The 56,589-nt window shown below is 72.5% G+C and carries 54 protein-coding genes (1 of these 54 only partly in view); 27 read left to right on the top strand and 27 right to left on the bottom strand.

Annotated elements, in window-relative coordinates; all coding sequences use genetic code 11:
- Positions 1-167, top strand: partial view of a glycosyltransferase family 4 protein gene (locus FFT09_RS21840; RefSeq protein WP_208544494.1) — the end only. The gene continues 916 nt to the left of window position 1, outside the view; only the last 167 of its 1,083 coding nucleotides appear in the window; the start codon falls outside the window, past its left edge; it ends in the stop codon at positions 165-167.
- Here the strand turns inward: FFT09_RS21840 and rfbD are convergent.
- Both rfbD and rfbB read right to left on the bottom strand, forming a co-directional pair.
- Entirely contained in the window at positions 143-1,090 is a 948-nt protein-coding gene (gene rfbD / locus FFT09_RS21835) for a dTDP-4-dehydrorhamnose reductase (RefSeq protein ID WP_138383875.1), read from the bottom strand. The two genes, FFT09_RS21840 and rfbD, sit on opposite strands and share 25 nt — an antisense overlap.
- A 57-nt stretch (positions 1,091-1,147) precedes the next feature.
- Positions 1,148-2,140: a dTDP-glucose 4,6-dehydratase gene (gene rfbB / locus FFT09_RS21830; protein ID WP_138383874.1), complete on the bottom strand. Its 993-nt coding sequence runs from the start codon at positions 2,138-2,140 to the stop codon at positions 1,148-1,150.
- Positions 2,141-2,301: 161 nt separating this feature from the next.
- On the opposite strand from rfbB, the gene FFT09_RS21825 reads away from it, so the two are divergent.
- The 3 genes from FFT09_RS21825 to FFT09_RS21815 all read left to right on the top strand — a co-directional run bounded on the left by FFT09_RS21825 (position 2,302) and on the right by FFT09_RS21815 (position 5,984).
- On the top strand, positions 2,302-3,876 hold the full coding sequence (locus tag FFT09_RS21825; RefSeq protein WP_138383873.1) for an LCP family protein: 1,575 nt from the start codon (positions 2,302-2,304) through the stop codon (positions 3,874-3,876).
- A 40-nt stretch (positions 3,877-3,916) separates the two neighbouring features.
- Positions 3,917-5,149, top strand: coding sequence for an LCP family protein (locus FFT09_RS21820; RefSeq protein ID WP_138383872.1), 1,233 nt, complete (start codon positions 3,917-3,919; stop codon positions 5,147-5,149).
- Between the two features lie 121 nt (positions 5,150-5,270).
- Positions 5,271-5,984, top strand: coding sequence for a TIGR03089 family protein (locus tag FFT09_RS21815; protein WP_138383871.1), 714 nt, complete (start codon positions 5,271-5,273; stop codon positions 5,982-5,984).
- 19 nt (positions 5,985-6,003) lie between these two features.
- Here FFT09_RS21815 and FFT09_RS21810 read toward each other — a convergent pair whose 3' ends face one another.
- Positions 6,004-6,519 carry a GNAT family N-acetyltransferase gene (locus FFT09_RS21810; RefSeq protein WP_425273075.1) on the bottom strand — a complete coding sequence of 172 codons (516 nt, stop codon included), beginning with the start codon at positions 6,517-6,519 and terminating at the stop codon, positions 6,004-6,006.
- Positions 6,520-6,616: 97 nt separating this feature from the next.
- Here FFT09_RS21810 and FFT09_RS21805 point away from each other — a divergent pair, with 97 nt between their 5' ends.
- On the top strand, positions 6,617-8,272 hold the full coding sequence (locus tag FFT09_RS21805) for a class I adenylate-forming enzyme family protein (protein WP_138383870.1): 1,656 nt from the start codon (positions 6,617-6,619) through the stop codon (positions 8,270-8,272).
- Positions 8,273-8,328: 56 nt separating this feature from the next.
- A complete protein-coding gene (locus tag FFT09_RS21800) occupies positions 8,329-9,063 on the top strand; it encodes an SDR family oxidoreductase (protein WP_138383869.1) in 735 nt (244 codons plus the stop codon).
- 16 nt (positions 9,064-9,079) lie between these two features.
- On the opposite strand, the gene FFT09_RS21795 is transcribed toward FFT09_RS21800, so the two are convergent.
- Genes FFT09_RS21795 through FFT09_RS21780 form a run of 4 tightly spaced genes read right to left on the bottom strand, consistent with a single transcriptional unit; the run spans position 9,080 to position 13,079 of the window.
- A complete protein-coding gene (locus FFT09_RS21795) occupies positions 9,080-9,991 on the bottom strand; it encodes a S41 family peptidase (protein WP_138383868.1) in 912 nt (303 codons plus the stop codon).
- Positions 9,992-10,035: 44 nt separating this feature from the next.
- Positions 10,036-10,542, bottom strand: a complete 507-nt coding sequence (gene purE, locus FFT09_RS21790; protein WP_024877792.1) for a 5-(carboxyamino)imidazole ribonucleotide mutase — start codon at positions 10,540-10,542, stop codon at positions 10,036-10,038.
- A 25-nt stretch (positions 10,543-10,567) separates the two neighbouring features.
- Positions 10,568-11,749: a 5-(carboxyamino)imidazole ribonucleotide synthase gene (locus tag FFT09_RS21785; RefSeq protein ID WP_138383867.1), complete on the bottom strand. Its 1,182-nt coding sequence runs from the start codon at positions 11,747-11,749 to the stop codon at positions 10,568-10,570.
- A gap of 22 nt (positions 11,750-11,771) precedes the next feature.
- A complete protein-coding gene (locus FFT09_RS21780; protein WP_138383866.1) occupies positions 11,772-13,079 on the bottom strand; it encodes a glycosyltransferase 87 family protein in 1,308 nt (435 codons plus the stop codon).
- Positions 13,080-13,331: 252 nt separating this feature from the next.
- On the opposite strand from FFT09_RS21780, the gene FFT09_RS21775 reads away from it, so the two are divergent.
- Together FFT09_RS21775 and FFT09_RS21770 are read left to right on the top strand one after the other, a co-directional pair.
- Complete coding sequence (locus FFT09_RS21775; RefSeq protein WP_138383865.1) at positions 13,332-15,737, top strand: sigma-70 family RNA polymerase sigma factor; 2,406 nt, start codon at positions 13,332-13,334, stop codon at positions 15,735-15,737.
- Positions 15,738-15,746: 9 nt separating this feature from the next.
- A complete protein-coding gene (locus FFT09_RS21770; RefSeq protein WP_024877796.1) occupies positions 15,747-16,280 on the top strand; it encodes a GtrA family protein in 534 nt (177 codons plus the stop codon).
- Positions 16,281-16,298: 18 nt separating this feature from the next.
- Here FFT09_RS21770 and FFT09_RS21765 read toward each other — a convergent pair whose 3' ends face one another.
- Positions 16,299-17,588, bottom strand: a complete 1,290-nt coding sequence (locus tag FFT09_RS21765; RefSeq protein WP_081193641.1) for an ATP-binding protein — start codon at positions 17,586-17,588, stop codon at positions 16,299-16,301.
- Between the two features lie 6 nt (positions 17,589-17,594).
- A complete protein-coding gene (locus tag FFT09_RS21760; RefSeq protein WP_024877798.1) occupies positions 17,595-18,320 on the bottom strand; it encodes a response regulator transcription factor in 726 nt (241 codons plus the stop codon).
- A gap of 9 nt (positions 18,321-18,329) precedes the next feature.
- Between FFT09_RS21760 and hisN the strand changes: the two genes are divergently transcribed.
- Positions 18,330-19,130 carry a histidinol-phosphatase gene (hisN, locus tag FFT09_RS21755; RefSeq protein WP_024877799.1) on the top strand — a complete coding sequence of 267 codons (801 nt, stop codon included), beginning with the start codon at positions 18,330-18,332 and terminating at the stop codon, positions 19,128-19,130.
- A gap of 18 nt (positions 19,131-19,148) precedes the next feature.
- On the opposite strand, the gene FFT09_RS21750 is transcribed toward hisN, so the two are convergent.
- The 7 genes from FFT09_RS21750 to FFT09_RS21720 form a co-directional block, all read right to left on the bottom strand.
- Complete coding sequence (locus FFT09_RS21750; protein WP_024877800.1) at positions 19,149-19,421, bottom strand: hypothetical protein; 273 nt, start codon at positions 19,419-19,421, stop codon at positions 19,149-19,151.
- Positions 19,418-21,457: a TNT domain-containing protein gene (locus FFT09_RS21745; RefSeq protein WP_138383864.1), complete on the bottom strand. Its 2,040-nt coding sequence runs from the start codon at positions 21,455-21,457 to the stop codon at positions 19,418-19,420. Before FFT09_RS21745 ends, FFT09_RS21750 begins: the two co-directional genes overlap by 4 nt.
- Before the next feature lie 8 nt (positions 21,458-21,465).
- On the bottom strand, positions 21,466-21,795 hold the full coding sequence (locus FFT09_RS21740; protein WP_138383863.1) for a PE domain-containing protein: 330 nt from the start codon (positions 21,793-21,795) through the stop codon (positions 21,466-21,468).
- Entirely contained in the window at positions 21,792-22,244 is a 453-nt protein-coding gene (locus FFT09_RS21735) for a YbaB/EbfC family nucleoid-associated protein (protein ID WP_138383862.1), read from the bottom strand. Before FFT09_RS21735 ends, FFT09_RS21740 begins: the two co-directional genes overlap by 4 nt.
- Before the next feature lie 86 nt (positions 22,245-22,330).
- Positions 22,331-23,278, bottom strand: a complete 948-nt coding sequence (locus tag FFT09_RS21730; protein WP_138383861.1) for a hydroxymethylglutaryl-CoA lyase — start codon at positions 23,276-23,278, stop codon at positions 22,331-22,333.
- Positions 23,265-23,867 (bottom strand): PH domain-containing protein, encoded by a 603-nt coding sequence (locus FFT09_RS21725; RefSeq protein WP_081193862.1) that lies wholly within the window; start codon positions 23,865-23,867, stop codon positions 23,265-23,267. The genes FFT09_RS21730 and FFT09_RS21725 overlap by 14 nt, the downstream gene beginning before the upstream one ends.
- Positions 23,868-24,096: 229 nt before the next feature.
- Positions 24,097-24,921 carry a biotin--[acetyl-CoA-carboxylase] ligase gene (locus FFT09_RS21720; protein WP_138383860.1) on the bottom strand — a complete coding sequence of 275 codons (825 nt, stop codon included), beginning with the start codon at positions 24,919-24,921 and terminating at the stop codon, positions 24,097-24,099.
- 285 nt (positions 24,922-25,206) lie between these two features.
- Here FFT09_RS21720 and FFT09_RS21715 point away from each other — a divergent pair, with 285 nt between their 5' ends.
- The 3 genes from FFT09_RS21715 to FFT09_RS21705 all read left to right on the top strand — a co-directional run bounded on the left by FFT09_RS21715 (position 25,207) and on the right by FFT09_RS21705 (position 27,838).
- Positions 25,207-26,847: an acyl-CoA carboxylase subunit beta gene (locus tag FFT09_RS21715; RefSeq protein WP_081193634.1), complete on the top strand. Its 1,641-nt coding sequence runs from the start codon at positions 25,207-25,209 to the stop codon at positions 26,845-26,847.
- Between the two features lie 37 nt (positions 26,848-26,884).
- A complete protein-coding gene (locus FFT09_RS21710) occupies positions 26,885-27,127 on the top strand; it encodes an acyl-CoA carboxylase subunit epsilon (RefSeq protein WP_138383859.1) in 243 nt (80 codons plus the stop codon).
- A 69-nt stretch (positions 27,128-27,196) separates the two neighbouring features.
- Complete coding sequence (locus FFT09_RS21705) at positions 27,197-27,838, top strand: Maf family protein (RefSeq protein ID WP_024877809.1); 642 nt, start codon at positions 27,197-27,199, stop codon at positions 27,836-27,838.
- 9 nt (positions 27,839-27,847) lie between these two features.
- On the opposite strand, the gene FFT09_RS21700 is transcribed toward FFT09_RS21705, so the two are convergent.
- The gene (locus tag FFT09_RS21700) at positions 27,848-28,555 is read right to left on the bottom strand and encodes a hypothetical protein (RefSeq protein WP_138383858.1); all 708 of its coding nucleotides are present in this window, start codon (positions 28,553-28,555) and stop codon (positions 27,848-27,850) included.
- A gap of 182 nt (positions 28,556-28,737) precedes the next feature.
- Between FFT09_RS21700 and FFT09_RS21695 the strand changes: the two genes are divergently transcribed.
- From FFT09_RS21695 to FFT09_RS21670, 6 genes are read left to right on the top strand one after another with little or no spacing between them, the layout of a single operon-like run.
- On the top strand, positions 28,738-30,510 hold the full coding sequence (locus tag FFT09_RS21695) for an acetyl/propionyl/methylcrotonyl-CoA carboxylase subunit alpha (protein ID WP_024877811.1): 1,773 nt from the start codon (positions 28,738-28,740) through the stop codon (positions 30,508-30,510).
- A 46-nt stretch (positions 30,511-30,556) separates the two neighbouring features.
- Entirely contained in the window at positions 30,557-30,958 is a 402-nt protein-coding gene (locus tag FFT09_RS21690) for a DUF1707 SHOCT-like domain-containing protein (RefSeq protein ID WP_244231460.1), read from the top strand.
- A gap of 35 nt (positions 30,959-30,993) precedes the next feature.
- A complete protein-coding gene (locus FFT09_RS21685; protein ID WP_138383857.1) occupies positions 30,994-31,509 on the top strand; it encodes a GNAT family N-acetyltransferase in 516 nt (171 codons plus the stop codon).
- A complete protein-coding gene (locus FFT09_RS21680) occupies positions 31,506-32,846 on the top strand; it encodes a hypothetical protein (RefSeq protein WP_138383856.1) in 1,341 nt (446 codons plus the stop codon). The genes FFT09_RS21685 and FFT09_RS21680 overlap by 4 nt, the downstream gene beginning before the upstream one ends.
- Complete coding sequence (locus FFT09_RS21675; protein WP_138383855.1) at positions 32,843-33,727, top strand: hypothetical protein; 885 nt, start codon at positions 32,843-32,845, stop codon at positions 33,725-33,727. Before FFT09_RS21680 ends, FFT09_RS21675 begins: the two co-directional genes overlap by 4 nt.
- A complete protein-coding gene (locus FFT09_RS21670; RefSeq protein ID WP_138383854.1) occupies positions 33,724-34,068 on the top strand; it encodes a hypothetical protein in 345 nt (114 codons plus the stop codon). The genes FFT09_RS21675 and FFT09_RS21670 overlap by 4 nt, the downstream gene beginning before the upstream one ends.
- Before the next feature lie 6 nt (positions 34,069-34,074).
- Here the strand turns inward: FFT09_RS21670 and glpD are convergent, their stop codons facing one another.
- The gene (gene glpD / locus FFT09_RS21665; protein WP_138383853.1) at positions 34,075-35,793 is read right to left on the bottom strand and encodes a glycerol-3-phosphate dehydrogenase; all 1,719 of its coding nucleotides are present in this window, start codon (positions 35,791-35,793) and stop codon (positions 34,075-34,077) included.
- Positions 35,794-35,992: 199 nt separating this feature from the next.
- Here glpD and FFT09_RS21660 point away from each other — a divergent pair, with 199 nt between their 5' ends.
- Positions 35,993-36,943: an MIP/aquaporin family protein gene (locus FFT09_RS21660; protein ID WP_081193620.1), complete on the top strand. Its 951-nt coding sequence runs from the start codon at positions 35,993-35,995 to the stop codon at positions 36,941-36,943.
- 21 nt (positions 36,944-36,964) lie between these two features.
- Positions 36,965-38,479, top strand: a complete 1,515-nt coding sequence (glpK, locus tag FFT09_RS21655) for a glycerol kinase GlpK (RefSeq protein ID WP_138383852.1) — start codon at positions 36,965-36,967, stop codon at positions 38,477-38,479.
- A 40-nt stretch (positions 38,480-38,519) separates the two neighbouring features.
- Here glpK and FFT09_RS21650 read toward each other — a convergent pair whose 3' ends face one another.
- A complete protein-coding gene (locus FFT09_RS21650; protein WP_081193616.1) occupies positions 38,520-39,311 on the bottom strand; it encodes a VOC family protein in 792 nt (263 codons plus the stop codon).
- Between the two features lie 93 nt (positions 39,312-39,404).
- A complete protein-coding gene (locus tag FFT09_RS21645; RefSeq protein WP_138383851.1) occupies positions 39,405-40,805 on the bottom strand; it encodes an NAD(P)H-quinone dehydrogenase in 1,401 nt (466 codons plus the stop codon).
- A gap of 99 nt (positions 40,806-40,904) precedes the next feature.
- Here FFT09_RS21645 and FFT09_RS21640 point away from each other — a divergent pair, with 99 nt between their 5' ends.
- Positions 40,905-41,357: a gamma-glutamylcyclotransferase family protein gene (locus FFT09_RS21640; protein ID WP_081193612.1), complete on the top strand. Its 453-nt coding sequence runs from the start codon at positions 40,905-40,907 to the stop codon at positions 41,355-41,357.
- Between the two features lie 154 nt (positions 41,358-41,511).
- Here FFT09_RS21640 and FFT09_RS21630 read toward each other — a convergent pair whose 3' ends face one another.
- From FFT09_RS21630 to FFT09_RS21605, 6 genes are all read right to left on the bottom strand, one after another.
- Complete coding sequence (locus tag FFT09_RS21630; protein ID WP_081193610.1) at positions 41,512-42,405, bottom strand: DUF559 domain-containing protein; 894 nt, start codon at positions 42,403-42,405, stop codon at positions 41,512-41,514.
- A gap of 179 nt (positions 42,406-42,584) precedes the next feature.
- Positions 42,585-43,862, bottom strand: a complete 1,278-nt coding sequence (locus FFT09_RS21625) for an amidohydrolase (protein ID WP_138383849.1) — start codon at positions 43,860-43,862, stop codon at positions 42,585-42,587.
- A 204-nt stretch (positions 43,863-44,066) separates the two neighbouring features.
- Positions 44,067-44,384, bottom strand: coding sequence for a hypothetical protein (locus tag FFT09_RS21620; protein WP_244231459.1), 318 nt, complete (start codon positions 44,382-44,384; stop codon positions 44,067-44,069).
- Between the two features lie 33 nt (positions 44,385-44,417).
- Positions 44,418-45,419, bottom strand: coding sequence for a methylmalonyl Co-A mutase-associated GTPase MeaB (gene meaB, locus FFT09_RS21615; protein ID WP_138383848.1), 1,002 nt, complete (start codon positions 45,417-45,419; stop codon positions 44,418-44,420).
- 2 nt (positions 45,420-45,421) lie between these two features.
- On the bottom strand, positions 45,422-47,611 hold the full coding sequence (gene scpA, locus FFT09_RS21610; RefSeq protein WP_138383847.1) for a methylmalonyl-CoA mutase: 2,190 nt from the start codon (positions 47,609-47,611) through the stop codon (positions 45,422-45,424).
- Positions 47,608-49,533 (bottom strand): methylmalonyl-CoA mutase family protein, encoded by a 1,926-nt coding sequence (locus FFT09_RS21605; protein ID WP_138383846.1) that lies wholly within the window; start codon positions 49,531-49,533, stop codon positions 47,608-47,610. Before FFT09_RS21605 ends, scpA begins: the two co-directional genes overlap by 4 nt.
- A gap of 98 nt (positions 49,534-49,631) precedes the next feature.
- Between FFT09_RS21605 and FFT09_RS21600 the strand changes: the two genes are divergently transcribed.
- The gene (locus FFT09_RS21600; RefSeq protein WP_138383845.1) at positions 49,632-50,924 is read left to right on the top strand and encodes a serine/threonine-protein kinase; all 1,293 of its coding nucleotides are present in this window, start codon (positions 49,632-49,634) and stop codon (positions 50,922-50,924) included.
- Here FFT09_RS21600 and FFT09_RS21595 read toward each other — a convergent pair.
- On the bottom strand, positions 50,902-51,564 hold the full coding sequence (locus FFT09_RS21595) for a MerR family transcriptional regulator (RefSeq protein WP_138383939.1): 663 nt from the start codon (positions 51,562-51,564) through the stop codon (positions 50,902-50,904). The genes FFT09_RS21600 and FFT09_RS21595 overlap by 23 nt on opposite strands.
- Before the next feature lie 91 nt (positions 51,565-51,655).
- On the opposite strand from FFT09_RS21595, the gene FFT09_RS21590 reads away from it, so the two are divergent.
- The 5 genes from FFT09_RS21590 to FFT09_RS21570 all read left to right on the top strand — a co-directional run bounded on the left by FFT09_RS21590 (position 51,656) and on the right by FFT09_RS21570 (position 56,475).
- Positions 51,656-52,651 (top strand): hypothetical protein, encoded by a 996-nt coding sequence (locus FFT09_RS21590; RefSeq protein WP_138383844.1) that lies wholly within the window; start codon positions 51,656-51,658, stop codon positions 52,649-52,651.
- Between the two features lie 5 nt (positions 52,652-52,656).
- A complete protein-coding gene (locus FFT09_RS21585; RefSeq protein WP_081193595.1) occupies positions 52,657-53,112 on the top strand; it encodes an ABA4-like family protein in 456 nt (151 codons plus the stop codon).
- Positions 53,096-53,905, top strand: a complete 810-nt coding sequence (locus tag FFT09_RS21580) for a purine-nucleoside phosphorylase (protein ID WP_138383843.1) — start codon at positions 53,096-53,098, stop codon at positions 53,903-53,905. Before FFT09_RS21585 ends, FFT09_RS21580 begins: the two co-directional genes overlap by 17 nt.
- Before the next feature lie 386 nt (positions 53,906-54,291).
- Positions 54,292-55,944, top strand: coding sequence for a phospho-sugar mutase (locus tag FFT09_RS21575; protein ID WP_138383842.1), 1,653 nt, complete (start codon positions 54,292-54,294; stop codon positions 55,942-55,944).
- Positions 55,945-56,022: 78 nt separating this feature from the next.
- Entirely contained in the window at positions 56,023-56,475 is a 453-nt protein-coding gene (locus FFT09_RS21570; protein WP_138383841.1) for a flavodoxin family protein, read from the top strand.
- The last annotated feature ends 114 nt before the right edge of the window (positions 56,476-56,589 follow it).

Below are 56,589 nucleotides of genomic sequence, written 5' to 3'. Positions count from 1 at the left end.
TTCCCCACGGCGACGTCACCGCGCTCGCCACGGCGCTGCGCCGCGCGGTGGAGGAACCGCACGCCGCCTCGGCCTCGGCCACGCGCCGGGCACACGCCGCGAGCTTCACCTGGCGCCGCTGCGCCGAGGCCACGCTGGCCGCCTACCGGCGCGCCGTGGATTCCTGACGCAGTTCCGACACGAACGCCGACACCGCCTCCCGCCACGGGCGCAGCGGAGTGAGCCCCGCCTCCGCCCAGGCCGAGGACGAGAGCACCGAGTACGCGGGCCGCGGCGCGGGCCGGGGGAACTCCTCGGTCGTGCAGGGCCGCACCCGTTCCGGATCGGCGCCCAGCTCCTCGAACACCGCGCGTGCCAGGTCGAACCAGGTGGCCTGCCCCGCGTTCGTGCAGTGCAGGACCGCCCGCGCGGGGCCCTCGCCCGCCGCGACCCGGCCCGCCAGTTCCAGCAGCCCGCGCGCGAGATCGCCCGACCACGTCGGGCTTCCGACCTGGTCATCCACAACGGACAGTGTGTCGCGGCGTGCCTCCAGATCGATCATGGTCTTGACGAAGTTGTGCCCCGAGGCCCCGTACAGCCAGGCCGTCCGCACCACCCAGGCGCGCGCGCCCGACCCGAGCACGGCGTCCTCACCCGCCGCCTTGGTGCGGCCGTAGGCGCTGCGGGGCCCCAGCGGATCGCCCGGCTCGTAGGGCCGGTCGGCGGCACCGCCGAACACGTAGTCCGTCGACACGTGGACCAGCGGCACGCTGCGGGACGAGCACACCGCGGCCAGCATCCTCGGCCCGTCGGCGTTCACCGCGAACGCCGTGTCCTCGTCGTCCTCGGCCGCGTCCACGGCGGAGTAGGCCGCCGCGTTGACCACGACCGGCCACCGGCCCTCCTGCGCGGCTCCCGCCGCCAGGTCGGCCACCGCCTCCACCACCGCGCCGGGTTCGGTGACGTCCAGCTCCGCGGAGCCCGGCGCGACCACGTCGACGCTCTCGCCGAGCGCCGCTCCCACGGCGGCCAGGTCACGGCCCAGCTGCCCGTGCCCACCCGGCACGAGTACCGCGATCCCCCGGCTCCCGTCCGATCGACTCCTCGCCATTCCAGCCACTGCGGTCACTCCAGCCACTCCAGCCTCGTCCGTTCTCGGCCCCGGACCTCACCCGGTGACCGGGGAGGCCCGCTCCTTCAGCGGCTCCCACCACTGCCGGTGCTCCGCGTACCAGCGCACAGTCTCGGCGAGACCGGACTCGAAGTCCACCGCCGGGCGGTAGCCGAGCTGGGTCCGGATCTTCGTAATGTCCACCGAGTACCGGCGGTCGTGGCCCAGGCGGTCCTCGACGTGGTCCACCCGCTCCCAGCCGACCCCCACGGCGGCGAGCAGCCGCTCGGTCAGCTCGCGGTTCGTCAGCTCGGTGCCACCGCCGATGTTGTAGATCTCGCCGGGCGTTCCACCGTCGGCGACCAGCTGGACGCCCCGGCAGTGATCGTCCACATGCAGCCAGTCACGGACGTTGCTCCCGTCGCCGTACAGCGGCACCTGACCGCCGTCGAGCAGGTTGGTGACGAACAACGGGATCACCTTCTCCGGGAACTGGTACGGGCCGTAGTTGTTCGAGCACCGCGTGACGCACACGGGCAGCCCGTAGGTGCGGTGGAACGACCGCGCGACGAGATCCGACGACGCCTTCGACGCGGAGTACGGCGAGTTCGGCTCCAGCACATGGTCCTCGCGCCACGACCCCTCGTCGATGGAGCCGTACACCTCGTCGGTGGACACGTGGACCACGCGGCCCACCCCGGCGTGGTGTGCCGCGTGCAGCACCGTCTGCGTCCCGAGCACGTTGGTCAGCACGAAGTCCGCCGAGCCCGCGATCGACCGGTCCACATGGGACTCCGCGGCGAAGTGGACCACCAGGTCCACGCCCGCCATGACCTCCCGCACCACAGCCGGATCGCAGATGTCGCCGCGCACGAACCGCAGCCGCGGGCTGTCCGCCACCGGGTCGAGATTGCTTCGACTGCCCGCGTAGGTGAGCTTGTCCAGTACGACGATCTCGGCGTCCCGCAACGAGGCGTACTCCCCGGACAGGGCCTGCCTCACGTAGTGCGATCCGATGAAACCCGCACCGCCGGTGACCAGTACTCGCATCGCGCCCTCCCACACTGCTGCCGTGAAGGGCAGTGTGCCACGCCCCCTGTTTCGGCCAGAACACAACAGCAAAGCAACATTTTCCGCCTCGACAGCGTCTTGACTAAGGACTGATCAGTAATCTGGCGGCGCGAAGCCACCACTGGGGAGGTGCGGGGACCTTGACCGACGGTGAACCGGCCGTACGGCCGGGCACGAAACCGGTTCACCGCCGGTCGCGGCTCGGCACCGCCGGAGTCGTCAGCGGCCGGACCGTGGTGTCGCTGCTGTCCGTGGCCGTGCTCGTACTCACCGGCTACGGCTGGCAGATGCTCGGCTCCGCCCAGTCGAACCTCGCCACCACCGACGTGTTCGAGGACACCGAGCCCGGCGCGGAACCGCTCGACGGCGCCGTCGACATCCTGCTGGTCGGCATGGACAGCCGCAAGGACGCCCAGGGCAACCCGCTTCCGCGCGAGGTCCTCGACGAGCTGCACGCAGGCGACGACGAGGACAATCTCCAGACCGACACGATGATCCTGGTCCACATCCCGCAGGACGGCACCAGCGCCACCGCCATCTCCTTCCCCCGCGACTCGTGGGTGGAACTGGCGGGCGGCTACGGCAACAGCCGGCTCAACGCCGCGTACCGCTACGCCTACAACGACACGGTCAACACGCTCGCCGCGCAGGGCGAGACGGACCTCGACGTGCGCGACGACCAGGGCAAGGTGGCGGGCCGCAAGAACCTCATCGCGACCATCGAGCAGCTCGTCGGCAGGCCGGGCATGATCGACCGATACGCCGAGGTCAACCTGGCCAGCTTCTACGAGATCACCAAGGCCGTCAACGGGGTCGACGTCTGCCTGCGCGAACCGGTCAAGGAGATCAAGTCCGGGATCGACCTGCCCGCGGGACCGCAGACCATCGAAGGGGTGGACGCGCTCTCGTTCGTGCGGCAGCGCATCGGGCTCCAGGGCGGCGACCTCGGCCGCATCAACCGCCAGCAGGCGTTCCTCTCCGGTCTCGCGCGCAAGATGCTGTCCAGCGAGATCCTGCTGAACCCGGGCCGCCTGTCGGAGGTGATCGGGGCCGTGCAGAAGTCGGTGGTGCTCTCCGAGGACTGGGACCTGCTGACCTTCGCCGACCAGATGCGCGGTCTGTCGGGCGGTCAGATCGAGTTCCACACCATGCCCATCGTGGGTGACGCCACCATCGGCGGAGCCGACGTGCTCCAGGTCGATCCCGCCCAGGTCGGCGAGTTCGTGAACGAGCTGATCCCGCAGCGGAGCGAGGGCGATCCCCGCCTGGACAGCGTGCCCGCAACCGTGCCGGGAGCCGCGTCGTACGCGGTGGACATCTACGACGCCACCGGCGACACCGGCGTCGGCGAGTCGGCGCGATCACTGCTGGCGGGCCAGGGCTTCGGCGGCGAGAGCTACGCGACGCTGGACCAGCGGTCGAGCACGGTGATCCGGCACGCGACGGGCGAGGAGGCCGGAGTCGAGGCGCTGCGCACCGCGCTCGGGGCGGACTACGCCGCCGAGGTCGATCCCACGCTGCCCGGCGGCACCGTGGCGCTGTACCTGGGAGCGGACTTCGCACTGCCCGCCGCACCGGCGAGCGGGCAGGACTCGTCCCGGGCCTCGGGCGGCAGTGCGCCTGCCGCCACCAAGCAGGACACCACCAGCGCGCCCGACGACGAGAACGACGGCGAGCAGCCGATCACGGCGGGAGGCGTGCCCTGCGTCTACTAAGCTGACCGGCTGGTAACCACACGCGGGGGAGGGGACCGCCGTGGACGAAGGCGAGCAGGGGACAGCCGCCGAACCGGACAGAGCGGACAGAGCGCAGCAGGAGCCAGCTGGGCGCGGCCGGGTGCGCACCGCGCTGGCGGTGACCACTCGCACGGCCGTGGCGTTGCTGTCGGTCGCCGCGCTGGGCCTGACCGGCTACGCCCACTCGACGCTCGGGACACTGCAGGACAACGTCACGACGACCGACGCGCTGCGGTTCGAGGACGAACCGGACGACACCGAGGCCCCGCCGGCCCCGCCCGAGGACGACGGCGCGACCGACGTCCTGCTGGTGGGCACCGACTCGCGCACCGACATGGAGGGCAATCCGCTTCCCGCCCACGTGCTGCGGCAACTGCGCACCGAGAGCAATCCGGGGATCAGCACCGACACCCTGATCGTGCTGCGCATCCCGCACGACGGTTCTCCGCCCACGGGGATCTCGATCCCCCGCGACACGTGGACGCGGGTGTCGGACGAACGGCACGCGAAGATCAACTCGGTGTATGGCACGGCCAAGTACCGCGAGGCGGGCGCGCTCCGCGCGGAGGGCGTCACCGACCGTTCCGAGATCGAACGCGAGTCCGATCAGGCGGGGCGAGCCGCGCTGGTCCGCACGGTGCAGGAGTTCACCCAGCTCCGCATCGACCACTACGCCGAGGTCAACCTGCTCGGGTTCTCGCTGCTCACCGACGCCCTCGGCGGGGTGGAGATCTGTCTCAACCACGCCACCTCCGACCCGGACTCGGGGGCGAACTTCGCGGCGGGCAGGCAGACCGTGTCGGGCGGTGAGGCCCTGTCGTTCGTCCGGCAGCGCAAGAACCTGCCCGGCGGCGACCTCGGCCGCATCCAGCGCCAGCAGGCGTTTCTGGCCTCCGCGCTGAACGAGGTGCTCTCGGCGGGCACCCTCACCGACGACGACCGGCTGGAGAAGCTGGCCGAGACGCTGCGCCGGGCGCTGGTCCTCGACTCCGATCTCGACCTGCTGGACTTCGCACAGCAGACCAGCGGCATCGCGTCCGGAGACGTCTCGTTCGTCACCGTCCCGGTCGTGGACATCAACGCGCGGAGTCCCGACGGCGAGCAGAGCATAATCGAGGTCGACGTCGACGAGGTGCGGGAGTTCATCGCCGAAGCGGTGCCCGAGGACGAGCCACCGCCCTCCGGCGGCGGTTCGGCGCCGCAGTCGGACGACGACGAGATCACCGCCGACGGTGTCACCTGCGTCGACTGACGCCGTGTCCGCAGCCTGGGTAGCCGTGTCCGCAGCTGTCGTAGCCGTGTCCGCAGGCTGCGTAGCCGGGAACGACGGACACGGCGTGGAGCGGGTGGCGGCGGAGCGTTACGTTGGGCTCATGAGCCTCACCGAGCGCGTGCTCCGTCCCCTGCTCTCCTCGTCGGGCGCCCGCCCCGCCCTCACGCACTACGACGACGCCGAGGGCAGCCGTATCGAACTCTCGGTGGTGACGCTGGCCAACTGGGCAGCCAAGACCGCGAACTGGCTCGTCGAGGAGTTCGACGTCGAGCCGGGCGACGCGGTCGCCGTGGACCTCCCCGCGCACTGGCAGACCGCTGGTGTGCTGTTCGGTGCGTGGTGGTGCGGCGCGCACGTGGTCACGGACCCGGCCGGGGCGGCCGTCACCTTCGTCACCCCGCCGCACGCGGCGGAGGCGGCCGCCACGGGACCGACGGCCGTCGTGGCGCTCGACCCGCTGGGCCGGGGACTGTCGAGCACACCGCCGGACGGCGCACTCGACTACCTCTCCGAGGCCCGTACATGCGGCGACGACTTCGCCCCGCTGCTCCCCGTGCCGGGCACTACCCCGGCGCTGCTGGGCACGAGCATCGACGAGTTGCTGGCACTGGCCCGGCAGCGCGCCACCGCACTGGGCGTCGGCGAGGGCGACCGGGTGCTGTCCACGCGCGAATGGACGCTGCCCGACGGCGCGGTGGACGCGCTGCTCGCCCCCGTGGTCGCCGGTGCGCACGTGGTGCAGGTGACGCACGCCGAGCCCGCGAAGGTCGAGGCACACCGCGACGCCGAGCGCGTCACGGTGACGCTGCCCTGAACCACCGGCAGGACCGGCCTCAGAGCCGCTTCTCGAAGAACACCTCGGCGTACGGGCCTTCGCTGTAGGCGGGGATCTCGGCGAACCCGCGCGTGCGGTACAGCCCCTGGGCCTCGACGAGGTCGTGGCGGGTGTCGAGCCGGATCACGGTCGCGCCGAGTTCGGCGGCCACGTCCTCGGCCGCGGCGAGCAGCCGCGCGCCGAGCCCCCTGCCCCGCACCGAGGGCACGACGAACATCCGCTTGAGTTCCACCATGCCGTGCCCCAAGGGCACGAGCCCGGCACAGCCGACACAGCCGGCCGGAAGGCCGTCCTGCCGTGCCAGCAGGAACGCGCCGCGCGGCGGCAGGAGCGCGTCGTTCGGGTCCTCCGCCATCGCGATGTCGAGTTCGGCCTCGGTGGCGCGGCGCCCGTAGTACCGGCCCGCCACGTCGGCGAAGTAGGTCCGCACCAGCCGGACGGCCTCGGGGGCGTCTGCGCGCACCCGCGCGATCTCGATGCGGCCCTCGCGCGCCGCGGTCGTTGTGCTCACCACCCCGGGACACTAGCCACCGTTGGGCGCGCCGACCAAAGCGGTTTCGCCACCCGTCCTGGCCCTTGTCCGCCCCCGCCCGGCTTCGTACCGTCGAGTGATGCAGCCCACACCCCCGCCGCGCCCGCCCGGCCTCCCGACGTCGCTGGACTATCCGGACGTGCCCGTGGGGGCGCTGCTCGCCGGTGCGGCGATGCGCCACCACAAACGGGTCGCGTTCCGGCACGCGGGCACCGAGCTGACCTTCGCGGAACTGTGGTCGTCGGCGTGCCGGTTCGCCAACACGCTGCGGGAACGCGGCTTCGGCCGGGGCGACACGGTCGCCCTGCACCTGCCCAACGGGCCGGCCTTCCCCGTCGCCTACTACGGCACGCTGCTCGCGGGGGCCACGGTCAGCCCGGTCAACCCGCTGTTGCCGCAGGCCGCGCTGGCCGACCAGCTCGCCGACTGCGGCGCACGGGTGGTGGTCACGCACGGCCTGGTGGCCGACGCCGTGCCCGCGGCCGACGTGGAGCTGGTCCTCACCCGTCGGCCCCGCCGGGCGGACGCCCACGACTTCGACGAGGTGATCGCCGGCGCACCCGCCACACCGCCCGAGGTGGAGCTGGACCCGGCCCACGATCTGGCGCACCTCGGCTACACGGGTGGCACGACGGGACGCTCGAAGGGCGTGCGGCTGACCCACCGCAGCGTCGTCGTCAACGCGCTGCAGTACGCGTGCTGGGGTTCCGGCGCCGTTCCGGCCGTCGACGATGCGGGCGGCCTCACTCTCACGCGCGCCGGGACCGAGGCGGAGTGGCCCGTGCCGCTGGGTGAGGGCAGGACGATCAACCTCACCCCGTGGTTCCACGCGATGGGCCTGGGTGGACTGAACATCGGGGTCCTGAGCGGGTCGACCGTGACGATCCACGACCGGTTCGATTCCCACGCCTACGTCGCCGACGCCGAGCGGCTGCGGGTGACGTCGCTGAGCGGCGCGCCCGCGTTGTTCGCCACCCTGCTGACCTGCGACGAGTTCCACACCGCGGACCTGTCGTCGGTGCGGGGGATCACCTCCGGGGCCGCCCCGATGCCGAGGGCGATGGGTGAGGCGCTGCTCGCCCGGTTCCCCGAAGCGGTGATCACCGAGGGCTACGGCCTCACCGAGGCGACGATGGGCGTCACCATCGCTCCCGGCTGGCGCTCCGGCGTGCGCAAGGTGGGCACGGTCGGCGTGCCGGTCTTCGACACCGAGGTCCGGATCGTGGAGCCGGGCGCGGCCCCGGACGAGGGCTCGCTGCCACCGGGCACTCCGGGTGAGGTGTGTGTGCGCGGGCCGCAGGTGATGCGGGGGTACCACCAGCGCGAAGAGGACACCGCCGCCGTGCTCGACGGCGGCTGGCTGCGCACCGGCGACATCGGCGTGCTCGACGACGACGGCTACCTGTCCATCGTGGACCGTGCCAAGGACCTGCTGCTCTACAAGGGCTACAACGTCTACCCGAGAGAGCTGGAGGAGCTGCTGCTCACCGTGCCGGGCGTGGCCTCGGCGGCCGTGGTGGGCAGACGGGACCCCGCCGTGGGCGAGCTGCCCGTCGCGTTCGTCGTTTCAAGTCAGCACAACCACGACGGCCTCACCGCCGAAACCGTCCTGGCGGCGGTCAATGCCCAGGTCACGCCGTACAAGCGGCTGCGCGAGGTGCGTTTCGTCGACGCGATCCCGGTCTCGGCCGCGGGCAAGGTCCTCAAGCGGCAGCTGCGGGACCAGCTCGGCTGACCTCTCCACCCGCATGTATTGTATCGGTCAATACAAAACATGGCGGGAGGACGCACATGCACGCGAACCGGGTGGCCCTGGTCACCGGAGGCAGCAGGGGAATCGGGGCCGCGACGGCGTTGCGGCTGGCCGACGACGGCATGGACGTGGCCATCACCTACGTCAGCGCACCCGAGAAGGCCGACGAGATCGTCGAGCGGATCGGGAAACTGGGACGGCGGGCACTGGCCATCAAGGCTGACAGCAGCGACGCGAGCGAGACCGTGGCCGCCGTCGATCGCACAGCCGGGGAACTGGGCGGTCTGGACGTGCTGGTGAACAACGCGGGGATCTTCCCGGCGGCTCCGCTCGCGGACCTGACCGTGGAGGTCATCGACCGCACGCTGGCCATTCACGTGCGCGCGGTGCTGCTCACCTCCCAGGCCGCGGCACGGCACCTGCCCCGGGGCGGGCGGATCATCAGCATCGGCAGCAACCTCGCCACCCGCGTTCCCGGGCCCGGCATCACGCTGTACTCAGCCAGCAAGTCCGCGCTGATCGGACTCACGCAGGGCCTGGCGCGCGACCTCGGCGCGCGCGGCATCACCGTCAACGTCGTGGCGCCGGGGTCCACCGACACCGACATGAACCCGGCGGACGGCGCGGGTGCCGAGGCGCAGCGGCAGGGCACCGCGCTCGGGCGCTACAACGAGCCGGAGGACATCGCCGCCGCCGTGGCCTACCTCGCGGGCGAGGGCGGGCGCAACATCACCGGCACGACCCTGCTGGTGGACGCGGGCACCAACGCCTGACCCAGCCGCGTACGGGTCAGCTCCCGCGCGAGCCGGCCTGTGCGGGTCGCGTACGCACCGCCTTCAGCGCCGTGTCGAGCGCCTCGTCCGCCGGGACGGCGACGTCGGGCACGACCCCGACGCCTTCCCAGTTGGTGCCGGTGACGCTGTTGACGGTCCGGGCGACCGGCACGGTCACGAAGACGTGCTCGGTGATCGCGTGCCGGGCCGTCGGGTGCGCGCCGCCGCGGGTCGTCTCACCGACGAGGACGGCTCGGCCGTGCGATTGCAGGGTGTACGCCACGTCCTCGCCCCCGGAGAACGTGTTCGCGCTGGTGAGAACGTAGACCGGCCGGTCAAGGTAGCGCGGTGCGGGCAGGTGCGCGAGCGTCCAGAACTGCCGTGTCACGCCGGTGGACCGTTCGTAGATGTCGTTGAGGTGCACCTGGTCGTCCCGGAAGAAGAAGCTGCACCACATCGCGGCTCCTTCCGGGGCACCGCCGCGGCACGCGCGGAGGTCCAGGACAAGCGCGCAGGTGCCCGCGACCAGTCGCATGGCCGCGCCGATCGCGGCGGCGCCCTCGTCGGCGGTGGCGATGTGCCGCAGTTCGACGAGCCCGATGTTGTCGTCCACGTGCTCGACGCGGCGAATCCCCTGGTTCTCCGCTCGGAGCTGCGCGAGGAACGCGGCCCGTTCCTCGTCGTCGTCCTCGGGCTCCAGCGGCTGCGGCTCGTCCGTCCACAGCAGCCGCAGATGCTTGTCCGGGCACACGTCCTGAAAGTGCGTGGTCACCGTCTCGCACAGGACCGGCCCGGCCAGATCGTCGTACTCGCCCGCCGCGAGACGGCGCCGGATCGCGGCGTCGATGTCCGGGACCTTCTCGCCGAAGACGTAGCCTGCCCCGATCCGGTCCAGCGCACGACCGACGATCTGTTCGTTTGTGAGCACAGCGGCAGGATACCCAGCGGGCGCCCCCAAGCGGATCGCTTTCGTCAGTCCCCCCGCGCGAGCCTCGCCCTCAGTGCGGCGTCCTTGTCGTGTACGAGCGTTTCGAGGTCGGCCTGGAAGCGGGCCATGCGCTCGCGCAGCGCGGGGTCGGCGGCGGCGAGCATCCGCACCGCGAGCAGCCCCGCGTTGCGTGCCCCGCCCACCGACACCGTGGCCACGGGCACGCCCGCGGGCATCTGCACGATCGACAGCAGGGAGTCGAGCCCGTCGAGGTACTTCAGCGGCACCGGAACGCCGATGACCGGCAGGGTCGTCGCGGACGCGACCATGCCCGGCAGGTGCGCGGCACCGCCCGCTCCCGCGATGATCACCCGCAGGCCCCGGTCAGCGGCGGAACGGGCGTAGTCGAGCATGCGTTGCGGGGTGCGGTGCGCCGAGTACACGCCGACCTCGTAGCCGACGTCGAACTCGTCGAGCGCGGTGGCGGCGGCCTCCAGCACCGGCCAGTCCGAGTCACTTCCCATGATCACGCCAACGGCGGGCGTACTCACGTGCGGCTACTCCTTCCGGGAGACGTCAGTGGACGGGGTGGCCGTCGGTCCACTCGGCGTGCGAGAGCCAGTGCGCCGCGAGCCGGGCCCGCTGCCGCGTCTCGTCTGTGATCGGGCCGAGCACGTTGACGTGACCGAGCTTGCGGCCCGGCCGCTCGCCCTTGCCGTAGAGATGCACCCGGACGTCGGGGAACCGGGCGAAGAGGTGGTGCAACCGCTCGTCGGGACGCATCGCCGGAGTCTCCGGTGCGCCGAGGACGTTGGCCATCACGGTGGGCGAGAGCGGCTCGGTGACGCCGAGCGGGTAGTCCAGCACCGCGCGAAGGTGCTGCTCGAACTGCGAGGTGCGCGACCCGTCCATGGTCCAGTGGCCGGAGTTGTGCGGGCGCATCGCCAGCTCGTTGACGGACAGCCCGCCGTCGGTCTCGAACAGCTCCACCGCGAGCACGCCGACCACGCCGAGCTCGTCGGCGATCCGCAGCGCGAGGTCGTGGGCCTCCTGCGTCCGCTGCGCGGTCAGGCCGGGTGCGGGCGCCAGCACCTCGGTGTTGATGCCGTCGCGCTGCACGGTCTCCACCACCGGCCACACCGAGCCCTGCCCGAACGGCGAGCGGGCCACGAGGGCCGACAGCTCCCGCCGCATCGGCACGCACTCCTCCACCAGCAGCGGAGTGCCGGCGTCGAGCAGCTCGGGCACCAGCGCGGCGGCCTCGCCGGGCGAGTCCGCCAGCCACACGCCACGCCCGTCGTAGCCTCCGCTGGCCGCCTTGAGCACCACGGGCCAGCCGTGCGCCTCGCCGAACTTGAGCACGTCCTCGGTCGCGGTCACCGCCGTGAACGCCGGGCCGGGAACACCGAGCGCGGCGAGCCGTTCCCGCATGAGCAGCTTGTTCTGGGCGAACGCGAGCGCCTCCGGCCCCGGCCGCACCACGACGCCGTCCTCGACCAGGCGTCGCAGATGCTCGCCCGGCACGTGCTCGTGGTCGAAGGTCAGCACGTCCACGCCGCGCGCGAACGACCGCAGCGCCGCCAGGTCGGTGTGCTGGCCGTGGACGACCTCGGCCGCCACGAGCCCGGCGGAGTCGTGCTCGCCCGCCGCGAGTACATGCAACGACTGGCCGAGGGAGATGGCCGCCTGGTGGGTCATCCTGGCGAGCTGGCCGCCGCCCACCATGCCCACGACGGGCAGTCCGGTTCGGGTGTCCATGGTGCTTCCAGCCTAAGGGGGCTCACTCCGCCCGGACCGACCGCCTGCGGCGGACGAGCCAGCGCAGCCCGAGCGTGGCGGTCAGCACCACCGGCACCAGCAGATACGCGCTGCCCAGGACGACCTGCCAGAACTCCCAGTGCAGTTCGAGGTTGCGGCCGTTGGGCAGGACCAGCAGGACGCAGCTGAGGAACACCACGATGACGGACCCGGCCAGCGCCCAGCGGCGCCAGGCCGTCGCGGGCGTCGTCCGGGGCAGGCGCGCCACCAGCACCACGATGAGCGGTACCGCCCACACCCAGTGGTGCGACCACGAGACCGGCGAGACCAGCAGCGCGTAGAACGCCGTGACGAGCAGGGCGTACAGGTGCTGGCCCCGGCGGTGGAACCGCAGCATGAGCCACACGGCGAACGGCGCCAGCAGCGCGCCGATGCCCAGCGCGGCGGTGGACGCCCACGGGGCGAGGTCGGTGAGCCGGTTCAGCAGCCCGTTGAGCGACTGGTTGCCCGCCCAGTGCATCGGGCCGATCCGGCCCTGGTTGAACACCGTGTGCGTCCAGAACCGGGCGGCGTCCGACGGCGCGACCAGGAACAACAGCCCCTGCAGCCCGGCGAAGGTACCCAGCGCCCGTGCCGCGTCCGCCCTGCGGCCCGTGAACAGCAGGTGCGGGATGAAGATCAGCGGGGTGAGCTTGACGGCCGAGGCCACCCCCACCAGCACGCCGCCCCAGCGGCTGTCCCGGCGGCACAGCACCAGCACGTCCAGCACGACCAGTGCCATCAGGATGAGATTGATCTGCCCGAGAAAGATCGTCCGCCAGACCGGCTCCATCCCGAAGGCGACGATCGTGAAGATCAGCGTGGCTCGGGCAGGCGAGGCCCACCGGGGCAGCTCCCCGGCCAGGCGCGGCAGCGCGGCGATCGTCACCCTGATCACCAGCGCGAGCGCCAGGAACGACACCGCCGCGACCAGGCCCCAGGCGACCTGCACCGGAAAGAACGCGAGCGGCGCGAACAGCAACGCCGCCGCGGGGGGATACGTGAAGGGCAGCAGCGCCCACCACGGCTCGGCCCCGAGGGTGCTGCCTTCGTACAGCGGCTCGCCCTGCAACAGCGTGAGCGCACCGGCCCGGTACACGGCGCTGTCGACGCCCAGCCGCCAGTCCAGCAGCCAGCCCGCGATCCCGGCCGCGATGGCGAGCACCGGCAGCAGGGACAGCAGCGCCACCGAACGCGGGCGGAGCGCGAGCCGCGCCAGCGACTCCCCCAGCGGCAGGTGTGGGTCCTCGTCGGTCGTGCGCACCGGCTCAGTCCTAGTGCTGGTGGACATCAGCGCGTCACCACTCGTCACCCGGGTTCTGCCTCACGACACTTAGGAAACCACGCCCGGGCACTCCGGAGGCGCCCAACCCGCGCTGCAGGGGCGAACCACGACCGGCGCAGCCCGGACATCGCCCGATGGAGTGAAGGCGAACGCGACGGTTCCGGCGGGGCCCGACCCAAGGCATGCTCTGCTCGGACGGGTCCGGCACACTGACCGGGCCGCACGACAGGGTTCACCCGCCGCGCAGGAAGGACAGCCGTGACCACCGACTCCCCCGAGCCGCACGGTCGCAGCGACGCCGACCTCATCGCGTCGGTGCGCGCGGGCAGGATCGAGGAGTACGGAACCCTCTACGAACGCCACGCGGAGGCCGCCTCCCGGATGGCCCGGCAGGTGTGTCCCACCGCCGCCGACGCCGACGACGTGGTGTCGGAGTCCTTCGCGAAGGTGCTCGACATCCTGCGGGACGGCCGGGGACCGGACAGCGCGTTCCGCGCGTACCTGCTGACCACGGTGCGCCACACGGGCTATGCCCGCGCCAGGAACGCAGGCCGCGTACGCCCGACCGGCGACGTCGGCGCCACGGCGGAGGCGTCCGCCGCTGCCGGTGCGCTGACGGCGGCGTTCCCGGACCCGGCGCTGGCCGAGCTGGAACACAGCCTCGTCGCGCGGGCGTTCTTCCGGCTTCCCGAACGCTGGCAGGCGGTGCTGTGGCACACGGTGATCGAGCAGCAGCCGCACGCGGAGGTCGGCCCGCTGCTCGGCCTGTCGGCCAACGGCGTGTCCGCACTGGCGTACCGCGCCCGCGAAGGGCTGCGGCAGGAGTACCTCCAGGCGCACCTCGCGGAGACCTCGGCCCAGCGGTGCCGGGCGACGGCGACCAAGCTCGGCGCGTGGACCCGCGACGGGCTGGCCGTGCGGGAACGAGCCCAGGTGGAACAGCACCTCGACCACTGCGCGCGCTGCCGGGCGCTCGCGGCCGAACTCGCCGACGTCAACGCCTCCCTGCGCGGGGTGGTGGCCTTCCTCGTGCTGGGAACGTCGGCGTTCGGCTACCTGGCCGTGGGCGGCGGGAGCACTCCGGCGGCGGCAGCCACGCTCGCCTCGGCGGGCGCGGGCGGCGCCGACACCGGGCCCCGGCAGTTCCTCGGCGTCGCGGTGTCCGGCGTGGCGCTGGCCACGGCGATCGCGGTCGCGCTGACCTCCGGAGGGCTCGGCGCGAGGACGGTGGCCCACCGGCCGTCGGCACCGGAGAGTTCGCCGCCGTCCGCCGTCTCCCCGGCGCCACCGCCGGTACCGCCGTCCACACCGCCCACACCGTCGAGCGAGCGGCCACCGCGCCCCACGCTGCCGCCGTTGCCGGTGCCACGACCGGACGCGGGCTCCTACCAGCCGCCCGAGCCTCCGGCGCCGATCCCGCCCGCGCCGCTGCCGCCGCCGCCCCCGGAACCTCCGGAAACCCCGGAGACTCCGGAGACTCCGGAAACGCCGGAGCCCACCCCACCCGCTCCACCACCCGACGACGGCGGCGAGAACGACGACAGCGACGACGACGAGTCCGGCGACGACACGCCGCCCGAGGAACCGAAGCCGCAGGTCCTGGCTTCCGTTCCGGAGGACGGAGTGGCGCTCGACGCGGGCGGTGAGGTCGGCGTGCTGGAGATCACCGTCCGCAACGACGGCGATGCTCCCGCCGACCGGGCCACCGTCGAACTGGCCCTGCCCGAGGGAGTCACCGCCGTCGCCCCCGGCAGCGACGACAATGCCGACAGCGACGAGGGCGACGAGGGCAACGAGGGTGGGGCCGGAAACGCCGCGCCGCGCGGCGCCGTGCCGGGCCCGATCCTGCGCACCACCGGCACCGGCCCGGCGACCGACTGTCCCCCCGTCGGAGGCGCGGAGGGCCAGGACGGCCAGGACAGTCACGGCACCGTCGCGTGCGCGGTCCCCGAGGCACTCGGCCCCGACGAGTCCGCGGTGCTGCGCTTCCACCTGCGGGCCGCACGCGAGGCCGAGTCAGCCGAGGTCGAGGGGGTCGTGCGGGTCGAGGGCTCCGAGCCGGTGCGCTTCACCGTCCCGGTCGCGATCACCGGCGCGGAAGCACTGCTGCACGTCCACCCCACGCTCGGCCGGTACGTGTTCGTGGAACTGCGCAACGACGGGGTGCGGGACGGCGAGGCGAACGTCCGGCTGGACGTGCCGGCCCGGGTGCTGGCGTCGCATGGCCTGACCTGCGCCGAGCGTGAGCCGCTGCGCTGCACGGCACGGGACCCGCTCGACCCCGGTGACGAAGTGCGGCTGTGGACCCGCGTGCGCGGCACCGGCGCCGACGGCACGCTCACGGTCACCGGCACCGTCGGCGACCACACCGCGACGGAGACCGTGGAGCTCGTCCGCCTCCCGGAGGACGCCGAGGGCGCCGAAGACGACGAGCACGACGTCCCCGCGCCCCCGGCGACGCCCTCGACGTCATCCACCCCGCCCGCCGGGGCCACTGCCGAGTCCCCGGCACCGGACGGCGCGGGCACCCCCTCGGAGAGCATCGACAGCACCGTCACCCCGCCGACGACCAGCGACGACCCGCCGTCGACACTCGGCTCCGTGTTGCGGCGGCTGCTGCCCCGCCGTGCCGGGTCAACCGGATCATCACGCCGATCTGCGTAGACTGCGGTCGTGGCCGTCGTCGAAACCGTTCTCGCCCGCGTACCGGCACCGCTACGGTCGTTGCTGGTCAGGCACCGGGAGCTGTTGAAGTTCGCGGTCGTGGGCAGTACGACCTTCGTGGTCGACAACGGAGTCTGGTACCTGCTCAAACTCACCGTCCTGGACACGAAACCCACCACGGCGAAGGCCATCGCCATCATCGTCGCGACCATCGCGTCGTACGTGCTCAACCGCGAGTGGTCGTTCCGCACCAGGGGCGGCCGGGAACGAGCCCACGAAGCCACCCTGTTCTTCCTCGTCAGCGGAGTGGCCATCGCGATCAACCTCGTGCCGCTGTACACCTCGCGCTACGTGCTGGACCTGGAGGTACCGCACGTGTCGCTGCTCGTGCAGGAGGTCGCCGACTTCACCAGCGGCTCAATCATCGGCATGCTGCTGGCGATGGCGTTCCGGTTCTGGGGTTTCCGCCGCTGGGTCTTTCCCGACGAGCTGGGTCACCACCGCCGCGACACCACCGCCGAGGAACCGGCCCGCAGCGGCTGACCCGCGTCCCGGCTCGCGCTACCGGGGCACCCGTTCGGCGGGCCAGCTGACCCCGGCGACGTCACTCGGCCTCGGCACCCGCAGGAAGAGGCTGAACGTCGCGGGCTGCTTCCGGGACAGCTCAAGCCGCCCGCCGTCGGCCTCGGCCAGTGCCCGCGCGAGCGCGAGGCCCAGGCCCGTCGAGCCGCTGCCGGAGAAGCCGCGCTCGAACACGTACGCCGCGAGGTCGTCCGGGATGCCCGCTCCGGCGTCCTGCACCTGCACGACGACCGTGCCGTCGTCGTCGCCGCGCCGCGCGGTCACCGTCACCGCACCGGCACCGTGCTTGACCGCGTTGTCCAACAGCACGCCCAGCACCTCCCGCAGCCGTCCCGGTGTGGCCCGCACCCGCAGGCCCTCGGCCGCCCGAAGCCGCAGGGCGCGGTTGTGCCGCCGGAACAGGTGCCGCCACTCGTCGACCACCTCACCGAGCAGTTCGCCGACGTCGAGGGCCTCGGCACCCACCTCGCTCGCGGCACGCGCGGCGGCCAGCAACTCGTCGAGCACGGCCGCCAGCCGGTCGGCCTGTTCCTGCGCCGCCCGCGCCGACTCGACGACCTCCGTGTCCTCGTGCGCGGTCAGGGCCTCCAGGCGCAACTGGAGGGCGGTCAGGCGGCTGCGGAGCTGATGGGACACGTCGCCCACGAGCTGCCGCTCCCGCTGCACGAGCTGGGCCAGCGCCGTGGCCGAGGCATCCAGCGCGTCGGCGACCATGTCGAGTTCGGGCACCTCGTAGCGCCGGGTGTCCGGCCGGAAGTCGCCGCCGCCGAGCCGGGCCGCCCGGTCGGCGACGTGCCGCAGGGGCCTGGCGAGCCTGCGGGCGGTGACGGTCGCCACCACCGTGCCCGTGCCCACCGACAACACCACCAGCAGCAGCACCGCCGCCGCGACCTGGCTCTGCTGGGTGTGCATCGGCTCGGCGGGGATCTCCAGCCGCACGGTGCCGTTCTGCGCGATCGGCACCGTCTCGACGACCACGTCGTCACCGCTGCCGGGGTCGGTGCCGTACCGCATCGGTGGCGCGTCGGGCCGCAGCACGGTGAGGCTCCCGTTCTCGGGCACCGCCACCCGCACCGGGCCGAGGTCGAGGCTGCGGCCGTCGGCCAGCTGGTCGTCGAGTATGGCCGCGATGCGCTGGGCACTGGACGCCAGATCGTCGCGGGTGAGGTTGTCGACGAGCAGCCACCCGGTCACCCCGAGCGGGACACCGAGGGCCACCCCCGTCACGGCGACGGCGAGCAGGATGGCGAGCAGGATGCGGCGGCGCATGGCGGTTCAGTCCGTGTTGAACCGGAACCCGACCCCGCGCACCGTGGCGATGGCCTCGTCACCGGAGCGCCGGCCCGTACCGTCGGAGCGGGCGCGCGCCAGCTTGCGCCGCAGCCACGACATGTGCATGTCGAGCGTCTTCGACGTCTTCGACGTCTGCGGGTCGAGATCGTTCCACACCTCCGCCAGGATCTCCTCCCGGCTCACGACCTGTCCCGCCCTGGTCAGCAGCACCCGCAGCAGCTCGAACTCCTTGTTCGCCAGCGCGACCTCGGAGCCGCCCACGGTGACCACCCGGCCCGCGACGTCCATGCGGACCCCGCCGCACTCCAGCACCTCCGGCACCCGCCTGCGCAACAGCGCCCGGATGCGCGCCAGCAGCTCGGCCAGCCGGAACGGCTTGGCCACGTAGTCGTCGGCGCCCGCGTCGAGTCCGACGACGAAGTCCACCTCGTCGGTCCGCGCCGTCAGCATCAGCACCGGCAGCCCCCGGTCGGTGGCGCGCAGCCTGCGGCACACCTCGAGGCCGTCCATGCCCGGCAACCCCAGATCCAGCACCAGCAGGTCGACGCGGTGGCTCGCGGACCGGTCCAGCGCCGAAGGACCGTCGGCCACCACGGCGACCTCGTACCCCTCCCGGCGCAACGCACGCGACAGCGGTTCGGCGATCGCCGGATCGTCTTCGGCAAGGAGGACCACGCTCACCGTGCCAACCTTACGGCGCGCCGACATGAAACTATCGTGACCGTGTTGCGATACTCCGTTGACCTCACCTTGGCCCAGCGGCTGGCCGACGCCGCCGACGCGATCACCACGTCGCGCTTCCGGGCGCTGGATCTGAGCGTGGACCGCAAGCCCGATCGCACCCCCGTGACCGACGCCGACACGGCCGTCGAGGACGCCGTGCGCGAGCTGCTGGCCGCCGAGCGGCCCGGCGACGCGGTGGCGGGCGAGGAGCGTGGCGGTTCCACCACGGCGGCCGGTCGCGTGTGGGTCGTCGACCCGATCGACGGCACGAAGAACTTCCTGCGCGGCGTGCCGGTGTGGGCCACGCTCATCGCGCTGGTCGAGGACGGCACGCCGGTGGTCGGCATGGTCAGCGCACCGCTGCTCGGCAGGCGCTGGTGGGCGCAGGCCGAGGGCGGCGCGTGGGTGCGGGACGCGGCGGGCGAGCGCCGCACCATGGTGTCCGGGGTCGCGGCGATCGGGGACGCCACGGTGTCGACCACCGACCTGGGCTCGTGGGTCGAGCACCACTCCCGCGACGCCTATCTGCGGCTCGTGGACGCCTGCTGGGAGAGCCGCGCCTACGGCGACTTCTGGCAGCACTGCCTCGTGGCCGAGGGCGCTCTCGACATCGCGGTGGAACCCGTCGTGAGCCCGTGGGACGTCGCCGCGGTGCGGGTCCTGGTCTCCGAGGCGGGCGGCCGGTTCAGCGATCTGTCCGGCGCGCCCGGTTTCGACGGCGGCTCGGCCCTGTCGACCAACCGGCTGCTCCACGACACCGCGCTGACGCTGCTCGGCGACGTACCGGCGCGCTGAGCGGCGCCGGGGCCCGCCTCAGGGCAGGACCCCCACCGCACCGCGCGCCACCTGCGCCCACGCGAGGCGGCCGAACAGGTAGTGACAGGCGACCTGCTCGTTGGAGAACCGTGCCCAGTCGTAGCGGTTGCCCTGCTCACGCCAGAACACCTCCCAGGCGATCTCGCCGCTCTCGCCCTGCTCTCCGGTGCGGAGCAGGCACCAGGCGTTGTCGGTCTCGCTCCCGATCGAGACGACCTCGCCCGGCACCCCGACGGCGTCCAGCCACCGCTTGATCGACTCGGTGTTCATGCCCTCTCCTCGAACGTGATGTCCGCCAGGTACCCGAGCACCACCAGCTCGGCGGCCGAGTACATCGCGCGGTACCGCGTCCCGCCACCGGGCTGCCCGAACCACGGCGCCGACACCGCCTGCCAGACGGGCAGCTCGCGGAGCACGCGGTATCGCCGGTAGCCGCTCTCGCGGTGTGCCGGCGGCAGGCAACGGTGCGCGAACGGCGTTCCGTCGGCGGCGAACACGCGCCCGTGCGCGGTGCCGAACCGGTCGAGCAGCGTGCCCTCCGCAAGACACACCGCCTCGCCCGGCTCGTGACAGCCCTCCGGGAACCGCTCAGGAGGCGGCCACGCGTACTCCGGGCGCGGCCCCTCCCGCACCAGGTAGCGCCGGTTCCACTCCAACTCGGACAGTTCACCGAGCGCGTCGGGTGGTGCGGACTCCTCGGGCGGGCACGGCAGCACCGTCACCGGCGGCGGCGCGGGATGACGACCACCTCCGCGCAGCATCGCCAGCGCGTGCTCCGGATCGATCTCTGGCGAGCGGGGATGGTCGTGCGGCGGGTAACACGGCAGCACGCGCCCGTCGTCCACCTCCGGCCCGGGGAGCTGCCGCGCCGGGCGATCGGCGGCCACCGGCAGGTGCCCGATGGGGAACATGTGCACCATGAACAGGGCCGCCACGCTCTCGCGCTCCCGCCTCGGGGCCCCGACGGCCACGGCCGCGGCACCGGGCTGCGGCGCCTGCGGTGCCGCGGGCTGTGCGGGCTGTGGTGCCGGGGGTGCCGACGGGGGCGGCGGCGCGGCCGGGGGCGGCGGGGCGGGAGGCCGAACCGGGCCCGGCTGCAGCCCCGGTGGTGGCCCCGGCTGGGCACCCGGCTGCGGCGCTGGCTGGACCCCCGGCGGGGGCACCGCCGGAGGGTGCGGGGCCTGCCAGGGACCGGCCACCGGCCTGCCGGGAACCGGCGGCGCGGGGGGAACGGGTCCCGCCGGGTAGGCGGGACCAGGCGCGGGCGGTGGCCCCGCCCCGTACTGCGGCGGCGCCGGGGGCGCGGCCGGGTACTGCGGCGGCGCGTACCCGCCCCATCCCGGCGAGGGGCCCGGCGGTGGAGCCGGTGGCGGGCCACCGAACCCCGACAGGTGGGTCTGTCCCGGCCCGGCGAACGCGGTGCCGCTCGGCGGGGTGGGTGCCTCGACCGCGGGACCGGGGCCTCCCGGCAGCGGCTGCCCTGACGGTGGCGTGGGCGCGTGCGGCGAGACGATCGGCCCGGTGTCCGGGTTGTCCGGCTCGCGCACCACCTCGGCGACGTCCGGGACAGGGACCGATTCCACCGGGTGCACCCGTTCCAGCGGGCCCATAGGGTCCATCGGGTCCACCGGGATCTCGGAGTCCGGCGGTGCTACGGGGTTCGCAGGCTCCGCGGCTTGGAGGGACTCCACGGCATCGACCACCACCTCCGGCGCGCCCGGCGTGGCGAGATCGTCGACCGTGTTCACCACCGGGTCGGCCACGGAGTCCACCGCACCGCGGTCGTCCTGCCCGGTCCCCGGCGCTGCCACGCCGCCGGCGACCGACTCCGCCAACTCGCTCGTCACCACCCCGAGGTCCGACGCCGCACCCCGCACCACCGTGTCCACACCGAGCAGGGCCGCAGGATGTCCCGCGTCGGCGGCGGCGAGCGCCGCGTCCCGGGTCCTGGCCGTCTCGACGAGCTGCCGCACGATCTCCACCTTCGCGTCCGCCACGCGCTCGGCGGCGTGGTCGAGCCGGTCGGCCGCGCCGGTCGCCCCGCGCGCCGCTTCCGCGAGCACGCCGGTGTCGGCGTCACCCACCTGCGCCCAGCGCGACCGGGCGGCGTCCGCGACCGGACCGGACAGTGCGGCGAGCGCCTGCTCGGCTTCCGCGTCGGCATCGCCCGCGAGGGTCGTCAGCTCGGCGGCGGCCTGGCGCCACGAGCGGGCCTGCTCCCACATCGCGTCCTCGTCGGCCTCCGGCCAGCTCACCCCGGTGGCGGTCGCGATGTCCTGGAGCTGCGCGGGCAGTTCGATTCCCATCGGCCGGCCTACCCTGCTCGCCCGGCTTCGCGGACGGCCTCGGCCGCGCCCGACTCCGCCGACTCGTAGGCCGTCGCGGCTTCGGCGAGCGTGCCGCCGAAGCGCTCGAACTCGCCGGGTACCTGTTCGAGCAGTTCCCTCGCCCGCGCGGCGGGCTCGCCGTGAACGGCGGCGAATCCCCGCCCCACGGCGTCCCCGCCCCACGGCGCCGGTACCGCGTCCAACTCCTCCGCGAGCCGCCGCACGACGGCGCGCGCCCGGTCGGCCAGCGCCGCGAACTCGTCCGCCCGCGCGGCGAGCCCTCCGGTGTCGACACCGAATCCGTCGCCCGTGCTCATCGCGACGTCGACCATTCCGCGTCGTCGAGCCAGTTCTGGTCCTCGAAGATCTCCCCGGGATCGTCCGCGTCGTCCGGCGCCTGCCGGGCGGCCAGCTCGCCCGGAGCCAGGTCCGCGCTGCCCCGCAACACCGCCTGCGGGTCGATCGCGGGCCCCAGCGCCTCCGCCAGCACCGCGCCGGCCGCGCTGGACGCCTCGGCCGCGGCCTCCCGCGCCGCGCGCACCACGTGAGCGGCCAGCTCGGCGGGCCGGTAGCGGGCGTAGGCGTCGCCGTCGATCACCAGATCGGTGAGCACGCCCCGCGCGCCCACCGTGGCCGTCACCAACCCGTCCGCGCTGCTGGCCGACCCGCTGACCGCACCCAGTTCCTGCTGCGTCGCCGCCAGCCGTTCCCTGCTGCGGCGGTAGTCGGCGAGTAACTCCTCCACCTGCGCCCGATGCTCGGTCACGGCCCTCTCCCCGGAGTCGAAGGGTCATTGTTGACAGCGGTGGCCGTGACTGGGACGCACGCCGGGCCGGACCCGTTCCCGATCGGTCACCGCGCGGCCAGCGCCCGCACCACCCGGGACGGGCTGGGCCTGCCGAGGTGCCCGGCGAGCCACACGCTGGTGTCCACGAGCACGTCGAGGTCCACGCCGTGCGCGATGCCGAGGCCGTCGAGTAGCCACACCAGGTCCTCGGTTGCGAGGTTGCCGGTGGCCGAGCCCGCGTAGGGGCACCCGCCGAGCCCACCCGCCGAGGAGTCCACGGTGGTCACACCCCGGCGCAGCGCGGCGAGCGTGTTGGCCAGCGCCTGGCCGTAGGTGTCGTGGAAGTGCACCGCCAGTTCGCCGACCGGCACACCCCCCGACGTGAACGTGTCCAGCAGGCGCTCGACGCTCGACGCGGTGGCCACACCGATGGTGTCGCCCAGCGACAGCTGCGTGCATCCCAGATCGCGCAGCCGCCTGCCCACGGACACGACCTGCTCCGGCGCCACCACGCCTTCCCACGGGTCGCCGAAGCACATGGACACGTAGCCGCGAACGTCCACGCCCGCCGCCCTCGCCCGGGTGATCACCGGCTCGAACAGGGAGAACTGGGCGTCGAGATCGGAGTTGAGGTTGCGCCGGGCGAAGGTCTCGGTGGCGCTCGCGAACACGGCGACGTGGGTCACGCCCGCCGCCAGCGCCCGGTCGAGCCCCCGCTCGTTGGGCACCAGGACCGGATACCGCACACCGTCGTGCCGGGGCAGCCGGGCCAGCAGGTCCTCGGCGTCGGCGAGCTGCGGCACCCACTTCGGATGCACGAAGCTCGTGGCCTCCAGCGTGGTGAGCCCGGCGCGCGCCAGCCGGTCGAGGAACTCCGCCTTCACCTCGACGGGGACGACCGTCTTCTCGTTCTGCAGACCGTCACGGGCCCCGACCTCCCAGATCGTGACCCGCCCCGGCAGCGCGCCGGGGTCGGCCGCACGCTCCGGCAGCCCGAGTTCACGCACGCCCATGTCGCTCCCGCCGTCCGGCATCGGGTCGGTGGTCCTGGTAGTCCTGGTAGTTCCCCGCCGGATCGTAGGGCCGGGCGTCGAAGTCGTCGTAGGGGTTGTCGTTGACCTGGCGATAGATGTAGGTGTGCATCCGCTCGACCTGCGGGATGTCGTCGAACGTCAGCGGTTCGTCCGACGCCGACTCGATGATCAGGGTGCCGCAGCCGAAGATGCGGTCCACCAGCCCGTGCTCGAACCGGACGCTGTGGATGCGGCCCATCGGGATGTCGATACCCGTGCGCTTGATCACACCCTCGCGGACGATCACTCGATCGGTGGTGACGACGAAGTGCGTCGTGCGCCACCGCACGAACGGCGTGAGGAACAGCCAGATGACGAGCAGTCCCGCCGCGGCCGTGGCCGCGATCGGGCCCACGGTGTCCCAGGGAGGTTCGAGACCGGCCGCCCACAGGCCGACGACGATTCCCGCCGCGACGGCCACGACCAGCGCGAACACCGGAAAGATCAGCATCTTGAAGTGCGGATGCTTGTGGGCTACGACCTGTTCCCCGTCGCTGAGCAGACTGTCGGGATAGGCCACTTCGAACACCCCCACCACTCGTGTTTCGCCGTGGCCTCACCGTACCGCGTCGACCCGCCTCGCACCCCGCCCTCCGCGCCGTGTCCCGGTGGTGCCGCGAAGGCCACCTTCACTGCGTCTGGTGCAGCGAAGGCCACCTTCACTGCGTCTGGTGCAGCGAGGGTGGCCTTCGCGGCAACCCTGGCCACCCGGGCCACCCGGGCCACCCGGGTCACCCGGCAGAGTCGGCGTCGGCGCGCTAGCCCGCTGCGGGGCGGAGATGGACGACGTCCGCGGCGAACACGGTGCTGCGCCGGCCCCCGTCCTCGTCCACGACGAGGGCGCAGGTGGGGTCGATGTCCACCACGCGGCCCGTGCGGGAGCGCCCGCCCGCCACCTCCAGCCGGACGTCGCGGCCGAGCGTGGCGCACCGTTCGCGGTAGGTGTCCAGCAGCCCGGCAGCGGCGAGGTCGCCGCGCGCCCCGCGCCACGGCACCTCGCGTTCGTGGAACGCCGCCAGCAGCAGCGCCGCCACCTCGGTCGGGTCGGTGGTGCGCGCGCCCTGCTCCGCCAGCGAGGTGGCGGGCAGCCCGCCCGGCCCGGGGCGCACGGGTTCGCGCAGCGGCAGCACGTTGACGCCGATCCCGCACACCACGGCCTGCTCGTCGGACGACGCGGCCTCGGCGAGCACGCCGGCGCACTTCTCGCGTTCGGGGCCCGCGAGCACGTCGTTGGGCCACTTCAACACCGCGTCCACGCCCAGTTCGGCCGCCATGTCGGTCAGCGCGAGCCCCGCCACGGCCGCGAGCGAGCCCAGCGCGGGCAGCGGCACCTCGGCGGGCCGCAGCAGCACACTGAGGTACACGCCCCGGCCCGGCGGCGACGTCCACGTGCGGCCTCTCCGGCCCGCGCCGGACGTCTGCTCCTCGGCGATCAGCACGGTGCGGTCGGGGGCGCCCTCGGCCACCGCCGCGCGCAGGTCGGTGTTGGTGGACCCGGTCCGGGCGACGACGTCGATGGCCGCGTAGGGCCCTGCCGGCGCGAGCAGCCGCGACCGCAGCCGGGCGACATCGATGTGGCTCACCCGCCTCACCCTAGACAGCGGCGCCCCCGCGCGCCGTCGTGGCCACGCGGCCGGTGGACGGCGGTGAGATTGCCGACGGGCCACGCGGAAACCCCGCCCGCCTGATGGAGAGCCCCTAACACGTTGGTCTGTTCGGCTCGCGGCACCCAGACGACGCCTCGCCGCGTTGGAGGAGGCGCCCACGTACTTCCAGTACGCGGACGCCCCTCCGCCTTGCGACGCATTCGCCTGGCCGCCGCTCCCTGATCGAACGCCAACGTGTTAAGGCCTCTAAGCTTCCGGAGCATGAGCAGCGCGACGGAGCCACTCGGAACGCCCCCCGCAGACGAGCCGGACATCCACACCACGGCGGGCAAGCTCGCCGACCTCTACCGCCGCGACTCGGAGGCCGTTCACGCGGGCTCGGCACGCGCCGTCGAACGCCAGCACGCCAAGGGCAAGCAGACCGCGAGGGAACGCATCGACCTGCTGCTCGACCCGGGCTCGTTCGTGGAGCTCGACGCGCTCGCCCGCCACCGCTCCACGAACTTCGGCCAGGACCGCAACCGGCCCTACGGCGACGGCGTCGTGACCGGCCACGGCACCATCGACGGCCGCCCGGTGTGCGTGTTCAGCCAGGACGTCACGGTGTTCGGCGGTTCGCTGGGCGAGGTCTACGGCGAGAAGATCGTCAAGGTGATGGATCTGGCGATGAAGACGGGCAGGCCCATCATCGGCATCAACGAGGGCGGTGGCGCGCGCATCCAGGAGGGCGTGGTCTCGCTCGGCCTCTACGCCGAGATCTTCCGCCGCAACACCCACGCGTCGGGCGTCGTCCCGCAGATCTCGCTCATCATGGGCGCCAACGCCGGGGGCCACGTCTACTCGCCCGCCCTCACCGACTTCGTGGTCATGGTCGACAAGACCTCCCAGATGTTCATCACCGGCCCCGACGTCATCAAGACCGTCACCGGCGAGGAGGTCACGCTGGAGGACCTCGGCGGCGGCCGGACCCACAACACCAAGTCCGGCAACGCGCACTACCTGGCCTCCGACGAGGCCGACGCCGTGTCCTACGTGAAGGAACTGCTGTCGTTCCTGCCGTCGAACAACCTCTCCGAGCCGCCGGTCTTCGACGCGCCGGAGCCGGCGGGCGGCACGATCGCCGACGGGGTCACCGACACCGACCTCGAACTGGACACGCTGGTCCCGGACTCGGCCAACCAGCCCTACGACATGCACGAGGTGATCTCGCGCATCGTCGACGACGGCGAGTTCTGCGAGGTCCACGAGCTGTTCGCCCCGAACATCGTGGTCGGGTTCGGCCGGGTGGAGGGACGCAGCGTGGGTGTGGTCGCCAACCAGCCCACCCAGTTCGCGGGCTGCCTCGACATCGACGCGGCGGAGAAGGCGGCCCGGTTCGTGCGCACCTGCGACGCCTTCAACGTTCCCGTGCTCACGTTCGTGGACGTGCCCGGCTTCCTGCCCGGCACCGACCAGGAGTGGAACGGCATCATCCGGCGGGGCGCGAAGCTCATCTACGCCTACGCCGAGGCCACGGTCCCGCTCGTCACGGTCATCACCCGCAAGGCGTACGGAGGGGCCTACGACGTGATGGGGTCCAAGCACCTCGGCGCCGACGTCAACATCGCCTGGCCGACGGCACAGATCGCCGTGATGGGGGCGCAGGGTGCCGCGAACATCGTCCATCGCAAGCGGCTCGCGGAGGCGGCCGAGGCGGGTGAGGACGTCGAGGCACTGCGCACCGACCTGATCCAGGAGTACGAGGACACGCTGTGCAACCCGTACGTGGCCGCCGAGCGCGGGTACGTGGACAGCGTCGTCCCGCCGTCGCACACGCGCGGGCACGTGGCGCGGGCCCTTTCGCTGCTGCGGGACAAGCGGGAGACACTGCCGCCCAAGAAGCACGGCAACATCCCGCTGTGAGCGGGGCCGCCACGTACCGTCGAGACCGGAGGTGACCATGACCGGCGAGGCCAGCGACCGCACCGGCACCGCGCCGCTCCTGCGGGTCGAGCGCGGAGCGCCCGACGACGAGGAACTGGCCGCGCTGGCCACCGTGGTGGCGGGCCTGGCCTCGGCGGCGAGCAGCGCGGCCACCGAGAGCCCCGCGCGCCGTTCGCGCTGGTCGGACCCCGCGTCGCGGCTGCGGCTGCCCTCCCGGCCCGGCCGCGGAGCGTGGCGCTGGTCGGCCTACCCGGCCTGAGCGCCCCTCACCCGGTGGGGGCTCTGAGGGCCGAGGCCCGCGACACGGCGCGGGTACTAGCCTGACGGCGTGCGATTCGTGCTGGCCTCGGCCTCCCCCGCCCGCCTCGCCGTGCTGCGCGCCGCGGGTGTCGACCCCGACGTCGTCGTGTCGGGCGTCGACGAAGCGGCGATCATCGCGTCGCTGTCCGATCCCGCACCCGCCGAGCTGGTGCGCACCCTCGCGGCGGCGAAGGCGGACGACGTCGCGGCCGGGGTGCTCGACGGCGACGCGCGGGGCGAGGACACGGTGATCGTCGGGTGCGACTCCATGCTGTCCATCGGCGGCGAGGTGGTGGGCAAGCCGGGCACGCCCGAGGTGGCCCGCACCCGGTGGAAGGCCATGTCGGGCGGCTCGGGGGAACTGCTCACCGGGCACGCCGTGGTGCGGCTGCGCGACGGTGTGGTGGCGGCCCGCGCGGAGGGAACGCGCGCCACCACCGTGCGGTTCGCGGCGCCCGAACCCCAGGAACTGGACGCCTACATCGCCACGGGAGAGCCACTCGCGGTGGCGGGTGCGTTCACGCTCGACGGTCTCGGCGGCTGGTTCGTCGAGGGCGTCGACGGCGATCCGTCCAGTGTCATCGGCATCAGCCTGCCCCTGACCCGCGGCCTGCTCGCCGAGGTCGGGGTCGGCGTGGTGTCGCTGTGGGGTGCCCGGCCCGGCGCGTGACCGGCGGGCTCAGCGCGGGTCGAGCCCGTCCGGGCAGGTCGTGAGATCGGTGCGGCCGACCTCGACGTCCGGCCAGCCGGGGAGCTCACCCGGCGAGCGCCGCGCTCGGGTGCAGCCGGCCCTGGCACCGTCGAGCGTGAGCACCTCGGCCACCGCGCGGAGTTCCCGGCAACTCCCGTCGCGGTCGGTGCAGGTCTCCCGCGCCACCAGCACCTCGGGCATCGCCGTGCCCACCACGTCGTCGAGCACGAGCACGCCGAGGTCGGAGAAGTAGACCTCGCCCGCGGCTTCCCAGCTGTCACCACGCCACACGTGGACCTCGCCTGCCATGCCCCCGTCCCGCGGTCCCCGCACGAGACACACGGGGGTCGCGCTCGCGGCGCAGCGCAGCGAGTCGTGGTTCAGCCGCACCCCGTCGCCGGTGATCCGGGTGGTCGTGACCGTGCCGGACACGGGCCCGCCCGCCCTGAGCCTGCCCGCGTCACCCCGGCTGTCGGCGAGCAGTTCCACCGACATCCCGTTGACGACCGTGGACGCCAGCACGCGGCAGGTCTCGTCGCCGCAGCCCTCGGGCCGCTCCACACGCGTCGGCGCCGGGGGCACCGGCTCCTGGCCGCGCGCGCCCCACACCGCGGCGGCCACCTGGGCGCCCACGGTCAGCACCCACGCCACCACCACGGTGGCCACCACGACACGTGGTGGGGACCTGCGGACCACGACGGCCTCCTCCCTGCCTCTCGCATGCACGAGGGTAGGCGAGCCGCGAGGTGAGGTCTGAACCTCGTGTCCGCGACCTGCGACGACGGTGACTCCCCTTGCGCCGGGCGTGACCCTTCTCTCGCCTGGGGCCTTCCCCGCGTCCGTAGAATCTCGCGTGAGCAGCTAACGAGGAGGTAAGCGTGCCCGAACCAGCCGCCGTGCAGAAGGTGCTGATCGCCAACCGCGGGGAGATCGCCGTGCGGGTGATCCGGGCCGCGCGTGACGCGGGGCTGGCCAGTGTCGCCGTCTACGCCGACCCCGACCGCGACGCACCCCACGTCCGGATGGCCGACGAGGCGTTCGCACTGCACGGGTCCACGGCGGCGGACACCTACCTGGTCGTGGACAAGCTGCTCGACGTCGCCAAGCGCGCGGGAGCCGACTCCGTGCATCCCGGTTACGGCTTCCTCTCCGAGAACGCGGACTTCGCGCAGGCGGTCATCGACGCGGGGCTGACGTGGATCGGGCCGAGCCCGCAGGCGATCCGCGACCTGGGTGACAAGGTCACCGCGCGGCACATCGCGCTGCGGGCCGGTGCGCCGCTCGTGCCGGGCACCACCGAGCCGGTGGCCGGTGCCGACGAGATCACGGCCTTCGCCGACGAGCACGGGCTGCCCGTGGCCATCAAGGCCGCGTTCGGCGGCGGCGGTCGCGGGCTCAAGGTCGCGCGGACCCGCGAGGAGATCCCCGAGCTGTTCGAGTCCGCGACGAGGGAGGCGGTCGCCGCCTTCGGGCGCGGTGAGTGTTTCGTCGAGCGCTACCTCGACCGGCCCCGGCACGTGGAGGCCCAGGTACTGGCCGACCAGCACGGCAACGTGGTGGTGGTCGGCACGCGGGACTGCTCGTTGCAGCGCCGCCACCAGAAGCTCGTCGAGGAGGCACCAGCCCCGTTCCTGAGCGACGAGCAGCGCGAGACCATCCACTCGTCGGCCAAGGCCATCTGCCGCGAGGCTGGCTACTCCGGCGCGGGCACGGTCGAGTACCTGGTAGGCACCGACGGCACCATCTCGTTCCTCGAAGTCAACACGCGACTCCAGGTCGAGCACCCGGTGTCGGAGGAGACCACCGGCATCGACCTGGTGCGCGAGCAGTTCCGCATCGCCGAGGGCGGCACGTTGCCGTTCACCCGGGACCCGGAGCCGCGCGGGCACGCCATCGAGTTCCGCATCAACGGCGAGGACGCGGGCCGGAACTTCCTGCCGGCACCGGGCACCGTCACCACGCTGGTCTTCCCGGAGGGCCCCGGGGTCAGGGTGGACTCGGGCATGGCGGCGGGCGGTGTCATCGGCGGTCAGTTCGACTCCATGCTCGCCAAGGTGATCGTCACGGGCGCCGACCGGCGGCAGGCCATCGAACGCAGCAGGCGCGCGCTGGGCGAGATGGTGGTGGAGGGCCTGGCGACGGTGCTGCCGTTCCACCGCGCCGTGCTCGACGATCCCGCGTTCGTCGGTGACGAGACGGGATTCACCGTCCACACCCGCTGGATCGAGACCGAGTTCGACAACACGATCGAACCGTTCACCGCCCCCGGCGAGGCCGCCGAGCAGGAGCAGCCCCGGCAGACCGTGGTGGTGGAGGTCGGCGGGCGCAGGCTGGAGGTGTCGCTGCCCGGCGACCTGGCCCTGGGCGGCGGGGCGGCCGAGCAGGCCAAGGCCAAGCCGCGTAAGCGTGGCGGCGGGACCAAGGCGGTCGCGAGCGGCGACGCGGTGACCGCGCCCATGCAGGGCACCGTCGTCAAGGTGGCCGTCGCCGACGGCCAGCCGGTCGAGGCGGGCGAACTGGTGGTCGTGCTGGAGGCCATGAAGATGGAGAACCCGGTCAATGCCCACAAGTCGGGCACCGTGTCGGGGCTGGCCGCCGAGGTGGGCGCGGCCGTCGGCCAGGGTTCCGTGCTGCTGGAGATCACGGACTGAGCGCCGCTCGTGGTCTGCGGGGCCCGAGGCGACCTACGATCGGGGTGTGGCCGACGGACCGGAGTACCGGCTCAGCGACGCTGAGCGGCAGGAGGCGCTGGACGCGCTGAGCGAGCACGTCCGAACCGGGCGCCTCGACCTCGTCGAGTACGACGAGCGGGCCGCGAAGGTGAGCGCGGCCAAGACGCGGCGGGACCTGGCGCCGCTGTTCGCGGACCTGCCCGAACCCCGGCCCGCGATACTCGCCCCGCCCCCGGCCACCCGCGAGTCCGGTGCGGAGGTCTCGCAGCCGTGGCAGCAGCGCCTCGCGGCGAGTGCGGTGCCGCTGGCGGCGCTGGTCGCGATCGTGCTGTTCTTCACGGTGGCCAGGGGCATGGTGTTCGTCTTCGTGTTGCCGCTGATCGTCGCCATGCTCGCGGGCTCGTTCGCGTCCCGTCGCCGTGGCTGACACACCGAGGCGGGCCGCTTCTACAATCTCCGATCATGGAGCCGGTCGAGATCAACGCGGGTGGGTACTACCTGCGGCAACTGAGGGCCGACCGCGCGCTCGACGACCGGCCCGCCCTCGTCGAAGCGTTCGCCGACCCGCTGCTGCGCCGGTACGTGCCGAACTACGTCGTGGACACCCCGCAGGCGGCGGGCGACTACGTCCGGCGCCGCGCCGAGGAGTGGGCCGCTGACCGGCGCTGCTCCTGGGCCGCGGCCGAACCCACCACGGGCGCGCTGCTGGGCGAGGTGGGACTGAAGGACCTCGACCTCGCGGGCGGCACCGCCGAGGTGGCGGTGTGGGTCCATCCCTCGGCCCGGGGCAGGGGCGTGGCGAGCACGGTGGTGGACACGGTGGTGCGGTTCGGGTTCGGGGCGCTCGGGCTGCGGCGGGTGGACTACACCCACGTCCCGGACAACACCGCGTCCCACGCCGTGGCGACGAGGTGCGGATTCGCGCTCGTCGGCCGGGACGGCGGCGAACTGCGGTGGCGGCGCGAGGCGGACTCGTGAAGGCCCCGGCACGCTGGGCCGCGGTGCTGCTGCTTCTGCTGAGTTCGGGGTTGCTCGGTGCCGGTGCCGGTGCCGCACAGGAGCAGGACGGCGAGGGCCCGCCTGCCGCGCCGAAACTCGACGTCGACGCGGCGTTGCGGGCGCTGGAGACCGAGTCGATCTACCGGGCACCGGGTGCGGTGGCGAGGTTCGACGAGGACCTCATCCGCTCCGAACTGACCGACGACATGCGGGTCCTCGTCTCCCCGTTCACCGGGCGGCCGGATGACGGTGGGCACTACCCCGACCGCGATGACTACCTAGACCAGGTCCACCGGCCGCTGAACGACTGGGCCGAGGAGACCGGCCGGACGGTGATCGAGGTGGAGGGCCTGCTCGTGTCCTCGACCGAGGGTGTCACCACGAGCCCGGGCGATCTCTCACGGCTGCGCCAGCACACCGGGCAGTACGACGTCACCGATTCGGTGTGGAGCCTCATCCAGCACGCGAAGGACGGGGACAACGCGAAGAGCAGTTACGAGTCACCGCACCCGCTGCCCGAGTCGGTGGAGCCCTCCGACCGGCGGATACGGGAACTGGTGGATCGCCTGCGCGAGCAGCGCGTGATCAACGCCCCGGGCAGGCGGGACCGCCTCGACATCCCGCTCGAGTTGCTGGAGGAACGCACCGGATTCACCGTCCGCGCGGTGGCGTTTCCTCCGGGCGAACCGGGCGAGCCGCTCGTCGACTACGCACCCGCGCTGGCCGAGCACTTTCCCGACGACATCGTGCTGGTCGCCCACGGCGGCTGGTTGGAGGTCGCGGGAGGCCCGCAGACCGAGCTGAGCCTGGCCCGCGACTACGCCTTCGGGCGCTTCGAGACCGCCACACTCCGGCAGGGCCTGGTCATGCAGGACCGCATCGGCTCCGTACTCCTGCGGGCCGACACCCTGCTCACCGAGCATCCGTTCGGCAGGCCACAGCCGCAGACGTTGCGGCAGCTCGTCGCCGGGCTCGCGCCCTGGCTACTCGGCGGATCGGCGCTGGTGGTCGGCGGTGTGCCGCTCGTCCGCGTCGTCGGCAGGCGCCTCGGCGAGGCCCGCGACGAGCGCAGGGCGTTCCAGGTGGCGCAGGCTCGCGCGTTCGCGGCCATCGCGGAGCTGGGCGAGCGGCTGGTCGAGGCCGAGCGCGGTGGGAACGGACCCGGCGTCGCGGCGGCCGCCGAGCGCCATGCGACGGCGAGAACCCTCTTCGACCAGGCCGGGACCGCGGCCGCCATGACCGAGGTCCGCGCCGTGGCCGAGACGGGCAGGCGCGCCCTGCGCGGACGCACCGGAGCGAGCGGAGTTCGGCGATGAAGGCAGCGAGACGTCTTCCCCGCTGGCTGATCGTCGCCGTCGTCGTCGGCGTCGCGGCCTTCCTGTGGATCTTCACCCCGTGGGTCACCGCGGGCGAGCGGGCGGCGACCGCCGCAGGCGGCCTGGAGGACTCGTCCGTCCACGTCGACCCCGGCGCTCCCGGACTCGTGGACCCGCAGCGGGCACGCGAGGTCATCGGCGACCGCGCCATCGTGGTGGCGATCTTCGACGAGACCCCGCTGGACGAGTACGCCGACGAGACGGTGCCCCGGCTGGCACTGTGCCGCGACGTCGCCGAACTGGTGCCCACCAACCTCGTCGTCGTCTTCGCCACCGAACCCGAGCGCGAGTACGGCAGCTCGTACTGCGAGGGCCCGGCCTTTCCCGATCCGACCGAGACCGACGACGACGCGGCTGGCTTCGCCCTGTCCGTGGTCGCCGCCGCCGAGCAGAGCTGGCAGTACCGCGCCAGCGACACCGACCTCACCCCGGAGCTGGAAGAGTACGTCCTCACCTTCGACGCCGAGGCCGCCGAGGCGTACGGCGAGCTGCCCCGGCGCGGGCCGGTCGACAGCGTCACCGACGTCTCGCAGCTCGTGCTCGCCTTCCTCGGCATCGTCTCGGCCACGATCGCGGTGTTCCTGCTCCTGCGGGGACTCGCGCTGGTGTCGTTCCGCCGGAAGGTCACCGCGCCGAAGGAGGCCGAACTGGGCGCCCGGCTCAACCGCGTCGCCGACCGGGTGCTGCATCCGGAAGGGGAACCCAACGCGGAGGCGGCGAAGGAGTACGTGCTGGCCATGCGGGAACTCGGCGAACCGGGCGGCACGGCCCGCCTCGACCGGGTACGGCGGCGACTGGACCGGATCGAGGAACTGCTGTGACCTGGCTGTGGCTCGTGGGTCCGCTGGTGCTCGGAGCGGGCGCGCTGGTGCCCGTGCTCCTGCGACGGCGGCGTCCCGACCCCGGAGGCACCGAGGTCAGGGCGCGTGCGGCCTGCCTGCGGCTGGCGCACCACGTCGAGGTCCCGCCACCGGTCCCGCCCGGCGACGACCACACCACCACGCTGCTGCGCCGCGCCACCGAACGCTGGCACAGCGCGGGCGCCGTCCTGGCCGATGCCACCACGGCCGAGGAGTTCCGCCTCGCCGAGCGCATCGCCACCGAGGGCCTGGCCCACACCCGAGACGCCTACGCGCGCCTGGGCCTGCGGTTCGCCGAATAGCCCGCGTCAGCCCGTCCCGGCCAGATCCACCAGTCCGGACCGGGCCTCCGGCGCGGCGGAACGCCGCGCGTCGGCGTCCTCGTCACCCGGCTCGGTCTGCGACTCCCGCTCGGCCCTGACCCGAGCCTGGTACACCCGCACCTCCGACGCGCGGGTCTCCGGCGACCAGCCGAGCACCTCGCCCACCAGCTCGGCCACCTGCTCCGCGCAGTCGGCACCGCGATGCGGGTACTCGATGGAAATGCGGGTGCGGCGGGCCAGCACGTCCTCCAGATGCATCGCCCCCTCGTGGCTCGCCGCGTACACCACCTCCACCTTGAGGTAGTCGGGCGCGGCGTCCAGGGGCTTGGTCAGCTCCGGTTTCCCGTCGGCCTCGGCCAGCACCTCGCCGATCAGGGAGCCGTAGCGGTCGAGCAGGTGCCGCACGCGATACGGATGCAGGCCGTGCCGCGCCGCCAGGTGATCGGCCTGGTTCACCAGCGCGTGGTAGCCGTCCGCGCCCAGCAGCGGCACCTTGTCCGTGATGGACGAGCGGGGCCGCCCCGGCAGGTCGCCCGACGCGGCGTCCACCGCGTCGGCCGCCATGACGCGGTAGGTCGTGTACTTGCCGCCCGCGATGGCCACCAGGCCCGGCGCCACCCTGGCCACCGCGTGCTCACGGGAGAGCTTGGACGTCTCTTCGCTCTCCCCGGCCAGCAGCGGGCGCAGTCCCGCGTAGACACCCTCGATGTCGTCGTGCGTCAGCGGTGTCGCCAGCACGTTGTTCACCTGGGACAGGAGATAGTCGATGTCGTTGCGGGTGGCGGCCGGGTGCGCCAGGTCCAGGTTCCAGTCGGTGTCCGTGGTGCCCACGATCCAGTGGTTGCTGCGCCACGGGATGACGAACAGCACCGACTTCTCGGTGCGCAGGATCATCCCGCTCTCGGACACGATGCGGTCGCGGGGTACCACGATGTGTACACCCTTGCTGGCCCGCACCCGGAACCTGCCGCGGCTGCCCGCCAGGTGCTGCAACTCGTCGGTCCACACACCGGTGCAATTGACGACCACGGACGCCTGGACGTCGGTCTCCCTGCCGTCCTCGACGTCGCGCACGCGCACGCCGGACACGCGGTCGGCCTCGCGCAGGAACTCCACCACCTGCGTCGAGGTCCGTACGACCGCACCGTAGTGGGCCGCCGTGCGGGCCACCATCATCGTGTGCCGGGCGTCGTCGGCCATGGCGTCGTAGTACCGGATGCCGCCGATGAGCGCGTCGCGTCGCAGCGCAGGCACCATCCGCAACGCCCCCGCCTTCGTCAGGTGCTTCTGCCCCGGTACCGAGCGCGCGCCGCCCATCGTGTCGTACAGCAGCAGGCCGGACGCCGTGTACGGCCGCTCCCACACCCGGTGGGTCAGCGGGTACAGGAAACTGACGGGCTTGACGAGATGGGGCGCGAGCGTGGTCAGCATCAGCTCCCGCTCGCGCAGCGCCTCCCGCACCAGTCCGAACTCGAGCTGCTCCAGGTAGCGCAATCCACCGTGGAACAGCTTGCTCGACCGGCTCGACGTTCCCGAACCCAGGTCGCGTGCCTCCACGAGGGCCACCCGCAGGCCGCGGGTGGCCGCGTCCAGCGCGGTCCCCACGCCCACAACACCGCCGCCCACCACGACGAGGTCGAAACTCTCGCTGCTCAGCCGCTGCCAGGCTTCCTCACGGTTCGCCGGTCCCAACGACACAGTCACACTCGCCTCCTCGTCACGGCGGACGTCACCCACCAGACCTGATCCGGTGGCCCATATTGAGCTTCCCACGTTCCGGTGTGGGCAATCAGGGGCAATCAGCTTCTGTCGAACTGCGCCGTTCAGATGTTGTCCGGGCGGTGCGGGCGGAGCACGATGAAGCCAGGGATAACGAGGTCCCGGCTGAAGGCGGAGGTGTGGCATGAGTATGAAGGACACCCGTCACCAGACCAGCGGATTGACCAGACTTCGGCAGCACACCGGCGGGGAGTTACTGGCTGAGTTCCTGGGCACGGCGGTGCTCATCCTGCTGGGCTGCGGCTCGGTCGCCGTCGCGCTGGCCGGGCTACCGGGTTCCGGCAGGCAGATGGATGCCTTCGGGCCCGGCAACTGGCTGATCATCGCGTTCGGCTGGGGCCTGGCGGTGGTGTTCGGCGTCTACGTCGCGGGTGGAGTCAGCGGCGCCCACATCAACCCGGCGGTGACCCTCGCGTTCGCGGTACGGCGCAAGTTCCCGTGGGTGAAGGTGGTTCCGTACTGGATCGCGCAGGTACTCGGTGCCTTCACCGCGGCGGCCATCGTGTACTGGGTCTACGCCGACGCCATCAACGCGTTCAACGCGGCCGAAGGATTCGCCGAGAGAGAAGACTCAGTACCCTCGTTCTCGATCTTCGCCACGTTCCCCGCCGAGTACTTCGGCGGCGGCACCTGGGGTCCGCTGCTTGACCAGATCGTGGGCACGGCCTTCCTGGTCCTGGCCATCGCGGCCCTCATCGACAGCCGCAACATGGCTCCCCAGAGCAACTTCGGGCCGTGGGCCATCGGGTTCGTCGTGACCGCCATCGGCCTGAGCTTCGGCACCAACGCGGGCTACGCGATCAATCCGGCCCGTGACTTCGGACCTCGCCTGCTCGCGTACTTCGCGGGCTGGGGTGACGCGGCACTACCCGGCAACGGGGAATGGTTCAGCAACTACTGGTGGATCCCGATCGCGGGGCCACTCATCGGTGGTGTCGTCGGCATCCTCGTGTACGACCTGTTCATCGGCCAGGTCCTCAGTGCCCGCGAGAAGCTGGTGGGTGTGGAGGGGCCTCCGCCGGGACGCGTTCCCGAGCCCACCGACGAGACCGAGACACGCAAGTCGGCGGAATAGCGACCGGCGGAAAGGACAGTGATGGCTTCATACATCGCCGCGATCGACCAGGGAACAACCTCCACCCGCACGATGGTCTTCGACCACTCCGGGCAGGTCGTCGCCGTCGACCAGCGGGAACACAAGCAGATCTTCCCGAAGGCAGGCTGGGTCGAGCACGACGCTGAGGAGATCTGGGCCAACACCAGGGCCACCGCGGCAGGCGCGCTGGCCAACGCCGACATCACGGCGGGCGACATCGCCGCGGTCGGCATCACCAACCAGCGCGAGACCACCCTGGTGTGGGACCGCAAGACCGGCAAGCCCGTCTACAACGCCATCGTCTGGCAGGACACCCGCACCGACCGCATCATCGGCGAACTCGGTGCGCTCGGCGGCGGACAAGAGCGCTACCGGCAGACCACCGGGCTGCCGCTGGCGACCTACTTCTCGGGGCCGAAGATCAAGTGGATTCTGGACAACGTCGAGGGAGTCCGGGAGCGAGCCGAGAACGGCGAGCTGCTGTTCGGCAACATGGACACCTGGGTGCTGTGGAACATGACGGGCGGGGTGGACGGCGGCATCCACGTCACCGACCCCACCAACGCCTCGCGCACCCTGCTGATGGATCTCGACACGCTGTCCTGGGACGAGAGCATCGCCGCCGACATGGGCATCCCGATGTCGATGCTGCCCGAGATCCGCTCGTCCTCGGAGACCTACGGCACGACCCGTGAGCGCGGGGCGCTGGGTGGTGTGCCCATCGCGGGCATCCTCGGCGACCAGCAGGCCGCCACCTTCGGGCAGGCGTGCCTGAGTGTCGGCGAGGCCAAGAACACCTACGGCACCGGCAACTTCGTGCTGCTCAACACGGGCACCGACAAGGTCATGTCGCAGAACGGCCTGCTCACGACCGTCTGCTACAAGATCGGCTCCAACGACGCGGTGTACGCATTGGAAGGCGCCATCGCCGTCACCGGGTCACTGGTGCAGTGGTTGCGCGACAACCTCAACATGATCACGTCCGCGGCCGAGATCGAGGACTACGCGCGCACAGTGGACGACAACGGCGGGGCGTACTTCGTGCCCGCCTTCTCCGGCCTGTTCGCACCGTACTGGCGCTCGGACGCACGGGGCGCCATCGTGGGGCTGACGCGCTACGTCAACAAAGGACACCTCGCCCGCGCGGTGCTGGAGGCCACGGCCTTCCAGACCCGCGAGGTCATCGACGCCATGAACGCCGACTCCGGGGTTCCGTTGAAGACCCTCAAAGTGGACGGCGGGATGGTCGTCAACGACCTGCTCATGCAGTTCCAGGCCGACATCCTCGGTGTGTCGGTGATCCGGCCGAAGGTCAACGAGACCACCGCGCTCGGCGCGGCCTACGCCGCGGGTCTCGCAGTCGGCTTCTGGGAGAGCGAGGACGACATTCGCAACAACTGGGCCGAGGACAAGCGCTGGGAACCGAGCATGGACGAGTCCCGGCGCGCACGCGAGTACCGCAACTGGAAGAAGGCCGTGACCCGCACGTTCGACTGGGTCGAAGACGAGGGCTAGTCGAGGGCTGACGCCCCACCGGTGGGTTCCCGGCTCGTCGTCACTCCGGCGAGTCGGGAACCGCCGTCACGGCGATCACGGAGAACGCGACGCCCTGGTTGTCGGCGACCGCCGCCATCCGCCCGTAGGGCGTGTCGAAGGGCGCCGTGACGACGCTGCCGCCCAGGTCGCCGACCCGCGCCACCGCCGCGTCCGTGTCCGCCACGCCGAAGTACGTCATCCAGTGCGGCGGCACGTCGGCGGGCACGTCGGCGGGCAGCTCGCCCACGCCACCGACGTAGCGGTCCCCCACCAGCAGCGCGGCGTAGGTGAACTGCTCGTCCGACATGTCCTCCGCCGCGTAGCCGAAGACGTCCGTGTAGAACCCCTTCGCCGTGGCGAAGTCCCGGGTCATGCACTCGTTCCAGACCAGGGCCGACGGCGTACCCGTCAGCTGCGCACCAATCGTGCGCCCCGCCTGCCACAACCCGAACACCGCACCCGTCGGGTCGGCCGCCATCGCCATCCGGCCCTCCGACATCACATCCATCGGCTCCACCATCAGCTGGCCGCCGGCCTGGCGCACCCTCGCCGCCGTGTCATCCACATCGGACGTCGCGAGGTAGGTGGTCCAGACCGGTGGGGACGGCTGATCCGGTGGCATCCCGCCCACGCCGGTCACGACGAAGTCGTCGATCGAGCACAGCAGGTAGTTGCCCGCCTCATCACCCTGGTCGGCGAAGTTCCAGCCGAACAGGGCGCCGTAGAAGTCCATCGCCATGCGCGGGTCGGCAACCATGAGGTCAACCCAGCAGGGCGTGCCGTCGGGATAGGGCGTGTCGCGTACGGTCATGGGACGCTCCCGTGAGATCCGTCGTGCGAAGGAAGCCGACCCGACCAGTGTCACACCGGGCCGAACCGCCCGCGAACCGATCTCGCCCGCGCGTCAGTCCAGGTCGTCGTGCCGCATCAGCTGGCGCCCCGCCTCGGTGATCGAGCCGGACAGCGACGGATACACCGAGAAGGTGAGCGCGAGGTTGTCGACCGTCAGCTGGTTCTGCACGGCCAGCGCGATCGGCAGTACCAGCTCGCCCGCGTTGGGTGCCACCACGACGCCCCCGACCACGACACCCGTGGCCGGCCTGCAGAACAGCTTCACGAAGCCGTGCCGCACCCCCTCCATCTTCGCGCGCGCGTTCGTGGACAGCGGCAGCATGATCGTGCGGGCGGGCACCTCGCCCGAGTCGATGGCCTGCTGGCTGACCCCCACCGTGGCGATCTCCGGATGGGTGAACACGTTCGCGGCCACCGTGCGCAACCGGATCGGCGCCACGCCCTCGCCGAGGGCGTGCCACATGGCGATCCGGCCCTGCATGCTCGCCACCGAGGCCAGCATGAGCACGCCCGTGCAGTCGCCGGCCGCGTACACCCCGGGAGCACTCGTGCGTGACACCCGGTCGACCCCGACGAAGCCGCCCGGGCCCGGCTCCAGGCCCACGCGGTCGAGACCGATGTCATCGGTGTTGGGTACCGACCCCACCGTCATCAGCGCGTGGCTGCCCTCGATCCGCCTGCCGTCGGTGAGATGCACCACCACGCCGTCGGCGGTGCGCTCCACGCGGTCGGCCCTGGCGTGCTTGACCACGGTGGTGCCCCGCTTCGAGAAGACCTCCTCCAGCACCGCGGCCGCGTCGGCGTCCTCGTGCGGCAGCACCCGGTCCCGGCTCGACACGACCGTCACCTTGACGCCCATCTCGGTGTAGGCCGAGGCGAACTCCGCGCCCGTGACACCCGAGCCCACCACCACGAGGTGGTCCGGCAGCGTCGGCAGGCCGTACAGCTGCCGCCAGTCGAGAACGCGCTCGCCGTCCGGCACGGCGCCCGGCAGTACCCGGGGCGTCGCACCCGTGGCCACCAGCACCACGTCGGCATCGAGGATCTCCTCCTCACCCGTCTCCGGGTGGGTCACGCCGATCCGGTGCGTGGCCAGGCCGGGCTCGCTGTCGCGGAACCGCGCGGTACCGCTGACCACGCGAACCCCCTCCCGCTGAACCCTCGCCCGGATGTCCGCGGACTGCGCGAGCGCCAGCCCCCGCACCCGCCCGTGGACGGACGGCAGGTCCACCCTCGGCTCGTCCACGTGAATGCCCAGCTCACCGAAGCCCTGCACGCTCGCACGGGCACCCGACGACGCGATGTAGGTCTTCGAGGGCACACAGTCGTACAGCACGCAGGCGCCGCCGAGGCCGTCCCGCTCCACCACGGTGACGTCGGCGTCGTGTTGCGCCGCGACCAGGGCCGCCTCGTAGCCGGCGGGTCCGCCGCCCATGATCACGATCTTGGTCAACTTTCAGTCCCTCCTCGTCACGGCGCTGCCGCTCAACTGTATGTGGGGACACGCGGAGTGCATCCGCTCGGGTGACGCTGTGGTCGCTACCCTGGGACCGTGCCCCTCTATGCCGCGTACGGGTCCAACATGGATCCCTCCCAGATGACGGAGCGAGCCCCGCACTCGCCGATGGCGGGCACGGGCTGGCTGGAAGGCTGGCGACTCACCTTCGGCGGTGAGGATCTCAACTGGGAGGGAGCTCTCGCCACCATCGTCGAGGACCCGGGCTCCCGGGTGTTCGTGGTTCTGTACGACGTCATCCCATTGGACGAGTCGCGGCTCGACCAGTGGGAGGGCGGTGAGCTCGGGCTCCACACCAAGATCAGGTTACGGGTGCAGACCATGGAGGGCTCGGCGCTGGCCTGGCTGTACGTACTCGACGCCTACGAGGGTGGGCTGCCCTCCGCGCGCTACCTCGGTGTGCTCGCCGACGCCGCCGAGGCGGCGGGCGCCCCGGCGGACTACGTCGACGACCTACGCACCCGCCCGTGCAAACGCCTGGGCCCCTGACGCCGTGTCCGCAGCCTGCGTAGCCGAGTCCGCAGCTCCCGTAGCCGAATCCGCAGCTCGCGTAGCCGTGTCCGCAGCCTGCGTAGCCGTGTCCGCAGCTCGCGTAGCCGGGTCCGCAGCTCGCGTAGCCGAATCCGCAGCTCCCGTAGCCGGGTCAGCGTGACCGTTCGGCGAACGCCTCTCGCAACTCGGCCAGCAGCCGGGCCGGGTCCCGCAGGTCCTCGGTCGTGGCACGGATGGTGAGCCAACCTCGCGCGGCCAGGCGACGATCACGCTCGGCGTCGCGCTCGCCGCGCTGCTCGTGAGCCGCGTAGCCGTCGTACTCCAGCGCGATCCGCCAGTACTCCCACGCCAGGTCGAGCACGTACAGCAGCCGTCCGTCGATGGTGTGAACCGGGTACTGCGCCGTCGGGACCGGCAGCCCGGCCTCGACCACGAGCAACAGCAGCGAGCTCTCGGGTGGTGACTCCGCGCGGCCCGTGGCGAGGTCGGCCAGCATGCGCGCCCGCCCCACGCCCCGAGGGTCGTCGCGGAGGGTGAGCCGCTCCCGCACCGCGTCGCGCAACGCCTCCCGCGCCTGCCCTGACAGCTGTGCCAGCGCCTGGTCCAGGCAGCCGAACGCGCGCCGGGTGTCCCGGCCGCACAGGTACTCCGCCAGCGCGTCCTCCAGCGGGAACACGGGAAGCCCTTCGAGTTCGACGACGTCGGCGGGGTCGAACCGGTTCTGATGCATCACCAGACCCGGCCGCGGGCGCGCCGACCGCGAGTACGGCACCGTCACGTGCACCGGTCCGACCTCCGACACGGCGTCGCAGCCGTACAGGGCCAGTGCGGTCGGCCCGGACACCACCACCGGCCTGCCGACGAACAGCACGGCTGCCGACACCCGCGTCCGAAGCTCACCCCACTCGACCGAGGGCACGACGACACCCCGCCAGGGTTGCGTCAGCGCCCCGCTTCGCAGGGCCACGCGCAGCCCGTGTTCGCCCAGTACAGCCGCCGCGTCACGCCGCCGCAGGGCGCCGCGTACTCCCCAGTTCTGCCGCATTCCCTCAGGTTGACGACGTCCGGGTGGTCGCGCCACCGCCTGTGCACAACCTGTGGATAACTAGCCAACCTGTGGATAACTCGTGTCCGCAGTTCCCGTAGCCGTGTCCGCCTCGCACGGTGCGGACACGGCTACGCAGCCTGCGGACACGGCTACCCAGGCTGCGGACACGGTGTCGTTCACACCAGGCTGGACAGCGCCGTGTGGACCATCACCCGGATGCCGGAGAGTAGGGCTCGCTCGTCGGCCTCGAAGGTCGGCTGGTGGAGGTCACGCAACTTCCCCTCGCCCGACCACACCCCGAGCCTCGCGAAGGCGCCCGGCACGTGTTCCAGGTACCAGCCGAAGTCCTCGCCACCGGACGACTGCTCGGTCCCGGCCAGCGCCTCGGCGCCCAGCGCGGCCTCCACGCCGGCACGCAACAGAACGGTGCTCTCCTGCTCGCTGACCACGGGCGGCACACCGCGCCGGTAGTTCAGCTCGTAGCCAACGCCGGTGGGCGCCAGCAACGCCCGCACCGACGACTCCACGAGCGGCTCCAACGTCGTCCAGGTCTCGTGGTCGGCGGTGCGCAGGGTGCCGCGCAGGGTGCCCTCCTGCGGCACGGCGTTGGCGGCCTCGCCCGCGTGCACGGCGCCCCAGACGAGCACCGTGCCCGAGCGGGGGTCCACCCGCCGCGACAGCACGGCGGGCAGTGACGTGATCACGGTGCCGAGTGCGTGGACGAGGTCGGCGGTCAGATGCGGCCGGGAGGTGTGTCCACCCGGCGAGGTCAGCGTCAGCTCGACGAGGTCGGCGGCCGAGGTCAGCGCGCCCAGCCGCGTGCCCAGGGTCCCGACCGGAAGGCGCGGGTCGCAGTGCAGGCCGAAGATGCGCTCCACCCCGTCGAGCACGCCCGCGTCGATGGCGTCGAGCGCGCCGCCGGGCATGACCTCCTCGGCGGGCTGGAAGATCAACCGCACCCGGCCGGGAAGCTCGTCGGCGGCGGCCAGCGCGAGGCCCGCCCCGAGCAGCACGGCCGTGTGCACGTCGTGACCGCAGGCGTGGGCCACGCCGTCCACGGTCGACGCGAAGGGCAGTCCCGTGGCCTCGGTGAGGGGCAGCGCGTCCAGGTCGGCTCGCAGGGCGACGCAGCGCGGCCCGCTCCCGACGTCGCACACGACCCCGGTGCCGCCGGGCAGCACCGTCGGCCGCAGCCCGGCCGACGAGAGCAGTCGGGTGACGAGCTCGGTCGTGCCGTACTCACGCCGCGCGAGCTCCGGGTGGGCGTGGATGTGCCGACGCCACGACACGACGTCGCCCGCATGGTCGGCCAGCCAGGCGTCGAGCCAGCCGGGTCCGCGTCCCTGTCCCACATCACCGATGGTGGCCACGCCCGACGAGGCCAGCAGGGCTTCGGCCGTCGCAGCCGGGTCGGATTCACCCGGCAGCTCGGGTCGCGAGTCGAGAACGGTCACGCCGCACCTCCGCACGCAACCAGCGCGGCGGTGTTACACACCTCTGTCGTCCGCTGGTAGATCATTGCCGTCCGCATTTGCTCTCAGTCTGACACCAACCAGCGTAGGCGTAACCCGGATGTCCTAATGGAGAGACAGAAGGTAGCCCGTTTGCGCTAAACGGTGACGCATCGTTCGGTCACGCTGTACTCCGCGCTGACCGCGCTAACCGTTGGCGTTCTTCTTGCGGACGTAACGGCCCCACAGCACCAGCCCGAGCAGCACCGCCGCGATCACCCCGACCACGATCTTGCTTTGGTTCTTCGCGGCCTCGGCCTCGGTTTGCGGGTCGAGTTCGGGTCCCTCTTCGGTGGACGACGGCGTGCCGGTCTCCCCGGTCGTGTCGTCCTGTGCCAGCACGGGCACGGGCTGCGCGCCAGCAGCGGCGGCCGGTACGGCGGCAGCGCTGGCAGCGCCGGCAGCGGCGGTGGGGACGACGAGCAGGACGGTGAGCACACTCAGCAGAACGGCCAGAACACGCACGCCGCACAGTGTGCCCGTTGAGGCGGGTCCGCGTCAGCCGCCACGCGGGGGCTCGGCGCCGAACGCCCGCAGGATGCGTCCCGCGGCCAGCGTCGGGGTGCTGCGCCCCTCGCGCACCTCGCGCTCGACGTCGTCGACGATCTCGCGCACGGCGGGGTCCGCGGCGAGGCGGTCGAGCAACTGGTCCCGCACCATGGCCCAGGTCCACTCCACCTGCTGCCGCCCACGGCGGTGTTCCAGCTCCCCGGTCTCGACCTGCTGCCGCCGGTGCCGTTCGAGCTGCTGCCACACGCTGTCGAGCCCGGCGCCGGTCAGCCCGCTGCACGTCAGCACGGGCGGCGTCCACGCCGCGTCGGGTCCGTAGAGCATCCGCAACGCTCCGGACAGTTCCCTCGCCGCCGCCCGCGCCTCGCGCTCGTGGTCACCGTCGGCCTTGTTGACGGCGATGACGTCGGCGAGTTCGAGCACGCCCTTCTTGATGCCCTGCAGCTGGTCGCCGGTGCGGGCGAGGGTGAGGAACAGGAACGAGTCGACCATCTCCGCGACGGTGACCTCCGACTGGCCGACGCCGACGGTCTCGACCAGCACCACGTCGTAGCCCGCCGCCTCCATGAGCACGATGGTCTCGCGGGTGGCTCGCGCGACACCGCCGAGCGTGCCCGACGTGGGCGACGGGCGGACGAACGCGGCGGGGTCGACGGCGAGCCGGGCCATGCGGGTCTTGTCCCCGAGGATGCTGCCGCCGGTGCGGGTGGACGACGGGTCCACGGCCAGCACGGCGACGCGGTGGCCCGCGGTGGTGAGCTGGGTGCCGAGCTGGTCGATGAAGGTGGACTTGCCGACGCCGGGAACGCCGGTGATGCCGACCCGCACGGCGCCGCCCGCGCGGGGCAGCAGGTCGACGAGCAGCCGTTGCGCCAGCTCGCGGTGATCGGAGCGCTGCGACTCCACGAGCGTGATCGCCCTGGCCAGCACGGCGCGGTCACCCGCGAGCACACCACGGGTGTACTCGGCGACGTCGAGAACGCGGGCCACGGCTACGCCTTCGGCGCGTGCCGCGTGTCGAGGCGGTCGAGCAGGGTGATCGCGGAGTCGGCGATCACCGTTCCCGGGCCGAAGATCGCCGCTGCCCCCGCGGCCGTCAGCGCGTCGTAGTCCTGCGGCGGGATGACACCACCGCACACGATGACGATGTCGTCGCGGCCCAGCGCGGCCAGCTCGTCCCGTAGCGCGGGCACCAGGGACAGGTGGCCCGCCGCCAGCGAGGACACGCCGACGACGTGGACGTCGGACTCGACGGCCTGCCGCGCGACCTCGGCGGGGGTGGAGAACAGGGGCCCGACGTCGACATCGAAGCCGAGGTCGGCGAACGCGGTGGCGATCACCTTCTGGCCCCGGTCGTGTCCGTCCTGGCCCATCTTGGCCACGAGGATGCGGGGCCTGCGCCCCTCGTTCTCGGCGAACTCCTCGACACGGCGGCGTGCGGCCGTCACGCCCTCGGACTTGCCGACCTCGTCGCGGTACACGCCCGAGATGGTACGGATCTGCCCGGAGTGCCTGCCCCAGAGCGCCTCCAGCGCCTGGGAGATCTCGCCGACGGTGGCCTTGGCCCTGGCGGCGTCGACGGCCAGCGCGAGCAGGTTGCCGTCGCTGGCCGCCCCGGCGGTGAGCCTGCGCAGCGCGTCCCACGTGGCGTCGTCGTCGCGTTCCGCACGCAGCCTGCGCAGCTTCTCCAGCTGCTGCGCCCGCACCCCCGCGTTGTCGATCTTCAGGACGTCGAGCTCGGTGTCGTCCTCGGCACCGACGCGGTACTTGTTGACCCCGATCACCGGCTGCCTGCCCGAGTCGATGCGGGCCTGCGTGCGGGCGGCGGCCTCCTCGATGCGCAGCTTGGGTATCCCGGCGTCGATGGCCTTCGCCATCCCGCCCGCGCTCTCGACCTCCTCCAGGTGGCTCCACGCCCGCCGTGCCAGCTCGTGGGTCAGGCGCTCGACGTAGGCGCTGCCGCCCCACGGGTCGATGACGCGGGTGGTGCCGGACTCCTGCTGGAGCAGCAGCTGCGTGTTGCGGGCGATCCGGGCGCTGGTGTCGGTGGGCAGGGCCAGCGCCTCGTCGAGGGCGTTGGTGTGCAGCGACTGCGTGTGCCCCTGGGTGGCGGCCATGGCCTCCACACAGGTGCGCACCACGTTGTTGTAGACGTCCTGCGCGGTCAGCGACCACCCGGAGGTCTGGCAGTGGGTGCGCAGGCTCAGCGACTTGTCGTTGCGCGGCCCGAACCGCTTCACGAGCTTGGCCCACAGCAGCCTCGCCGCCCGCAGCTTGGCGACCTCCATGAAGAAGTTCATCCCGATGGCCCAGAAGAACGACAGCCTGGGCGCGAAGGCGTCGATGTCCAGCCCGGCGGAGCGACCGGCGCGGAGGTACTCCACGCCGTCGGCGAGGGTGTAGGCCAGTTCAAGGTCGGCGGTGGCTCCGGCCTCCTGCATGTGGTAGCCGGAGATGGAGATGGAGTTGAACTTCGGCATGTGCCGCGACGTGTGCGCGAAGATGTCGGAGATGATCCGCATCGACGGCTGCGGCGGGTAGATGTAGGTGTTGCGGACCATGAACTCCTTGAGGATGTCGTTCTGGATGGTCCCGGACAGCTGTTCGGGGGCGACGCCCTGCTCCTCGGCGGCCACCACGTACAACGCCAGCACCGGCAGCACCGCGCCGTTCATGGTCATCGACACGCTCATGCGGTCCAGCGGGATGCCGTCGAAGAGCTGCCGCATGTCGTAGATCGAGTCGATCGCCACGCCCGCCATGCCGACGTCGCCCGCGACGCGGGGATGGTCGGAGTCGTAGCCCCGGTGGGTGGCGAGGTCGAAGGCCACGGACAGGCCCTTCTGCCCGGCCGCGAGGTTGCGCCGGTAGAAGGCGTTCGACTCCTCCGCGGTGGAGAACCCGGCGTACTGGCGGATGGTCCAGGGCCGCGTGGTGTACATCGTGGGATACGGACCGCGCAGGTAGGGCGCGATGCCGGGGTAGGTTTCCAGGAAGTCCAGCCCGGCGAGGTCCTCCGCCGTGTACAGCGGCTTGACCCCGATGCCCTCGGGGGTCTCCCAGGTGAGGGCGTCGGTGTCCTTGCCGGTGGCCGCGCGCACCGCCGCCTCCCACTCCCGCCGTCCCGCGCCGCTGCCCGCACCGGTGCCCAGCGGGAGGTCACTGAAGTCGGGGATGCTCATGGGGCGACTCCCAGGGTGTCGAGGATGCCGGTGAGGACGGCGAGCGCGTCGCACCCGGTGTACACGTGGCCGGTGACGGCGGTGGAGTCGGCGGTGCCGGGGCGCCCCGCGAGCAGCACCGAGGTGGCGCCCGCGTCCCGTAGCGCGCTCGCCACCTCGTCGGCGGACTCCGCGTAGGCGGTGTCGCTGCCGCAGAGGCAGGCGACGGTGGTACCGCTGGCGGTGAACGCATCGACCAGCTCGGCGGTGGTGGCCTCCGCGCCGCGAGCCCCGCCAGCCCCGCCAGCCCCGCCGGGCTCGACGGGCTCGATGCCGCCTGCCTGGAACAGGTTGGTCGCGAAACCGGTGCGGGCGGTGTGCTGGGCGAGGGGGCCGAGCGTGGCGAGGAAGACCGCGGGCCTGCTGCCGTGGCGCGCGAGGTGCGCGTCGGAACGGTCCCGCAGCCGCTCGAAGTCCTCGGCGTAGCGCACCGTCGGCAGGCCGCCCGCCGTGGCCTGCTCCGGGGGGTGGGGCCGGGAGGACGGCGGCTCCGCGAGGTTGGGGTACTCGCTGACCCCGGTGATCACGTCCTGCCGGGTGGCGATGCGGTGCGCGCGGGCCCGCCGCGTGTGAGCCAGCCGCCCGGCCAGCGCACCCGACTCCAGCTCGGCCTCGATGCCGCCCGCCCGCTCGATGGCGGTGAACTCGTCCCACGCCGCGTGCGCGAGCGCGTCGGTGCGCGCCTCGACGTACCAGGAGCCGCCTGCGGGGTCGATCACCGCGGCGAGCCTGCTCTCCTCCAGCAGGATGGCCTGCGTGTTGCGGGCGAGCCTGCGGGAGAACCGGTCGGGCTGCCCGAGGTCCCCGAGCGCGGAGTCGAACGGCAGCACGGTCACGGCGTCGGCGCCACCGGTTCCGGCCGCGAAACACGCGACGGTGGTGCGCAGCAGGTTCACCTCGGGGTCCCGGCGCGTCAGCATGGCTGGCGAGGTCACGGCGTGTTGCCGCATCGCGGCCTCCGGTGCGCCGCTCGCCTCGGTGACCCGCGCCCACACCCGCCGGGCCGCGCGGAACTTGGCGATGGTGCCGAACTGGTCGGTGGTGGCCGCCAGGCGGAACTCGATGCGCGCGGCGGCGTCGGCGACGTCGAGACCCGCGTCGGCCAGGGCCCGCAGGTAGGCCACCGCGGTCGCGACGGCCGCGCCGATCTCCTGGGCGTCCGATCCGCCCGCACCGTGATAGGGCAGTCCGTCGGCGACCAGCGTGGCGAGGCGGGGATGGCGCCGGGCCAGCTCGGCCGTGAGGGCCGCGGCAGCGGCCACGTCGCCCGTTTTGCCGTCCCCTCCCGCGCGGGCCCGCAGCCCGATCGGGTCGGCGCCGAGGTTGCCGGCCACCTCGGTGTCGGGCACTCCCTGTGCGCGGTGGGCGGCGAGCAGTGCCCGCCCGGCGGCCTCATAGTCCGCTCCCGCGTCGAGCACCACAGGGGCGAGGTCGAGCCGGACCTCCCGCAACGCCTCGCCGAGGGCGGACACCGGCAGCCCGTCTTCTCCCAGCCGGAGCCAGAGCGACGTCACGCCACCGTCCAGGTCGGCGAGCACGGCCTCGTTGACGGCCCCCGGGTCGCGACCGTCGTGCCGGGCACGCACGTCCCAGCCCGCGAGCACGGCACCGTCGGGACGCGCGCCGCGCACGAACGGCGGGAGCCCGGGGACCCCGGTCGGCGGGCCGGTGCCGTCGTCGGTGTCGTTCGCTGTGTAGAGCGGGTGGAGGTGGATGCCGTCGTCGGTCGTGGTCACCAGGCTGTCCCGGCCGCGTCCGGTGCGTTCGAGCACCCTGTCGACCAGTCGTTCCCAGTCCTGCCGATCCGGCGTGTCGAACTCGGCGCCCAGCGCCGGTCCGGTGTCGGCGTCGACGGCGGTGGCGGGTTCGGCACCGTTGCTCATACCTAGTCATGGTAGGCGGGGCCACCAGCCCCGGAATGTGAGGTTAATCGCCGTTAACTCCGACGGTCGGGCGGCCGGGGCCACGCGGGCTCGGCACAATGGGGCGCGTGCCCGCTCCTCCCGATCCCCCCACCGACCGACGGCTCGTGGCAGGCCGCTACCGGCTGCGCTCCGTGCTCGGCTCCGGGTCCATGGGCACCGTGTGGTCGGCCTACGACGAGTTCCTGCACCGCCCCGTCGCGGTGAAGGAGGTCCGCATGCCCCACGGCGTGCCGCCCGCGCGGGTCACCGAACTGCGGGAACGGACCCTGCGCGAGGCCAGAGCCATCGCGGTGCTGTCCCACCCCAACGTGGTGATCCTGCACGACGTCGTCCGGGAGCACGGCGATCCCTACGTCGTGATGGAGCTGCTGCCGTCGCGCAGCCTCGCGGGGCTGCTGAGTTCGATGCCCCGGCTCACGGTCCCCCAGGCCGCCGCGATGGGCGAGGCCGTGGCCGCCGCGCTCGAAGCCGCACACGCGGCGGGCATCACCCATCGCGACGTCAAGCCCGGCAACGTGCTCATCTCGGCCGACGGCCGCATCAAACTCACCGACTTCGGCATCGCGCGCAACGTCTCCGAGGCGACGCTGACCCACACGGGCGTGATGCTCGGCTCGCCCGCCTTCATCGCGCCCGAGGTCGCCACCGGCGGCCCCGTCACTTACACCGCCGACCTCTGGGGGCTCGGCGCGACCCTGTTCGCGGCCACCGAGGGCAGGCCGCCGTACGACGCCGACGGCGACCCGCTGGAGACGGTCGTCAGCGTGGTGCAGGGCGACGTGCCCCGCCCCGCGCCCGGCCCGCTGGCACCGGTGGTGCGCGGGTTGATGATGAAGAAGCCCTCCGACCGCATGTCGCTGTCGGAGGTGCGGCGCAGGCTCTATCCCCTGCTGGCCCAGCCCCGGCACACGCTGTTTCCCGGCGAGTTGTTCCAGGAGAGCGACACCGGCCGGGCGCGCGACGACGCCAGCGTCACGCGGGTCATCCCCCGCGTTCCCGCGCTGGCGGAGCCAAACGGCGACGTCCCCGCGAGCGGCTCCGGCGGCGCTCCCGCCGAGGGGGCGCTCGCCGACGACCCGGGGCCGTTGCCGTTCGGGACCGGGCCTCCGGCCTCCCCCGCGACTCCGGCCGCACCGGACCGGCCGGCCAGATCCTCGCCCCGGCCTTCCGGCCGCGCGGCACCGGCAGCGCCGGGGCCTGCCTGGCTGCCCCGGCAGGGCCAGGACCTGATCGCCGGGCTGGCAGGCGCCGTCTCGCAACGCCGGGGTGTCCTGCTGGCTGTGGCCTGCGTGGTCTTCGTCCTCACCGCCGCCCTCGGTTTCGCGCTCACGCGGATTCTGGCGGGCTGACCGGCTCTCCGGCGGAGCCGAGCAACCGGCCGGAGACCTCCGCCTGCGCGATCCTGCGCAGCGAGGCCAGCAGCGCGTCGCCGAGCACGGTGCCGACCACCGCCGTCTCGACCACGTCCTCCTTCGCCGCGAGCCCGGCGACGTGGCGCACGTCGTCCTCGGCGATGCGCTGGGCGGCGTCGGCGTAGCGGTCCACCATCGACGCGACACCGGTGTGGCCGAGCGTGTGCAGTGTGGCCATCACTCCCACGAGTGATTCGGTGACGGCCGAGTCGTGGTCGCAGCGCCAGCCCCGCTCGTCGAGCAGCGAGTCCACCCGCTCCCGCGCCCAGTCGCGTGCCTCGTCGTCCGGGACCTCGGTGCCGGCCACCGGCAGCCCGTGCTGGGTCACGCCCAGGATGTCGTGCAGCGACGTGTCGGCGGAGTCGATGGCGGCGAGGACCTCGCGGACGGTCGAGATCGACAGCTTTCCGACGTCGAGCAGCGCGCGCACCAGCCGGAGGCGGCGCACGTGGGTGTCGTCGTAGCGCGCCTGGTTGCGGTTCGTGCGCTCGCCGGGGTGCAGCAGCCCTTCCCGCAGGTAGTACTTGACGGTCGCGACCGGCACCCCCGAGGTCCTGCTGAGTTCCGCCATCCGCATCTCGGCCCGCCTTCCTGTGGACATTCTCAAGATGGATAGTCTAACTTCTCATTTTAGAGAGTGTCGCTATCCACTATCCGCAGGAGTTGGCATGAGACCCGAGAGTTACCGCGGTTGGCACCACCCGATGCTCGCCTGCGCCGGAGTCATGATCGTGCTCGCGGCGGGCTCGGCCGTCGGGCTCGCCCTGGACGACCGCACCATCACCGGCGCACCGGCCTGGCTGAAACCGTTCAAGTTCGCCGTCTCGATCGCGGCCTACTCGCTGACCTGGGCCTGGCTGGTGTCCCTGCTGCGCACGCGGCTGCGGCTCGCCCACCGGATCTCCACCGCCATCGTCGCCGTCTTCGGCGTCGAGTACGCGATCATCGTCGTGCAGGTGATCCGGGGCACGAGCAGCCACTTCAACGTCTCGACTCCGCTGAACAGCACGCTGTTCGCCGTCATGGGCATCAGCATCGCGGCCGTGTGGACGGGCACGCTCGTGCTGACCGTCCTCCTGCTGCGCACCCCGATCGCGGACCCGGCCGCCCGCTGGGCCGTGCGCCTCGGGACGCTGATCTCGCTCGCCGGACTCGCCCTCGGCGGGCTGATGACGAATCCGACGGAGAGCCAGCGGCGGACCCTGGACACCGGCGGGTTCGAGGGCGTCATCGGCGCTCACAGCGTGGGCGTGCCCGACGGCGGAGCCGGCATGCCGATCACCGGCTGGAGCACCACGGGCGGCGATCTGCGCATCCCGCACTTCGTCGGGATGCACGCGCTCCAGGCACTGCCGCTGCTCGTCATGGCGATCGGGCTCGCGGCGCGACACTGGCCCCGCCTGCGCGACGACGTCGTGCGCACCCGGCTGGTGCTCGTGGGTGGCGCGGCCTACGCCGGGGCCGTCGTGCTCGTGACCTGGCAGGCGTTGCGGGGCCAGCCGCTCGTGCGTCCCGACACGCTCACCTGGGCCGCCGTCGCCGCACTCGGCGCCGTCTGCGCGGCCGGGACGGCGTGGGCCCTGCGCCACCGCGCGACAGCGCCCGGACACCCGGAACCGGGCGACGCCCGGGAGCTCGCGGTCACCGACGCGGGCCGAGGGTGAGCGCGATGACCACGTGGCTGTTCGACATCACGTTCCTGCTCGCGGTCCCGTTCTGGGCGCTGATGATCGTCGCACCCGGCTGGTCGTGGACCGGAAGGCTGCTGCGCTCCCCCTGGTCCGCCACCGCACCGCTGGCCGTGTACGTGCTGCTCGCCGTGCCGGAGTTCGGCCGGCTGTGGGAGGTCGTGAGCCGCCCGGACCTGGAGACGCTGCGCGCGTTCCTCGCGACACCCGAGGGCGCCGCCGCGATCTGGGCCCACCTCATCGCGTTCGACCTGTTCGTCGGTCGCTGGATTCACCACGACGCCCGCGCCCGGGGCGTGCCCCACCTGCTCGTCGCGCCCGTTCTCGTACTCACGATCCTGCTGTCGCCGTTCGGCCTGCTGGCCTACCTGCTCATCCGGGTGGTGAAAGCAGAGTCCCCGGGCTCTAAGCTTGCCGACCGTGAACTCCAGCAGTGACGCGCAACCCCGTGACCTTGCCGCCGCGGCGGCCACCGTGCTCACCGACCGCGCAGGCGTCGAGGCGTTCGACGTGGCCGTGGTGCTCGGCTCCGGCTGGCGCCCCGCGGCGGACGTGATCGGCGAACCGGAGGTCGAGATCCCTCTCGGCGAGCTGCCGGGCTTCGAGACGCCGAGCGCGGTCGGGCACGGCAGCACCGCGCGGTTCCTGCGGGTCGGCGGCAAGCGAGTGCTCGTCCTGCTAGGCCGCACCCACCTCTACGAGGGCAAGGGCGTGGCCAGGGTCGTCCACGGCGTGCGCACCGCGACCGCCGCGGGCGCCCGCAGCGTGCTGCTGACCAACGCCGCGGGCGGCCTGCGGGACGGGTTCGAGGTCGGGCAGCCGGTGCTGATCTCCGACCACCTCAACATGACCGCCACCTCCCCCATCACCGGCGCGAACTTCGTCGACCTCGTCGACCTGTACTCGCACCGGCTGCGCTCGCTCGCCAGGGAGATCGACCCGACGCTGACCGACGGCGTGTACGCCGGGCTGCCGGGCCCGCACTTCGAGACCCCGGCCGAGATCCGCATGCTGCGCACGCTCGGCGCGGACCTCGTGGGCATGTCGACGGTCCTGGAGGCCATCGCCACCCGCGCCGAGGGTGCCGAGGTCTTCGGGCTCTCCCTCGTCACCAACCTCGCCGCGGGCATCACCGGCGAACCCCTGAACCACGAGGAGGTCCTCAAGGCGGGTCGCGTCTCCGCCGAGCGGATGGGCGGACTGCTCCGGGACCTCGTGGCGCGGGCCTGACACCCGATCACTTGGACGTGGTGGCCGTCCCGGTCGCGATCGGGACGTCGGTGACCTCACGGGATATCGGCATGGTCGGTTCCTTTCGCGCGGCACACGGCCGCCATCGCGGGAGAGAAAGAACAGCACACCCAACGGTGCCCGACATTGAATGTCCCGAAGAATTGACGCCGGGACAATAACCCGACCGTGTGCCACGGGCTCGACCTGGCGTGACACTGCGCGACTTCCGTCTCCGCGGCACAAAAAGCGGGGCCGGAGACTGTCGTGACGCCACAGTTCCGCACCATGCTTCCTGCACCATGCGCCATTCCCGGGAAAGACCCACCGCGGCACACCCCGGGGTCGCGCACGGTCGCCACGCAGTGTCTTGCCACTATGTCGTGATGCAGCAGACACCGCCCCGGCTCACCCCCGGGCTCCGGGACACCGCCTACCGCTGGATCGCCGACGACCTCGACGACGAGACTCGCGCCGAACTGCAGAACCTGCTGGCACGCGCGATGGCGGGGGACCCGGAGGCACTGTCCGACCTCGACGATCGCATGACAGGCACGCTCACCTTCGGCACCGCGGGACTGCGAGGACCCGTCCGGGCCGGACCGAACGGCATGAACACCGCCGTCGTGGTTCGTACCACCGCCGGGCTGGCGGCGTGGCTCGCGACGACCCGTCCCGGAGGCACAGTCGTCGTCGGCAGGGACGCCCGGCACGGCTCCGAGCGGTTCGCCTCGGCGACCGCGGCGGTGCTCGACGGCGCCGGATTCGACGTCCGGGTCCTGCCGGCACCGCTGCCCACACCGGTGCTGGCCTATGCCACCCTGCGGCTGGGCGCGTGCGCGGGAGTCCAGATCACCGCCTCCCACAACCCGCCCGCGGACAACGGCTACAAGGTGTTCGACCACACCGGCATCCAGATCGTGCCCCCCGCCGACACGGAGATCGAACGGGAGATCGCGGCGGCCCCCGCCGCCAGGGCGGTACCGCGCGGTGCGGGCGCGCGCAGCGCGGGCGACGACGTGCTCGACGGCTATCTCGACCGCGTCGCCTCGCTCGCGACCGGCCCGGCGCGTGACCTGCGCATCGCGGTGACCCCGCTGCACGGCGTGGGTGGCACCGTGGTGGTCGAGGCACTGCGCCGCGCGGGCTTCACCGACGTCCACCTCGTCCCGACCCAGTCCGAACCGGACCCCGGCTTTCCGACCGTGGCCTTCCCCAATCCCGAGGAACCGGGCGCCACCGACCGGTTGCTCGCCCTCGCCGACGAGATCGACGCCGACCTCGCGGTGGCCCTCGACCCCGACGCCGACCGGTGTGCCGTCGGAGCACGCGCCGCCGACGGCCGCTGGCGGATGCTGACCGGCGACGAGGCCGGAGTCGTGCTCGCCGACCACCTGCTCTCCCGCACGGAGGTCGAGGACCCGCTGGTCGCCACGACGATCGTGTCCTCGTCGATGCTCGACCGCGTCGCGACCGCCCACGGTGCGCGCCATGCCAGGACGCTCACGGGCTTCAAGTGGCTGATGCGCGCGGGAGACCGGCTCGTCTACGCCTACGAGGAAGCGCTCGGCATCTGTGTGAACCCGGACTTCGTCAAGGACAAGGACGGCATCGCCGCGACGGTGTTCGCCGCCGACGTGGCCGCGACCGCCAAGAGCGAGGGCCGGACTCTGCACGCCCTGCTCGACGAGCTGGCCCTGCGGCACGGCATCTCCGTCACCGGGCAGGTGGCACCCCGCTTCACCGACCTCGCCGAGCGCGAAGTGGTGATGCGGCGCCTGCGCTCCCAGCCCCCCGCCGAGCTCGCGGGCGTCGCCGTGAGCGCCGAGGAACTGCCGGAGGCCGACGCCCTGCTTCTCAGCGGGGAAGGGGTGCGGGTCATCGTCCGGCTGTCCGGGACGGAACCGAAGGTCAAGGCCTATCTGGAGGTCACCGCGGCCGCCCCCGAGCCCGATGATCTCGCGCGGGCTCGCGACGCGGCCCGGGCCACCCTCACCGCCCTGCACGAGGACGTCACGAGCCTGCTCGCGGCTCGCTGAACGGCTGTGGGCAAGCCCCCGCGGGCTTGCCCACAGCCCGCTTGCGTGGGCCACCGCGTCCGGGCACGCTCGACGTCCGTGTCCCGGTTACTGATCGTCCATCACACGCCCTCACCGCACCTCGCCGCGATGCTCGACGCCGTCGTCTCGGGTGCCAACGACCCCGAACTCGCCGGCGTCGAGGTCGTCCGTGAGCCCGCACTGTCCGCCACCGCCTCCGACGTCCTCGCGGCCGACGGCATCCTGCTCGGCACTCCCGCGAACCTCGGGTACATGTCGGGTGCGTTGAAGCATTTCTTCGACACGATCTACTACCCCTGCCAGGACGCGACCCGCACACTTCCGTACGGCTACTACGTCCACGGCAACGAGGGCACCGAGGGCGCCACGCGAGCGATCGACAACGTGGTGTCGGGCCTCGGCTGGCAGCGGGTCGCATCGCCGCTCACCGTGAACGGCCAACCGAGCAAGGCCGACCTCGATGCCTGCTGGGAGCTGGGCGCGACGGTCGCCGCCGGGCTGCTGCCCTGATGACGACACAAAAAACCGAGGCCCGCCAGGAGCGTGTCCTGACGGGCCTCGGTGTGTTGTTGTTCGGCGGTGTCCTACTCTCCCACACCCCTTCGGGTGCAGTACCATCGGCGC

Origin of the sequence: Saccharomonospora piscinae (assembly GCF_005862235.1) — a bacterium.
In the GTDB taxonomy this organism is placed as follows: Bacteria; Actinomycetota; Actinomycetes; order Mycobacteriales; family Pseudonocardiaceae; genus Saccharomonospora; species Saccharomonospora piscinae.
Note: the sequence above shows the minus strand (reverse complement) of the source record. Positions and strands in the feature narration are given on the sequence as shown.

What these genes read in the sequence shown, in the direction of transcription:
- FFT09_RS21815 (WP_138383871.1), top strand. Translation starts at nt 5,271, where the DNA reads ATGAGCCTCACCGAGCGCGTGCTCCGTCCCCTGCTCTCCTCGTCGGGC.
- FFT09_RS21740 (WP_138383863.1), bottom strand. Translation starts at nt 21,795, where the DNA reads ATGAGCACGGGCGACGGATTCGGTGTCGACACCGGAGGGCTCGCCGCG.
- FFT09_RS21765 (WP_081193641.1), bottom strand. Translation starts at nt 17,588, where the DNA reads ATGCGCCGCCGCATCCTGCTCGCCATCCTGCTCGCCGTCGCCGTGACG.
- FFT09_RS21595 (WP_138383939.1), bottom strand. Translation starts at nt 51,564, where the DNA reads ATGCGGATGGCGGAACTCAGCAGGACCTCGGGGGTGCCGGTCGCGACC.
- FFT09_RS21715 (WP_081193634.1), top strand. Translation starts at nt 25,207, where the DNA reads ATGAGCAGCGCGACGGAGCCACTCGGAACGCCCCCCGCAGACGAGCCG.
- scpA (WP_138383847.1), bottom strand. Translation starts at nt 47,611, where the DNA reads ATGAGCATCCCCGACTTCAGTGACCTCCCGCTGGGCACCGGTGCGGGC.
- FFT09_RS21600 (WP_138383845.1), top strand. Translation starts at nt 49,632, where the DNA reads ATGGGGCGCGTGCCCGCTCCTCCCGATCCCCCCACCGACCGACGGCTC.
- FFT09_RS21660 (WP_081193620.1), top strand. Translation starts at nt 35,993, where the DNA reads ATGAGTATGAAGGACACCCGTCACCAGACCAGCGGATTGACCAGACTT.
- FFT09_RS21710 (WP_138383859.1), top strand. Translation starts at nt 26,885, where the DNA reads ATGACCGGCGAGGCCAGCGACCGCACCGGCACCGCGCCGCTCCTGCGG.
- FFT09_RS21585 (WP_081193595.1), top strand. Translation starts at nt 52,657, where the DNA reads ATGACCACGTGGCTGTTCGACATCACGTTCCTGCTCGCGGTCCCGTTC.
- FFT09_RS21800 (WP_138383869.1), top strand. Translation starts at nt 8,329, where the DNA reads ATGCACGCGAACCGGGTGGCCCTGGTCACCGGAGGCAGCAGGGGAATC.
- FFT09_RS21650 (WP_081193616.1), bottom strand. Translation starts at nt 39,311, where the DNA reads ATGACCGTACGCGACACGCCCTATCCCGACGGCACGCCCTGCTGGGTT.
- FFT09_RS21750 (WP_024877800.1), bottom strand. Translation starts at nt 19,421, where the DNA reads ATGAACACCGAGTCGATCAAGCGGTGGCTGGACGCCGTCGGGGTGCCG.
- FFT09_RS21760 (WP_024877798.1), bottom strand. Translation starts at nt 18,320, where the DNA reads ATGTCGGCGCGCCGTAAGGTTGGCACGGTGAGCGTGGTCCTCCTTGCC.
- FFT09_RS21575 (WP_138383842.1), top strand. Translation starts at nt 54,292, where the DNA reads ATGCAGCAGACACCGCCCCGGCTCACCCCCGGGCTCCGGGACACCGCC.
- FFT09_RS21745 (WP_138383864.1), bottom strand. Translation starts at nt 21,457, where the DNA reads ATGGGAATCGAACTGCCCGCGCAGCTCCAGGACATCGCGACCGCCACC.
- FFT09_RS21780 (WP_138383866.1), bottom strand. Translation starts at nt 13,079, where the DNA reads ATGTCCACCAGCACTAGGACTGAGCCGGTGCGCACGACCGACGAGGAC.
- FFT09_RS21785 (WP_138383867.1), bottom strand. Translation starts at nt 11,749, where the DNA reads ATGGACACCCGAACCGGACTGCCCGTCGTGGGCATGGTGGGCGGCGGC.
- FFT09_RS21730 (WP_138383861.1), bottom strand. Translation starts at nt 23,278, where the DNA reads ATGGGCGTGCGTGAACTCGGGCTGCCGGAGCGTGCGGCCGACCCCGGC.
- FFT09_RS21675 (WP_138383855.1), top strand. Translation starts at nt 32,843, where the DNA reads ATGAAGGCAGCGAGACGTCTTCCCCGCTGGCTGATCGTCGCCGTCGTC.
- rfbB (WP_138383874.1), bottom strand. Translation starts at nt 2,140, where the DNA reads ATGCGAGTACTGGTCACCGGCGGTGCGGGTTTCATCGGATCGCACTAC.
- glpK (WP_138383852.1), top strand. Translation starts at nt 36,965, where the DNA reads ATGGCTTCATACATCGCCGCGATCGACCAGGGAACAACCTCCACCCGC.
- FFT09_RS21630 (WP_081193610.1), bottom strand. Translation starts at nt 42,405, where the DNA reads ATGCGGCAGAACTGGGGAGTACGCGGCGCCCTGCGGCGGCGTGACGCG.
- FFT09_RS21685 (WP_138383857.1), top strand. Translation starts at nt 30,994, where the DNA reads ATGGAGCCGGTCGAGATCAACGCGGGTGGGTACTACCTGCGGCAACTG.
- rfbD (WP_138383875.1), bottom strand. Translation starts at nt 1,090, where the DNA reads ATGGCGAGGAGTCGATCGGACGGGAGCCGGGGGATCGCGGTACTCGTG.
- FFT09_RS21590 (WP_138383844.1), top strand. Translation starts at nt 51,656, where the DNA reads ATGAGACCCGAGAGTTACCGCGGTTGGCACCACCCGATGCTCGCCTGC.
- FFT09_RS21805 (WP_138383870.1), top strand. Translation starts at nt 6,617, where the DNA reads ATGCAGCCCACACCCCCGCCGCGCCCGCCCGGCCTCCCGACGTCGCTG.
- FFT09_RS21605 (WP_138383846.1), bottom strand. Translation starts at nt 49,533, where the DNA reads ATGAGCAACGGTGCCGAACCCGCCACCGCCGTCGACGCCGACACCGGA.